Source organism: Delftia sp. 11MD, from assembly GCF_050907895.1.
Taxonomy (GTDB): Bacteria; Pseudomonadota; Gammaproteobacteria; order Burkholderiales; family Burkholderiaceae_C; genus Comamonas; species Comamonas tsuruhatensis.
The window spans coordinates 5,230,496-5,284,050 of the sequence record NZ_CP194333.1 but is presented as its reverse complement, the minus strand read 5'-3'; the positions used below and the strand labels follow the sequence as shown (position 1 = coordinate 5,284,050).

59 protein-coding genes (2 of these 59 running past the window's edge) are annotated in these 53,555 nt (G+C 67.9%); 24 read left to right on the top strand and 35 right to left on the bottom strand.

The window, feature by feature from the left end:
* The 5 genes from ACRSCF_RS24205 to cutA all read left to right on the top strand — a co-directional run.
* Positions 1-1,070, top strand: the 3' portion of a protein-coding gene (locus ACRSCF_RS24205; RefSeq protein WP_016449084.1) for a dienelactone hydrolase family protein. Its footprint begins 166 nt before the window's first position; 1,070 of the gene's 1,236 nt are visible here — the last part of the coding sequence; its start codon lies beyond the left edge, outside the window; the stop codon is at positions 1,068-1,070.
* 156 nt (positions 1,071-1,226) lie between these two features.
* Positions 1,227-1,772 carry a MarR family winged helix-turn-helix transcriptional regulator gene (locus ACRSCF_RS24200; protein WP_034366065.1) on the top strand — a complete coding sequence of 182 codons (546 nt, stop codon included), beginning with the start codon at positions 1,227-1,229 and terminating at the stop codon, positions 1,770-1,772.
* Positions 1,765-2,598: a class II aldolase/adducin family protein gene (locus tag ACRSCF_RS24195; protein WP_264675423.1), complete on the top strand. Its 834-nt coding sequence runs from the start codon at positions 1,765-1,767 to the stop codon at positions 2,596-2,598. The genes ACRSCF_RS24200 and ACRSCF_RS24195 overlap by 8 nt, the downstream gene beginning before the upstream one ends.
* Positions 2,599-2,616: 18 nt before the next feature.
* Positions 2,617-3,642 (top strand): 2-dehydropantoate 2-reductase, encoded by a 1,026-nt coding sequence (locus ACRSCF_RS24190; protein WP_244387249.1) that lies wholly within the window; start codon positions 2,617-2,619, stop codon positions 3,640-3,642.
* 52 nt (positions 3,643-3,694) lie between these two features.
* Positions 3,695-4,093: a divalent-cation tolerance protein CutA gene (gene cutA, locus ACRSCF_RS24185; protein WP_034366069.1), complete on the top strand. Its 399-nt coding sequence runs from the start codon at positions 3,695-3,697 to the stop codon at positions 4,091-4,093.
* Here the strand turns inward: cutA and ACRSCF_RS24180 are convergent.
* The gene (locus ACRSCF_RS24180) at positions 4,080-5,069 is read right to left on the bottom strand and encodes a Bug family tripartite tricarboxylate transporter substrate binding protein (RefSeq protein WP_096915397.1); all 990 of its coding nucleotides are present in this window, start codon (positions 5,067-5,069) and stop codon (positions 4,080-4,082) included. The genes cutA and ACRSCF_RS24180 overlap by 14 nt on opposite strands.
* A 270-nt stretch (positions 5,070-5,339) precedes the next feature.
* Positions 5,340-6,560 (bottom strand): signal recognition particle-docking protein FtsY, encoded by a 1,221-nt coding sequence (gene ftsY, locus ACRSCF_RS24175; RefSeq protein ID WP_016449076.1) that lies wholly within the window; start codon positions 6,558-6,560, stop codon positions 5,340-5,342.
* Between the two features lie 28 nt (positions 6,561-6,588).
* On the opposite strand from ftsY, the gene ACRSCF_RS24170 reads away from it, so the two are divergent.
* The 4 genes from ACRSCF_RS24170 (at position 6,589) to coaD (ending at position 10,790) form a co-directional block, all read left to right on the top strand.
* Positions 6,589-8,067, top strand: a complete 1,479-nt coding sequence (locus ACRSCF_RS24170; protein WP_034366071.1) for a M16 family metallopeptidase — start codon at positions 6,589-6,591, stop codon at positions 8,065-8,067.
* Between the two features lie 26 nt (positions 8,068-8,093).
* Complete coding sequence (locus ACRSCF_RS24165; protein ID WP_034366109.1) at positions 8,094-9,455, top strand: M16 family metallopeptidase; 1,362 nt, start codon at positions 8,094-8,096, stop codon at positions 9,453-9,455.
* Entirely contained in the window at positions 9,452-10,159 is a 708-nt protein-coding gene (gene rsmD / locus ACRSCF_RS24160; RefSeq protein ID WP_016449073.1) for a 16S rRNA (guanine(966)-N(2))-methyltransferase RsmD, read from the top strand. The genes ACRSCF_RS24165 and rsmD overlap by 4 nt, the downstream gene beginning before the upstream one ends.
* Before the next feature lie 130 nt (positions 10,160-10,289).
* Entirely contained in the window at positions 10,290-10,790 is a 501-nt protein-coding gene (gene coaD / locus ACRSCF_RS24155) for a pantetheine-phosphate adenylyltransferase (RefSeq protein WP_016449072.1), read from the top strand.
* Between the two features lie 53 nt (positions 10,791-10,843).
* On the opposite strand, the gene ACRSCF_RS24150 is transcribed toward coaD, so the two are convergent.
* From ACRSCF_RS24150 to ACRSCF_RS24130, 5 genes are all read right to left on the bottom strand, one after another.
* On the bottom strand, positions 10,844-11,962 hold the full coding sequence (locus ACRSCF_RS24150; RefSeq protein ID WP_016449071.1) for a zinc-binding metallopeptidase family protein: 1,119 nt from the start codon (positions 11,960-11,962) through the stop codon (positions 10,844-10,846).
* Between the two features lie 165 nt (positions 11,963-12,127).
* Positions 12,128-12,448: a BON domain-containing protein gene (locus tag ACRSCF_RS24145; protein ID WP_012203732.1), complete on the bottom strand. Its 321-nt coding sequence runs from the start codon at positions 12,446-12,448 to the stop codon at positions 12,128-12,130.
* 70 nt (positions 12,449-12,518) lie between these two features.
* On the bottom strand, positions 12,519-12,908 hold the full coding sequence (locus ACRSCF_RS24140) for a hypothetical protein (RefSeq protein ID WP_016449070.1): 390 nt from the start codon (positions 12,906-12,908) through the stop codon (positions 12,519-12,521).
* A gap of 111 nt (positions 12,909-13,019) precedes the next feature.
* Positions 13,020-13,181, bottom strand: coding sequence for a DUF1328 domain-containing protein (locus ACRSCF_RS24135; RefSeq protein WP_013803930.1), 162 nt, complete (start codon positions 13,179-13,181; stop codon positions 13,020-13,022).
* A gap of 244 nt (positions 13,182-13,425) precedes the next feature.
* Entirely contained in the window at positions 13,426-14,775 is a 1,350-nt protein-coding gene (locus ACRSCF_RS24130) for a sensor histidine kinase (protein WP_016449069.1), read from the bottom strand.
* A 143-nt stretch (positions 14,776-14,918) separates the two neighbouring features.
* Here ACRSCF_RS24130 and ACRSCF_RS24125 point away from each other — a divergent pair, with 143 nt between their 5' ends.
* Positions 14,919-15,551, top strand: coding sequence for a response regulator (locus ACRSCF_RS24125; RefSeq protein ID WP_012203736.1), 633 nt, complete (start codon positions 14,919-14,921; stop codon positions 15,549-15,551).
* An 89-nt stretch (positions 15,552-15,640) separates the two neighbouring features.
* Here ACRSCF_RS24125 and ACRSCF_RS24120 read toward each other — a convergent pair whose 3' ends face one another.
* The 4 genes from ACRSCF_RS24120 to gpmA all read right to left on the bottom strand — a co-directional run bounded on the left by ACRSCF_RS24120 (position 15,641) and on the right by gpmA (position 19,284).
* Positions 15,641-16,039 (bottom strand): response regulator, encoded by a 399-nt coding sequence (locus ACRSCF_RS24120; protein WP_013803928.1) that lies wholly within the window; start codon positions 16,037-16,039, stop codon positions 15,641-15,643.
* 119 nt (positions 16,040-16,158) lie between these two features.
* Entirely contained in the window at positions 16,159-16,911 is a 753-nt protein-coding gene (locus ACRSCF_RS24115) for a HesA/MoeB/ThiF family protein (RefSeq protein WP_034366075.1), read from the bottom strand.
* A 71-nt stretch (positions 16,912-16,982) separates the two neighbouring features.
* On the bottom strand, positions 16,983-18,419 hold the full coding sequence (locus tag ACRSCF_RS24110) for a S41 family peptidase (RefSeq protein WP_016449067.1): 1,437 nt from the start codon (positions 18,417-18,419) through the stop codon (positions 16,983-16,985).
* A 121-nt stretch (positions 18,420-18,540) separates the two neighbouring features.
* On the bottom strand, positions 18,541-19,284 hold the full coding sequence (gene gpmA, locus ACRSCF_RS24105) for a 2,3-diphosphoglycerate-dependent phosphoglycerate mutase (RefSeq protein WP_034366077.1): 744 nt from the start codon (positions 19,282-19,284) through the stop codon (positions 18,541-18,543).
* Between the two features lie 98 nt (positions 19,285-19,382).
* On the opposite strand from gpmA, the gene ACRSCF_RS24100 reads away from it, so the two are divergent.
* The 4 genes from ACRSCF_RS24100 to ACRSCF_RS24085 all read left to right on the top strand — a co-directional run bounded on the left by ACRSCF_RS24100 (position 19,383) and on the right by ACRSCF_RS24085 (position 21,852).
* The gene (locus tag ACRSCF_RS24100; RefSeq protein WP_016449065.1) at positions 19,383-19,790 is read left to right on the top strand and encodes a rhodanese-like domain-containing protein; all 408 of its coding nucleotides are present in this window, start codon (positions 19,383-19,385) and stop codon (positions 19,788-19,790) included.
* An 88-nt stretch (positions 19,791-19,878) separates the two neighbouring features.
* The gene (gene grxC / locus ACRSCF_RS24095; protein WP_016449064.1) at positions 19,879-20,136 is read left to right on the top strand and encodes a glutaredoxin 3; all 258 of its coding nucleotides are present in this window, start codon (positions 19,879-19,881) and stop codon (positions 20,134-20,136) included.
* A 129-nt stretch (positions 20,137-20,265) separates the two neighbouring features.
* Positions 20,266-20,721 carry a protein-export chaperone SecB gene (secB, locus tag ACRSCF_RS24090; protein ID WP_013803924.1) on the top strand — a complete coding sequence of 152 codons (456 nt, stop codon included), beginning with the start codon at positions 20,266-20,268 and terminating at the stop codon, positions 20,719-20,721.
* A 120-nt stretch (positions 20,722-20,841) separates the two neighbouring features.
* Entirely contained in the window at positions 20,842-21,852 is a 1,011-nt protein-coding gene (locus ACRSCF_RS24085) for an NAD(P)H-dependent glycerol-3-phosphate dehydrogenase (RefSeq protein WP_016454153.1), read from the top strand.
* Between the two features lie 190 nt (positions 21,853-22,042).
* Here ACRSCF_RS24085 and lysA read toward each other — a convergent pair whose 3' ends face one another.
* Complete coding sequence (gene lysA / locus ACRSCF_RS24080; protein ID WP_046239501.1) at positions 22,043-23,296, bottom strand: diaminopimelate decarboxylase; 1,254 nt, start codon at positions 23,294-23,296, stop codon at positions 22,043-22,045.
* Positions 23,297-23,398: 102 nt separating this feature from the next.
* Here lysA and ACRSCF_RS24075 point away from each other — a divergent pair, with 102 nt between their 5' ends.
* Positions 23,399-24,328 (top strand): LysR family transcriptional regulator, encoded by a 930-nt coding sequence (locus ACRSCF_RS24075; protein WP_151019307.1) that lies wholly within the window; start codon positions 23,399-23,401, stop codon positions 24,326-24,328.
* Positions 24,329-24,344: 16 nt separating this feature from the next.
* Here ACRSCF_RS24075 and ACRSCF_RS24070 read toward each other — a convergent pair whose 3' ends face one another.
* The 5 genes from ACRSCF_RS24070 to ACRSCF_RS24050 form a co-directional block, all read right to left on the bottom strand.
* Positions 24,345-24,557: a DUF3079 domain-containing protein gene (locus ACRSCF_RS24070; RefSeq protein WP_017404237.1), complete on the bottom strand. Its 213-nt coding sequence runs from the start codon at positions 24,555-24,557 to the stop codon at positions 24,345-24,347.
* Between the two features lie 45 nt (positions 24,558-24,602).
* Entirely contained in the window at positions 24,603-25,454 is an 852-nt protein-coding gene (panC, locus tag ACRSCF_RS24065) for a pantoate--beta-alanine ligase (RefSeq protein ID WP_016449059.1), read from the bottom strand.
* A gap of 74 nt (positions 25,455-25,528) precedes the next feature.
* On the bottom strand, positions 25,529-26,410 hold the full coding sequence (panB, locus tag ACRSCF_RS24060) for a 3-methyl-2-oxobutanoate hydroxymethyltransferase (protein WP_012203749.1): 882 nt from the start codon (positions 26,408-26,410) through the stop codon (positions 25,529-25,531).
* An 86-nt stretch (positions 26,411-26,496) separates the two neighbouring features.
* A complete protein-coding gene (locus ACRSCF_RS24055) occupies positions 26,497-28,059 on the bottom strand; it encodes a hypothetical protein (RefSeq protein WP_034366079.1) in 1,563 nt (520 codons plus the stop codon).
* A gap of 3 nt (positions 28,060-28,062) precedes the next feature.
* Positions 28,063-29,292 carry an ATP-binding cassette domain-containing protein gene (locus tag ACRSCF_RS24050; protein WP_244387247.1) on the bottom strand — a complete coding sequence of 410 codons (1,230 nt, stop codon included), beginning with the start codon at positions 29,290-29,292 and terminating at the stop codon, positions 28,063-28,065.
* A gap of 165 nt (positions 29,293-29,457) precedes the next feature.
* Here ACRSCF_RS24050 and ACRSCF_RS24045 point away from each other — a divergent pair, with 165 nt between their 5' ends.
* From ACRSCF_RS24045 to ACRSCF_RS24025, 5 genes are all read left to right on the top strand, one after another.
* Positions 29,458-30,183, top strand: a complete 726-nt coding sequence (locus ACRSCF_RS24045) for a Crp/Fnr family transcriptional regulator (protein ID WP_034366081.1) — start codon at positions 29,458-29,460, stop codon at positions 30,181-30,183.
* Between the two features lie 221 nt (positions 30,184-30,404).
* Positions 30,405-30,716 carry a DUF4148 domain-containing protein gene (locus tag ACRSCF_RS24040; RefSeq protein WP_016449055.1) on the top strand — a complete coding sequence of 104 codons (312 nt, stop codon included), beginning with the start codon at positions 30,405-30,407 and terminating at the stop codon, positions 30,714-30,716.
* A gap of 189 nt (positions 30,717-30,905) precedes the next feature.
* Positions 30,906-32,051, top strand: coding sequence for an aminodeoxychorismate synthase component I (pabB, locus tag ACRSCF_RS24035; protein ID WP_034366083.1), 1,146 nt, complete (start codon positions 30,906-30,908; stop codon positions 32,049-32,051).
* A gap of 29 nt (positions 32,052-32,080) precedes the next feature.
* Positions 32,081-32,701 carry an aminotransferase class IV gene (locus tag ACRSCF_RS24030; RefSeq protein ID WP_244387246.1) on the top strand — a complete coding sequence of 207 codons (621 nt, stop codon included), beginning with the start codon at positions 32,081-32,083 and terminating at the stop codon, positions 32,699-32,701.
* 138 nt (positions 32,702-32,839) lie between these two features.
* Positions 32,840-33,823: a Bug family tripartite tricarboxylate transporter substrate binding protein gene (locus tag ACRSCF_RS24025; protein ID WP_034366088.1), complete on the top strand. Its 984-nt coding sequence runs from the start codon at positions 32,840-32,842 to the stop codon at positions 33,821-33,823.
* A 48-nt stretch (positions 33,824-33,871) separates the two neighbouring features.
* Here ACRSCF_RS24025 and ACRSCF_RS24020 read toward each other — a convergent pair whose 3' ends face one another.
* The 10 genes from ACRSCF_RS24020 to ACRSCF_RS23975 form a co-directional block, all read right to left on the bottom strand.
* Positions 33,872-34,501: a tRNA-uridine aminocarboxypropyltransferase gene (locus ACRSCF_RS24020; protein ID WP_034366090.1), complete on the bottom strand. Its 630-nt coding sequence runs from the start codon at positions 34,499-34,501 to the stop codon at positions 33,872-33,874.
* 24 nt (positions 34,502-34,525) lie between these two features.
* The gene (locus ACRSCF_RS24015; RefSeq protein ID WP_012203756.1) at positions 34,526-34,885 is read right to left on the bottom strand and encodes a 5-carboxymethyl-2-hydroxymuconate Delta-isomerase; all 360 of its coding nucleotides are present in this window, start codon (positions 34,883-34,885) and stop codon (positions 34,526-34,528) included.
* 31 nt (positions 34,886-34,916) lie between these two features.
* Positions 34,917-36,134, bottom strand: coding sequence for an 8-amino-7-oxononanoate synthase (gene bioF / locus ACRSCF_RS24010; protein WP_244387244.1), 1,218 nt, complete (start codon positions 36,132-36,134; stop codon positions 34,917-34,919).
* Positions 36,131-36,832 (bottom strand): dethiobiotin synthase, encoded by a 702-nt coding sequence (bioD, locus tag ACRSCF_RS24005; RefSeq protein ID WP_034366092.1) that lies wholly within the window; start codon positions 36,830-36,832, stop codon positions 36,131-36,133. Before bioD ends, bioF begins: the two co-directional genes overlap by 4 nt.
* A complete protein-coding gene (gene bioA / locus ACRSCF_RS24000; RefSeq protein WP_034366095.1) occupies positions 36,829-38,151 on the bottom strand; it encodes an adenosylmethionine--8-amino-7-oxononanoate transaminase in 1,323 nt (440 codons plus the stop codon). Before bioA ends, bioD begins: the two co-directional genes overlap by 4 nt.
* A 27-nt stretch (positions 38,152-38,178) precedes the next feature.
* On the bottom strand, positions 38,179-38,559 hold the full coding sequence (panD, locus tag ACRSCF_RS23995) for an aspartate 1-decarboxylase (RefSeq protein WP_016449047.1): 381 nt from the start codon (positions 38,557-38,559) through the stop codon (positions 38,179-38,181).
* Between the two features lie 151 nt (positions 38,560-38,710).
* Positions 38,711-39,076, bottom strand: coding sequence for a 6-pyruvoyl trahydropterin synthase family protein (locus ACRSCF_RS23990; protein ID WP_016449046.1), 366 nt, complete (start codon positions 39,074-39,076; stop codon positions 38,711-38,713).
* An 8-nt stretch (positions 39,077-39,084) separates the two neighbouring features.
* Positions 39,085-39,723, bottom strand: coding sequence for a 7-carboxy-7-deazaguanine synthase (queE, locus tag ACRSCF_RS23985; protein ID WP_016449045.1), 639 nt, complete (start codon positions 39,721-39,723; stop codon positions 39,085-39,087).
* A 59-nt stretch (positions 39,724-39,782) separates the two neighbouring features.
* Positions 39,783-40,649 carry a segregation and condensation protein A gene (locus ACRSCF_RS23980; protein ID WP_026062089.1) on the bottom strand — a complete coding sequence of 289 codons (867 nt, stop codon included), beginning with the start codon at positions 40,647-40,649 and terminating at the stop codon, positions 39,783-39,785.
* Positions 40,650-40,724: 75 nt separating this feature from the next.
* Positions 40,725-40,928 carry a DUF3460 family protein gene (locus tag ACRSCF_RS23975; protein WP_016449043.1) on the bottom strand — a complete coding sequence of 68 codons (204 nt, stop codon included), beginning with the start codon at positions 40,926-40,928 and terminating at the stop codon, positions 40,725-40,727.
* Between the two features lie 46 nt (positions 40,929-40,974).
* Between ACRSCF_RS23975 and bamE the strand changes: the two genes are divergently transcribed.
* Both bamE and ACRSCF_RS23965 read left to right on the top strand, forming a co-directional pair.
* On the top strand, positions 40,975-41,472 hold the full coding sequence (bamE, locus tag ACRSCF_RS23970; RefSeq protein ID WP_016449042.1) for an outer membrane protein assembly factor BamE domain-containing protein: 498 nt from the start codon (positions 40,975-40,977) through the stop codon (positions 41,470-41,472).
* A 163-nt stretch (positions 41,473-41,635) separates the two neighbouring features.
* A complete protein-coding gene (locus ACRSCF_RS23965) occupies positions 41,636-42,274 on the top strand; it encodes a YitT family protein (RefSeq protein ID WP_017404251.1) in 639 nt (212 codons plus the stop codon).
* Between the two features lie 2 nt (positions 42,275-42,276).
* Here the strand turns inward: ACRSCF_RS23965 and ACRSCF_RS23960 are convergent, their stop codons facing one another.
* From ACRSCF_RS23960 to ACRSCF_RS23945, 4 genes are all read right to left on the bottom strand, one after another.
* The gene (locus tag ACRSCF_RS23960) at positions 42,277-42,573 is read right to left on the bottom strand and encodes a hypothetical protein (protein WP_016449040.1); all 297 of its coding nucleotides are present in this window, start codon (positions 42,571-42,573) and stop codon (positions 42,277-42,279) included.
* Between the two features lie 150 nt (positions 42,574-42,723).
* Positions 42,724-44,790: a methionine--tRNA ligase gene (metG, locus tag ACRSCF_RS23955; RefSeq protein ID WP_034366112.1), complete on the bottom strand. Its 2,067-nt coding sequence runs from the start codon at positions 44,788-44,790 to the stop codon at positions 42,724-42,726.
* Positions 44,791-44,929: 139 nt separating this feature from the next.
* Positions 44,930-46,168, bottom strand: coding sequence for a patatin-like phospholipase family protein (locus tag ACRSCF_RS23950; protein WP_016449038.1), 1,239 nt, complete (start codon positions 46,166-46,168; stop codon positions 44,930-44,932).
* A 56-nt stretch (positions 46,169-46,224) separates the two neighbouring features.
* Complete coding sequence (locus ACRSCF_RS23945) at positions 46,225-46,785, bottom strand: restriction endonuclease (RefSeq protein ID WP_016449037.1); 561 nt, start codon at positions 46,783-46,785, stop codon at positions 46,225-46,227.
* A gap of 138 nt (positions 46,786-46,923) precedes the next feature.
* Here ACRSCF_RS23945 and apbC point away from each other — a divergent pair, with 138 nt between their 5' ends.
* Both apbC and ACRSCF_RS23935 read left to right on the top strand, forming a co-directional pair.
* Positions 46,924-48,015, top strand: a complete 1,092-nt coding sequence (gene apbC / locus ACRSCF_RS23940; RefSeq protein ID WP_012203771.1) for an iron-sulfur cluster carrier protein ApbC — start codon at positions 46,924-46,926, stop codon at positions 48,013-48,015.
* Between the two features lie 192 nt (positions 48,016-48,207).
* Complete coding sequence (locus ACRSCF_RS23935) at positions 48,208-49,176, top strand: LysR family transcriptional regulator (protein WP_016449036.1); 969 nt, start codon at positions 48,208-48,210, stop codon at positions 49,174-49,176.
* Here ACRSCF_RS23935 and ACRSCF_RS23930 read toward each other — a convergent pair.
* The 4 genes from ACRSCF_RS23930 to ACRSCF_RS23915 all read right to left on the bottom strand — a co-directional run.
* The gene (locus ACRSCF_RS23930) at positions 49,173-51,497 is read right to left on the bottom strand and encodes a xanthine dehydrogenase family protein molybdopterin-binding subunit (RefSeq protein WP_244387242.1); all 2,325 of its coding nucleotides are present in this window, start codon (positions 51,495-51,497) and stop codon (positions 49,173-49,175) included. The genes ACRSCF_RS23935 and ACRSCF_RS23930 overlap by 4 nt on opposite strands.
* A gap of 107 nt (positions 51,498-51,604) precedes the next feature.
* Positions 51,605-52,282 (bottom strand): N-carbamoylsarcosine amidohydrolase, encoded by a 678-nt coding sequence (locus ACRSCF_RS23925; RefSeq protein WP_016449034.1) that lies wholly within the window; start codon positions 52,280-52,282, stop codon positions 51,605-51,607.
* The gene (locus ACRSCF_RS23920) at positions 52,279-53,364 is read right to left on the bottom strand and encodes a hypothetical protein (RefSeq protein WP_012203775.1); all 1,086 of its coding nucleotides are present in this window, start codon (positions 53,362-53,364) and stop codon (positions 52,279-52,281) included. Before ACRSCF_RS23920 ends, ACRSCF_RS23925 begins: the two co-directional genes overlap by 4 nt.
* 50 nt (positions 53,365-53,414) lie before the next feature.
* On the bottom strand, positions 53,415-53,555 hold the final stretch of the coding sequence (locus tag ACRSCF_RS23915; protein ID WP_016454169.1) for an alpha/beta fold hydrolase. It continues 705 nt past the right edge of the window; 141 of the gene's 846 nt are visible here — the last part of the coding sequence; its start codon lies beyond the right edge, outside the window; it ends in the stop codon at positions 53,415-53,417.

Here is a 53,555-nt window from a genome sequence, read left to right as displayed (position 1 = left end):
ACTACTACGCCGAAGAAGGCTACGTGGTGCTGGTGCCCGACCTGTTCTGGCGCCAGCAGCCCGATGTGGAGCTGGGCTACACGCCGGCGGACTGGGAGCGCGCCTTCGGCTTCTACAAGGGATTCGACGAGGCCCTGGGCGTGCAGGACATCCAGGCCTGCCTGAACGCCTTGCGCCAGCGCCCCGAGGTCACGGACGGCAAGGCCGGCGTGCTGGGCTTTTGCCTGGGCGGCAAGCTGGCCTACCTGGCCGCCTGCCGCACCGATGCCGATGCGGTGGTCGGCTACTACGGCGTGGGCATCGAGGCGGCGCTGGACGAGGCCGAGCGCATCCGCTGCCCGCTCACCCTGCATGTGGCCGAGCTTGACGCCTTCTGCCCGCCCGAGGCGCGCCAGCGCATCGTCCAGGCGCTGGGCGGGCGTCCCGGCGTGGCCGTGCATGTCTATCCGGGCGTGGACCATGCCTTCGCGCGCAAGGGCGGCGACCATTTCCACCGGGCCTCGGCGCTGATGGCGCACGAGCGCAGCATTGCCACGCTCAAGTCCGCCATCGGCCCGCATTTCGACCTGGCCGCGCTGTGGGACAAGCACTGCGAGTACGAATTCGCCACGCGCAACGTGGACGACACCATGGCCACCATGGTGGCCGAGCCCTATGTGAACCACATCCCCACCATGACCGGCGGCGTGGGCTTCAGCAACCTGCACGCCTTCTATACGAACCACTTCGTCAACAGCAATCCGCCCGACACGTCGCTGACCCCGATTTCACGCACGGTGGGGGCCTCGCAGGTGGTGGACGAGATGCTGTTCTGCTTCACGCACACCACCGAGATTCCGTGGATGCTGCCCGGCGTGCGTCCCACGGGGCGGCGCGTGGAGATCCCGCTGCTGGCCGTGGTCAAGTTCCGGGGCGACAAGCTCTACCACGAGCACATCTACTGGGACCAGGCCAGCGTGCTGGTGCAGGTGGGCCTGCTGGACCCGGCGCTGCTGCCCGTGGCGGGCGTGGAGACGGCCCGCAAGCTGCTGGACGAGACCCTGCCTTCCAACGAACTGCTCAAGCGTTGAGCGCGGCGCGGGCGCACGGGTTTCACCCTGCGCCCGATGGCGGCCTGCAGGCCGCCAGGGCTCTCAGGGTTGCCACCAATGTTGATATGTCAACATTAGTGGATCATGCGGCCATCGCAATCGCAATCGCCGTCGCCGCCCGGTTCCCTCCGCCCAATGCCCTGCCCACGCACATCCACGATCCCTGCCGCCGATGCCGCCACCGGCCCTGCACCGGACACGCAGGTCTGCAGCCAGACGCTGGCACTGGAGGACTTCATCACCTTCCGCCTGGGCGCGCTGTCCAATGCGCTGCAGACCCAGGTGACGCGCCACTACATCGCGCCGGCATCGCCCGTGGGGCTGACCGAGTGGCGGCTCATGGGCCAGATCCAGCGCCATGGCGAGCTGCATGCCAGCGCGCTGTCGCGCCTGAGCCTGATGGACAAGGCCCAGATCAGCCGCGCGCTGCAGCCGCTGATCGACCGGGGCTGGGTGCTGCGCCGCGCCGATCCGCAGCACGCGCGGCGCCACCTGCTGCAGCTGAGCGAAGCTGGGCAGGCGCTCTTCGACGAGGTGCTGTCCCGCGCACGCCCCTACCAGGCGGCCCTGCTCAATGCCCTGACGGCCGATGAGCGCGCCATGCTGGACCGCATCCTGGACAAGCTGGGCCGTGCCTCCCAAGCGCTGGACCAGGGGCTGGACCAGGGGCTGGATGCCTGATTTACCCACAAGCCACTGCACAACCCACCTCAAGACCCACCTCAGAACCCACCCCACGAGCCACACCATGAATTGCTCCATGCACCCTGATGAGCGGGCCGCCCGCATCGAACTGGCCGCCTGCTACCGCGTCTTCGCCATGCTGGGCTGGGACGAGCTGATCTACAACCACATCACGGTGCGCCTGCCCGACAGCGTGACGGGCGGTGAAAAGCAGTTCCTGATCAACCCCTTCGGCCTGCACTACGAAGAGGTCACGGCCAGCAACCTGGTGCGCATCAATGTGCGCGGCGAGGTGCTGGACGGCTCGCGGCATCCGGTGAATCCGGCCGGCTTCGTCGTGCATGCGGCCATCCACGACGGACTGCCGGGCGCGCACTGCGTGATGCACACGCACACCACCTCGGGCATGGGCGTGGCCTGCCTGGAGCAGGGCCTGTCGCAAAGCAACTTCTACAGCGCCCAGCTGCACGGCATGGTGGCCTACCACGACTTCGAGGGCATCACCATCCATGCCGACGAAGGGCCGCGCCTGCTGGCCAGCATCGGCCACCGCAAGGCCGTGATCCTGCGCAACCATGGCCTGCTCAGCTGGGGCAGCGACCTGCCCCAGGCCTTCGTGGTGCTGTGGACGCTGCAGCGCGCCTGCGACGTGCAGATGGCCACCCTGTCCATGGGGGCGCCGCGCATGGTCTCCGACGCCATGGCGCGGCGCTGCAACGAGGACTCGCTGACCTTCAACGACAGCCACGGCGGTGCCCGCGATGTGTTCGACCACCTGGTGCGCCGCGTGAACCGGCGCGACAGCAGCTATCTCGATCTTTGAACCCGGAGCTTCCCGCGCATGACCATGGAACAGACAAGCATTTCATTCGACAAGGCCTGCATCTTCGGCGCCGGTGCCATCGGCGGCTGGATGGGCGCGGCCCTGGCCCGCGCCGGCTGCCAGCTCAGCGCCGTGGCGCGCGGCGCCGCGCTGCAGGCCCTGCGCACCCAGGGCCTGACCCTGGTGCACGGCGAGCAGCGCGAGCACTTCGCGCTGCGTGCCGAACAGGACCCGGCCGCCCTGGGCGTGCAGGACCTGGTCATCATCTCCGTCAAGGCGCCGGGCATGCCCGATGTGGCCGAGCGCATCGCCCCGCTGATCGGCCCGCAGACCGTGGTGCTCACGGCCATGAACGGCGTGCCCTGGTGGTTCCTGCACGGCGGTGTCGATGCCAGCGTGCGCGGCAGGCAGCTGAAAGCCGTGGACCCTGAAGGCCGCATTGCGCAAGCCATCCCGCTGGGCCAGGTGCTGGGTTCGGTGGTCCATGCCAGCTGCTCCAACGATGCGCCCGGCGTGGTGCGCCGGCACTTCGGCAACAGCCTGATCCTGGGCGAGCCCCTGGCCGACGGACCCGGCCAGCCGCCCACGCCGCGCCTGGCGGCACTGGCCCAACTGCTGCAGCGTGGCGGCATCGAGGCCAAGGTCTCCGACAACATCCAGCGCGACGCCTGGTACAAGCTCTGGGGCAACATGACCGTCAACCCCGTCAGCGCGCTGACGGGCGCCACCTCGGACCGCATCCTGGGCGACGACCTGGTGCGCGGCCTGATCACGCGCGTGATGCTGGAGGCCAAGGAGATCGGCGCGCGCATCGGCCTGCCCATCAACGAATCGCCCGAAGACCGCCATGCGGTCACGCTCAAGCTGGGCGCCTTCAAGACCTCCATGCTGCAGGACGTGGAAGCGGGCAAGCCCGTGGAACTCGATGCCCTGGTGGGCGCGGTGCGCGAAATGGGGCAGCTGTGCGGCGTGGACACCCCGTTCACCGATGCGCTGCTGGGCCTGGCGCGGCTGCAGGCGCGGCAAAAGGGGCTGATGGCCTGACGCCGCAAGGGCCAGTACCGGCCTGCAGCACGCAACCGTAGACTACGCCTCCATGACTTCCGCCAAGAACCCCGCCTCGCCCTGGTCCACGCTGTGCGTGGTGGCCACCACCGTCCCCAGTGCCGAGGAGGCCGCCCATCTGGCGCGCAGCCTGGTGCAGCAGCAGGCCGCGGCCTGCGTGCAGGTGGAGGCCATCACCTCGCACTACGTGTGGGACGGCGAGATGCACGCCACGCCCGAGTGGCGCCTGGTCTGCAAGACCCTGCCCGACGTGCTGGAGCGCCTGGCCCGGCTGCTGCGCGCCGGGCACAGCTACAGCGTGCCGCAGATCACCATGCGCACCGAGCGCTGCATGGCCGACTATGCGCAGTGGCTGCGCTCCCAGGTCTCGACCCGGGACGTGGCGGACACTGCAGAAAGGGCCGCCGCGCCCCGCATCACTGCGGCGTGACGTTGGCGGCCTTGATCACGGGCACCCAGGTCGCTGTCTCCTTGCGGATCAGCTCGCCGAAGGCGCTGCCCGTGACCACCCAGGGCTCGATCCCCTGCAGGTCCAGCTGCCTGACCACGGCCGGCGTGTTGAAGATCTCCTGAATATCCTTTTCCAGCTGCTTGAGCACGGCCGGTGGCGTCTTCTTTGGCGCCATCACGCCGTACCAGGACGAGATGGCAATGCCCGGTACGCCCGCCTGGGCCAGCGTGGGCACCTCGGGCAGGTACTTGCTGCGCGCCGGGTCGGTCACGGCCAGCGCGCGCAGCTTGCCCGACTGCACATGCGGCAGCAGCGCGGGCACATTGCCCACGATCATCGGCACCGTGCCGCCCAGCACATCGTTGAGGCCGGGCGCCGTGCCCTTGTAGGCCACGTGCAGGATGTCGGCACCGGTCTGCTGCTTGAACAGCTCGCCGGCCAGATGCAGGCTGGAGCCCACGCCGGGCGAGGCATAGCTGATGGTGGCCGGCCTGGCCTTGGACAGGGCCACCAGCTCCTGCACCGTTTTGGCGGGTACGCCAGGGTGCACGGCGATCACATTGGCCGCCTTGGCCAGCGAGGCCACGGGCGCAAAGTCCGCCTCCACGCTGTAGCCGGGCCTGGCCAGCAGCGTGGGATTGATGGTCAGGTTGCCCTGGGGCACGACCAGCAGCGTATGGCCGTCCGGCGCGGCACGCTTGACCATGTCGATGCCGATATTGCCGTTGGCCCCGGGCTTGTTCTCCACCACCGAGGTCTGCTTGTAGCGCTCGGCCAATCCCGTGGACAGCAGGCGGGCCAGCGCATCGACCGGGCCGCCGGGCGGAAAGGGCGCGACGATGGTGAAAGGCTTGGCAGCCAGCTGCTGCTGGGCGGCGGCATCCTGGGCCAGGGCGCTCTGGCATGCGGCTGCTGCCAGCAGGGCGGCAGCGCCGAGCAAGGTGGGGGCTTTCATGGGGAACTCCGGGGAACAAGGCAAGGCAGGTACAAGCAAAAGAAATGCCTGAGGGCTATCGATTGTTTCTTGTATAAAACAACGTTCTTCTTATAAATCAATGCAAAGCATAAAACCTGCGGCTTGATTCGAATCAAGGGAAAACCCTTGCCTGCATGCTTGCATGCCTGCGTGCCTGCGTGCCTGCGTGCCTGGGCCTTCGCTGCGCTCGCATGCCCATGAAAAAAGGAGCGCAGCGCGCTCCTTTGGGTGGTGGTGTGCCGGGTGGCCTCAGGACAGCAGCGCCTGCGCGAATTCCCTGGCGTTGAAGGTCTCCAGGTCCTCGACCTTTTCGCCCACGCCGATGAAGTACACGGGGATCGGCCGTTCCTGGGCAATGGCGGCCAGCACGCCGCCCTTGGCCGTGCCGTCGAGCTTGGTGACGATCAGGCCCGTGAGCTGCAGTGCATCGTCAAAGGCGCGCACCTGGGCCAGCGCGTTCTGGCCGGTGTTGCCGTCGATGACCAGCAGCACCTCGTGCGGTGCCGTGGCATCGGCCTTGGTGACCACGCGGCGGATCTTGCGCAGCTCTTCCATCAGGTGCAGCTGGGTGGGCAGGCGGCCCGCCGTGTCCACCAGCACCACATCCTTCTTGCGGGCGCGGCCGGCGGTGACGGCATCAAAGCTCACGGCTGCAGGATCACCGCCTTCCTGGCTGACGATCTCCACCGTGTTGCGGTTGGCCCAGACGCCGAGCTGCTCGCGCGCGGCGGCGCGGAAGGTGTCGGCGGCAGCCAGCAGCACGCTCTGGCCTTCGTCGGCCAGATGCTTGGTCAGCTTGCCGATGGAGGTGGTCTTGCCTGCGCCGTTGACGCCAGCGACCATGACCACGGTAGGCTGGTGCTCGCCGATGATCAGCGGCTTTTCCAGCGGGCGCAGCAGGTCGGCCAGTGCATCGGCCAGCAGCGCCTTGACGGCGGCGGGGTCGGTGGCCTTGGCTTCCTTGACGCGGCGGCGCAGGTCGGTGAGCAGGTGCTCGGTGGCCTTGACGCCGGTGTCGGCCATCAGCAGGGCGTCTTCCAGCTCTTCGTACAGCGCATCGTTGATCTGCGTGCCGGTGAAGACCGTGGCGATGCTGCTGCCGGTCTTGCGCAGTCCGGCCTTGAGGCGCTGCATCCAGTTCTGGCGGCTGGCGCCTTCGGCTTCGGGCTTGGCCGTGGGCTCGGGTGCGGCAATGAAGTCGGCAGGCGCGAGCGTGGAAGCAGCAGCAGTGGGTGCAGCGGGTGCGGCAGGCGGGGCGGCATCGCCCTTGCCGCCGCCGAAGGGCTTGCGCCACCAGGCGCTGCCGGTGTCGGCTGCGGCCGGTGGGGCAGGCGTGCCAGGGGGCAGGTCTGGGGCGCGGTCCTGCGGCGGGGTTGCGGGAATGCCGGCCTCTTCAGGCGCGGCGCTGCTGTCCGCCGGGGAAATCTCGGCGGAGGAGGGGGTGGGCTTTTTCTTGAAAAAACTGAACATCGGCAGGTTCTTAGAATCACAGCATTCTATGAAACATGCACTCACCCTCCTGGGCTTAATGGCCTGCATGGGCACCGGGGCTGCTTTGGCAGCCCCGGATGCATCCTCTTCCTCCCCTTCGTCACTGCTGCAGACGGTGGCCAGCCAGGCCGCAGGTGGCCAGCGGTCCGCCACAGCAGCGCAGCAATTCACCCTGAAGAACGGCATGCAGCTCATCGTGCAGCCCGACCGGCGCGCGCCCACGGCCGTGCACATGGTCTGGGTGCGCGTGGGCGCCATCGACGAGGTCGACGGCACCTCGGGCGTGGCCCACGCGCTCGAGCACATGATGTTCAAGGGCTCGCGCAAGGTGGCGCCCGGCGAGTTCTCGCGCCGGGTGGCGGCCCTGGGCGGCCAGGAGAACGCTTTCACCAGCCGCGACTACACGGGCTACTACCAGCAGATTCCGTCCAGCCGGCTGGAGGAAGTGATGAAGCTCGAATCCGACCGCTTCGCCAACAACCACTGGCCCGACAGCGAGTTCAAGAAGGAGATCGAGGTCATCAAGGAAGAGCGCCGCATGCGCACCGAGGACCAGCCGCGCGCCGTGCTCATGGAGCAACTGATGGCGGCGACCTTCATGGCCTCGCCCTACCACCGGCCCGTGATCGGCTGGATGAGCGATCTGGACGCCCTGACGCCCGGCGACGTGCGCGATTTCCACAGCCGCTGGTATGTGCCCGGCAATGCCACCGTCGTCATTGCCGGTGATGTGGACGTTGCCAAGGTCCGCGCCTGGGCAGAGAAGTACTACGGCAGCATTCCCGCACGCGCCGTGCCGGTGCGCAAGCCGCGCACCGAGCCTGCGCAGATCGGCATCCGCCGCATCGAGGTCAAGCAGCCGGCCGAGCAGGCCCTGGTGGCCCTGGCCTTCCGTGCGCCCTCGCTGACGCGCGTCAGCGATCTGCAGGCCGATGACCGCGATGCGCTGGCGCTGCTGGTGCTCTCGGCCGTGCTCGACGGCTATGACGGCGCCCGCCTGGAGCGGGCCCTGGTCCAGGGCGAAGGCCGCGTGGCCGACGGCGCGGGCAGCTCCATGTCGCTCATGAGCCGCGGCCCCGGCCTGTTCATGCTGACGGGCGTGCCCGCCACCGGCAAGACTGCGGCCGAGGTCGAGGCCGCGCTGCGCGCCGAAGTGGCCAAGGTCGCCAGGGAGGGCGTCGAGCCTGCCGAACTGGAGCGCGTGAAGACGCAATGGATGGCCTCCAATGTCTATGAGCGCGACTCGGTCATGGGCCAGGCCCAGAGCCTGGGCAATTACTGGATACAGGGCATGCCGCTGGATGCGGAAGACCAGTTGCTGGCCCAGCTTCGCACCATCACGCCCGATGACGTCAAGCGCGTGGCGGCCAAGTACTTTGGCGATGACCAGCTCACGGTGGGCACCCTGGTGCCGCAGCCCCTGCCTGAAGGCGGCAAGCCCCGCCGCACCGACGCGGGTGCCGGCATTGGCGGACCCCTGCATTGATGCCCCCGAAGCACGCTGGAGTGAAGATGAAGAACATGAAAAAGATGGTGGCCAGCTCCGTGCTGGCAAGCGTGGGCCTGGGCTTTGGCGCCACGTCCGCATGGGCCTTGCTGCCCATCCAGCACTGGACCCAGCCCAGCGGGGCGCAGGTCTGGCTGGTGGACAGCCCGGGCATTCCCATGGTCGATGTGCAGATGGATTTCGACGCCGGCAGCCGGCGCGATCCCGCCAATCAGGTCGGCCTGGCCAGCGCCGTGGCGCTGATGGCGTCCAAGGGCGTCACGGCCCAGGGCAGCGCGCCTGCTCTCGATGAAAACGGCCTGGGCCAGGCCTGGGCCGATCTGGGTGCCAGCTTTGGCGCCCAGGCGGGCCGCGACAGCTTCAGCTACGGGCTGCGCTCCCTGACCGAGCCTGCGCTGCTGCAGCGCGCCGTGGCCCTGGCCGCGCGCCAGATCGCCAGCCCCAGCTGGCCGCAGGATGTGTGGCTGCGCGAGCGCGAGCGCTGGACTGCGGCCATCAAGGAATCGGACACGCGCCCCGGAACGGTGGCCGGCAAGGCCCTGAGCCAGGGCGTGTTCGGCACCCACCCCTACGGTGCGCGTGCCACGGCCGAGAGCCTGTCGCGCATCGACCTGTCGGACATGCAGTCCTTCCACCGCCGGCTGATCGCCGCCTGCCGTGCCAAGGTCAGCATCGTCGGCGCCGTCAGCCGCGAGCAGGCCGACCAGCTGGTGCAGCAATTGCTGGCTCCGCTGCAGGCGGCCCAGGGCCAGGACGCCAGTGCCTGCGCTCCGCTGCCCGACCTGCCCAAGGTGCAGGCGCTCAAGGCGCCGGTCAACGAGAACATCCCCTTCGCCTCGGCCCAGGCGCAGGTGCTGATCGCCCAGCCCGGCATTGCACGCAACAGCCCGGACTTCATGGCCGTGCTCGTGGGCAACCACATCCTGGGCGGCGGCGGCTTCACCTCGCGGCTGACCGAGGAAGTGCGCGAAAAGCGCGGCCTGAGCTACAGCGTCTACAGCGACTTCTCGCCAGGCCTGGACGCGGGGGCCTTCACGATCGCCCTGCAGACACGCCCCGACCAGGCGGCCGAGGCCTTGAAGGTGTCGCAGGACACGCTGCGCCGCTTTGTCGCCGACGGCCCGACCGAGAAGGAGCTCAAGGCCGCCAAGGACAATCTGATCGGCGGCTTTGCGCTGCGCATCGACAGCAACCGCAAGCTGCTGGGCAATGTGGCCAACATCGCGTGGAACGGCCTGCCGCTGGACTATCTGGAGCACTGGACCGAGCGCGTGCAGGCGCTGACCGTGCGTGATGTGCGCGAGGCCATGCAGCGCATGCTGCAGCCCGATCGCATGGTGACCGTCGTTGTGGGAGGCAAGCAATGAGCCGCAACAGCATCAAACTGCATACCCCTGCCGGCAAGCGCTGGCTGGAAAAGGCCACGGCCGAGGCCGCGGCGCCCAAGGCGCCTGCCGCAGCGCCGGCCGCAAAGGCAAAGGCGGGCAAGCCGGCACCCTCGGGTGCGGGCGAGGTCCGCATCATCGGCGGCCAGTGGCGCCGCACGCGTCTGCCCGTGGCGCAGCGCCCGGGCCTGCGCCCCACGCCGGACCGCGTGCGCGAGACCCTGTTCAACTGGCTGGGCCAGGACCTGACGGGCTGGCACTGCCTGGACGCCTTCGCGGGCACGGGTGCGCTGGGCTTCGAGGCCGCATCGCGCGGCGCGACCAGCGTGCTGATGAACGAGCAGGACGCCGCCCTGGTGCTGCAGCTGCAGCGCCTGCGCGAGCGCCTGGACGCCCAGTCCGTGCGCGTGCTGCGCGGCGATGGCATCGGCTGCCTGCGCCAGGTGGCGCCGGGCACGCTGGACCTGGTGCTGATCGATCCGCCGTTCGACCATGCCGAGCTGTTCGAGCCTGCGCTGAAGGCCGCTGCGCTGGCCGTCTCCGCCCAGGGCTATGTCTATCTGGAGGCGCCCCAGGCCTGGACCGAGGAGCAACTGGCCGAGGCTGGCGGCCTGCAGCTGTTCCGCCATCTCAAGGCGGGTGCCGTCCACGCCCATCTGCTGCGCAAGGCCGCGCAGGACGAGTAGGCTGGCGCCGCAGCCGTGTTCCAGCGCAGGAATGCGGCTGTCGCGCAGCCGACGGGCCATGCTGCAGTGCAATGCATAATGCGCCATCCGTGCCGGACCAGGGCACGCGCAGCCAAGGAAAGTGAACGCCATGAGCCACGACGTGATTGCCGTCTATCCCGGAACTTTCGATCCGATCACGCTGGGTCATGAAGACGTGGTGCGCCGCGCGACCCAGCTGTTCAGCCACGTCATCGTCGCCGTGGCGGCGGGCCACCACAAGAAGACCATGTTCAATCTCGAGGAGCGCATGGAGATGGTGCGCGAGGCCGTGTCCATCTATCCCCATGTCCAGGTCGAGAGCTTTCATGGCCTGCTGCGCGACTTCGTGGTCGAGCGCGGCGGCAAGGCCATGGTGCGCGGCCTGCGTGCGGTCACCGACTTCGACTACGAGTTTCAGCTTGCCGGCATGAACCGCACGCTGATGCCCGAGGTGGAAACCGTCTTCCTCACGCCCAGCGACCGCTACCAGTTCATCAGCAGCACCTTCGTGCGCGAGATCGCCACGCTGGATGGCGAGATCGACAAGTTCGTCTCGCCCAACGTGCGCACGCGACTGCTTGAGAAGGTGCAGGCCAATCGCGCTCCTTGAGAGAGGGAGGCCGGCCAGGCGCCTTGGCCCGCCCCCATGACGAGTTCACGATATCAGGCGCTCTGCGTGGCGGCACTTGCATTCACGGCCGCATGCACGAATTCCAGCTTGCGCCGCGCGCCCATTGAAAGAGCGAACGGATAGGCATCCCCGTGGCCCAGGCTGCGGTTGAGGCTGTTGGTCAGCAGCGTCAGCGGCACCCACTGGTCCAGCATGGTGCCGAAGTCTGGCCGGGCAGGGACCGCGAACGGGTCCTGCACGCACAGCGCGGCCGGCGTTCCCATGCCCGCCGCCGTGCCTGCGCCTCCTGGCAAGGTGATGCAGGTGCCATAGCTGGCCGCAGTCTCCAGCAGATCCACCATGTGCAGGTAATGGGCCCAGCTTTCGGCCCAGTCTTCCCACGGGTGGGAGGTGGCATAGGCGCTGACGAAGTTGTCGCGCCACTGCCCATCCAGCGGGCTGCGTGCGTAGTAGTTCTGCAGGGCCTGGGCATAGTCCTGGCGCTCGTCGCCGAACAGGCGGCGGAATTCCTCGATACGGCCCGCGCCCACCACCAGCCTGTCCCAGAAGAAGTGGCCGGACTCATGGCGCAGATGGCCCACCAGCGTCCGGTAGGGCTCATGCAGCGCCTGGCGGCGCCGGGCACGCTCGGCATCGTCGGCCTCCACCACGTTCAGCGTGATGGTGCCGTTGGCATGGCCGGTCATCACCGGCGCCTGCCCGGGCAGGTCGGCCAGCAGTTCGAAGCGCGGCCCGTCCTCTCCAGGCCTGGGGCCCAGGCCCAGGCGGGCCAGCGTATAGAACAGCTGGCGCTTGGCCGCCTCGATCTTGGTCCAGCGCAAGGCATTGGCCGGGTCTGACAGATCGGGCAGCCAGCGTGTCTGGCGGCAGGATTCGCACAGCGCGTGGGGGTCGTCGGCGGGCAGGGCGAAGTTGCACTGGCCCACAGGTCCCCGGTGGCTGCACATCTTGTAGAGGCGGCCTGGCGGCTTGCCTGCGCCCAGGGAGGACAGGCTCTCCCACAGCGCGCTGTCCCGCGCGCCGGAAACCGGTCGCAGGCAAGCCACATGCAGTCGCTCTGGCAGGAAGGCCAGGGTGGCGCCGCAGTGCACGCATTGAACGCTGTCGAAGAAAACCGGGTGGCCGCAGGCATCGCAGTTGAAAACTCGCATGTCGGTCACTTTACGCCGTATGCCCTGGCGTCATGAAAAATGATTCCCATGTCGCCCTGGCGCTGCAAGGTCAGATTCCCCCAAGGGTGGTTTTCACCGGGGTGGCCCTGCAATGAAAAAAGGCCGGATGACACCGGCCTTTCGATGGCCCCATGGGGGCCTGCATCAGGGGCGAACCACGATGCTGTTGCGCACTTCGCGCACGTTCTTGGTGGTGCGTGCGATCTCGGCAGCGCGGGCCTTTTCCGACTCCGACTTGGCAAAGCCCGACAGTTGCACCGTGCCGTTCAGGGTCTCGACGCTGATGGAGGTGGCCGAGACGCTCTTGTCCTCTGCCATCTTGGCCTTCACGGCAGTGGTGATGCCGGCGTCATCCACATACGAACCCACGGTCTGCTGGTCGCGGGCCACTGAGCAGGCGGTGGTGCCGAGCACGGTGGCGCCGGCGACGAGAGCGAAAGCGATGGCACGGGTGTACTTTTGCATGGTCAGTTCTTTCTTGGACAAGAAATGGAGGGAAACGGTAGTCGAGGGAACTCGGGGGCTGGGCTGCAGCTCACTTGCGCGAGCGGGAACTCATGAAGAACGCGGTGGCCAGGGCTGCGCCCGTGGCTGCTGCCAGCAGCATGGAGCGGCCAGGCTGCTCGATGACGTAGCGCGTGGTGGCTTCCGTGGCAGATTGCAGCTGGCGGCGGGCGCGGTCGGAGCTGTCGGCGCAGAAGTTGATTCCGCGCGTGGCCAGTTCCTGGGCACGTGCCGCGAGGTCGTCGATAACGGGATTCAGTTCACGCTCGATGGACTTCACGCCTTCCTCGGCCTTGTCCAGAGCATTTGCTGCAGTGCGGCGCGTGGTGTTGACGGCTTCCTTGGCAGTGTCTGCTACGTCCTGGGCAACGTCCTTGGCGGTATCGGCGGCTTTGTTCACGGCTTTCTCGGCTTGGCTCATTGGTTCTATCTCCTCAAAACTTGCATGAATGGGAAAGGCGGTCGGGCTGCCGGGCTGGCTGCCCGCCGGAGGCGGGCTTGGGCTGGCAGGTGGCTGAAGGCGGCGCCGCCGCTACTTCTTGATCAGGCTCATCACAAAGGTGACTACAGCCATGATCACGAAAATATAGAACAGGATCTTGGCGATGCCTACAGCACCTGCCGCAATTCCGCCAAAGCCGAAGATGGCGGCGACGAGAGCGATCACGAAAAACACGATGGCGTAGTGCAGCATGTAGAACTCCTTGGTTGTTCGTTGCCAAGAAACGGCATCTGGCTGTCAGGAGCCGAGTGCTGTTCCCATGCGATTGACTGTACCGAGCCGCCCGAGGCCGGATTGACGGTGCCCGGCGTGGCATGGCGTCAGGGTTAGGCAGGGGGTGGGTGTAGGAAAAGCGCCGGCCCGCAGTGCCCATCAAGAAAAACCCCTGCCAGGGCGGTGCCGGGCAGGGGTTGTGCGTGCAGGCGATGCGTCGTGGTCAGGCGGATGCCGGGCTCAGCGGAATGACGGCGGAGATGGCCGTGCCCTTGCCCAGTTCGGAGGAGACGGTCAGCCGCCCGCCTGCCGCCTCCACGCGATGGCGCATGCCGGCCAGCCCGTGGGAGTTGGGGCGCATGGCCGAGGTCTCGAAGCCCTCGCCATCGTCCTGGATCTGCACCGTCACATAGGTCGGGTAGTTGTGCACGGAGACCAGTACGTGGCTGGCCTTGGCGTACTTGCCGATATTGGTCAGCGACTCCTGCACGATGCGGTAGACCGTGAGCTGGGTCGACTCCGGCAGCTCCACCTGTTCCAGGTTCGCTGTGACCTCGATGCCGCTGCGTTCGCCGAATTCGCGTGCCAGGATTTCCAGCGCCGTGGTCAGGCCCAGGTTGGACAGTGACGAAGGACGCAGGTCCTCGATGATGCGGCGCTTGAGGGCAATGCCGCTGTTGAGCGTCTCCACCAGATGGCTGACGCGCTCTCCCACGTCGGGGGCGCTGAGGTCGATCTTGGATTTGAGCCGGGCCACATCGAGCTTGGCCGCCGTCAGCAGCGAGCCCAGTTCATCGTGCAGCTCGCGCGCCAGGTGGCCGCGCTCATCCTCGCGCACCTGCTGCAAGTGGTTGGCCAGCTCCGTCAGCGTGGCCGTGCGTTCGCGCACCAGGGCTTCAAGGCGGTTGCGCTCGTCACGCTGGATTTCCTGCTCGCGCTGATGGGCCTGCTGCAGCGCGTGGGCCTGGCGCAGGTACATGAAAAAGCCCAGCACGCCCAGCGCGGTCACCGTGGCAATGCCTATGCGCGACAGCGACAGCGTGTGCTCGATATCCTGCAGGTTCTTGGCCGAGCGCTCGTCTATGCCTGACAGCAGCTTGCCGGTGTAGTCCCGGATGGCGTCCATGTTCTCCATGCCCACGTCCGTGAACATGACGAAGCGCCAGGCTTCCTCGTTGCCCTGGCGGTACAGGCGCAGGCTCAACTCCATCTCGCTCATCTTGCGCTCGACCTGGCGGGCCAGCGGCGTGAAGATGGCCAGTTCCTGGGGGTCGTAGATGAAGATCTGGCGCAACTCGTCCATGTTGTAGTTGATGGCCGTGATCGCCTTGCTGTAGGGCTCCAGGTAGCGCTCCTCCCCCGTGAGCAGGTAGCCGCGCAGGCCGGTCTCTGCATCGAGCATCAACCGCAGCAGTTGGCTGATTTCCGAGCGGGTCGCCTGGGTCTGGGTCATGGCCTCCAGCGCCTTGGTCGAGCGCTTGTAGCTGGCCTCGTTAATGCTGACAAGCAGCACGGCCGCAACGATGGCAAATGCCAGGCTGATCGCAATTCTTCGGAAATTTATCCAACGCATAAGCATCCTCTCACCTACAAGATCTTCGCCGATATTCTGCATAATTCGTGTTATCGGCAGCCGGAGCAGTTCCTGCCCCGGCCGTTACCATATATTGTTTGCACGACCGGCGTTCCTGCTGGTCCCCCGAAAAAGAGGTATTCATGATCAGAATCGGCATTGTGGACGACCATGCAATTGTGCGCTCGGGTCTGCGTCAGTTTCTCTCGGAACATGTGGACCTGCGTGTAGTCGGTGAGGCCGCCAATGGCCGGGAGGCCATCGACCTGGTCCGAGCCCACGAGATCGACGTGCTGCTGATGGACCTGTCCATGCCCGGGCAAAGCGGCATCGATGCGCTGGCCATGCTGCGGGCCAAGGCCCCGGACATGGGCATCCTGATCCTGAGCGGATATCCCGAGGAGCACTACGCGATCAACCTGATCCGGCAGGGCGCCAGCGGCTACCTGAACAAGGAATGCGATCCCCAGGAGATTGCCGAGGCCATCCGCACCGTGGCCCTGGGCCGCCGCTACCTGACGCCGGCCGTGGCCGACCTGCTGGCCCAGCAGCTCAACCGCAAGGATGACGCGCCAGCGCATGAACAGCTGTCCGAGCGTGAGTTCCAGGTCTTCCTCAAACTCGCGCGCGGCGAAACGGCAGGTGATATTGCGAAATCGCTCTCGCTGAGCGTGAAGACGGTCAGTACCTATCGCACGCGGCTTATGGAGAAAATGGGATTGTCATCCAACAGCGATCTCACGTATTACGCGCTGAAAAACCGGCTGATCGACTGATTTCCAGTCAATAGAAAATACGGGCTGCACGATTATCAAGTCGTGCAGCCTTTTTCTTTGATGGAGAGTAAAAATGCCGTGTTTTGGGTTCAGGCTGTTTTGAGTTGATTGAGCGATGCGGCGTCGATATTCATGCAATAGTCCATGAGTGCATCGATCTCATTGGACTTGTCGAAGACCGCATCCACGCCGAGCTGGGCGCAGCGGCTGCGGATGTCAGGGGTGGCGTAGTTGCTGAGCACCACGATCTTCTGGTGCGGCTGGCGCTCGCGGCAGGCGGTGAGCACACCCAGGCCGCTGCCCTGGCGCAGGAACAGGTCGACGATGGCCAGATCCCATGCATCGGGGTTCTGCTGAAGCCAGTCCGTCCCCGCGCTTTCCGTCTCGGCGATGCCCACGGCCTCGACATCGGCGAGTTCCTCGAGCGTGGCGATCAGGTTCTCGCGGATCGTAGGGTTGTCTTCAACAAGATAGGTGCGCAATTTCACGGCTGTATCCAATAGGGACGCGGATGGCAATCGGAGTCCGGCGGAACCCGGCCTTCATTGTCCTGCGCGACAGCGGGCGATTGTGCCAGTGGGGGATCGGCCTGGAAGTCAGCCGATTCCTACGCCTTGTTGCCGCAAACGGGACAGTCCGGCACACGGGTGGTTTGCATGCTACTCCAATCGAGGCTGCGGCTGTCGAACATGGTCAGGCGGTTTGTTGCAGGCGTGCCAAAACCCGCGATCAGCTTGAGGGCTTCGGCCGCCTGCAGCGTGCCCATGACGCCGACCACGGGGGCGAAGACGCCCATGGTCGAGCACTGCACTTCCTCGAACTGCGCCTCCGGCGGGAATACGCAGGCATAGCAGGCGCAGTTCTCGTCGCGTGGGTCCATCACCATGAGCTGGCCGTCCAGGCGGATGGCCGCCCCCGCCACCAGGGGCACCTTGTGCCGCACGCAGGCCGCGTTGATCATGTGGCGCGTGCGGTAGTTGTCCGTGCAGTCCAGCACCACCGTGGCTTGGGGCACGAGCTCGTCGAGCAGGGCATCGTCTGCGCGCTGCTGGCGGCAATCAATGCGGATGCCGGGGTTGATGGCATGCACGGCCGTGCGTATGGAGTGCACCTTGGGCTGGCCCACGCGATCGGTGGTGTGGGCAATCTGGCGCTGCAGGTTGGTCATGTCCACGGCATCGTCGTCCACCAGGGTGATGCGGCCGATGCCGGCCGAGCCCAGGTACAGCGAGGCAGGCGCGCCCAGGCCGCCTGCGCCGATGATGAGCACATGCGCTGCCAGGATGCGCTCCTGGCCTTCGATGCCGATCTCGTCCAGCAGGATGTGGCGCGAGTAGCGCAGCAGTTGATCGTCGTTCATTCGCGTCTCCAGACGTGAAAAAGCCGGGCGCGGGCCCGGCTTGGTGGGAGCGCGGACCCGGTCCGCGCTCTTCAGTTTTCCTTCTTTTCGGGCTCGCGCTCGGTCAGGGTCTTGCTGACCATGACGGGCTGGCCCTTGAGGCGGTTGAGCGCCTGCTGCAGCTGGAAGTCCTTTTCGGTGCCGAACTCGGGCAGGCGACGCTCGGCCAGGGGCTTCTTGGCCTCTTCCTCCAGGCGCTTGCGGGCTTCCTCGCGGGCCTTCTCGCGCACTTCGTCCTTGACTTCGGCGCCCTGTCCGCTGGACAGGTGCTTTTCCAGGTCGGCCTCGCGCATGCGCAGGGCAGCGAACAGATCGCCTTCAGGGGTCTCGTCCACCATCACGTCAGGAACGATGCCCTTGGCCTGGATGGATTTGCCGCTGGGCGTGTAGTAGCGGGCCGTGGTCAGCTTCAGGCCCGTGTCGGGACCCAGCGGGCGAACGGTCTGCACCGAGCCCTTGCCGAAGGTCTGGCTGCCCATGATGACCGCACGCTTGTGGTCCTGCAGGGCGCCGGCCACGATTTCGCTGGCCGATGCCGAGCCTTCGTTGACCAGCACCACCAGCGGCAGCTTCTTGAGCGAGGCGGGCAGGCGCTGCAGCGGGTCTCCCATGCCGCGGCGGGCATAGAAGCTGGGCGAGGCCTTGTAGGTTTCCTTGCTCTCGGCCAGCTGGCCGTTGGTGGACACCACGGTCACATCGGGCGGCAGGAAGGCTGCCGAGATGGCGACGGCCGCGTCCAGCAGGCCGCCCGGGTCGTTGCGCAGGTCCAGAACCAGGCCCTTCATGTTGGGTTCCTGCTTGTACAGCTCTTCGACCTTGCGCACGAAGTCGTCCACCGTGCGTTCCTGGAACTGGCTCAGACGAATCCAGCCGTAGCCGGGCTCGATGACCTTGCCCTTGACGGATTGCGTCTTGATTTCCTCGCGCGTGATGGTCACGGGGAAGCTGCGGCTTTCATCCTTGCGCAGGATGGTCAGCTGCACCTTGGTGTTGGGCTCGCCGCGCATGCGCTTGACGGCGTCGTTGAGCGACAGGCCCTTGACGGCCGTGTCGTCGATCTTGGTGATCAGGTCGCCGGTCTTGAGGCCGGCGCGGAAGGCGGGGGAGCCTTCGATGGGCGAGACAACCTTGATCAGGCCGTCTTCCTGCGTGATCTCGATGCCCACGCCGACGAAACGGCCCGAGGTGCCTTCGCGGAATTCCTTGTAGGACTTCTTGTCGAAGTACTGCGAATGCGGATCGAGGCTGGACACCATACCGGAGATGGCATCGGTGATCAGCTTCTTGTCATCGACCGACTCGACATAGTCGGTCTTGATCAGGCCGAAGACGGCGGACAGCTGCTGGATTTCCTCCAGCGGCAGCGGGGTCATGGCACCGCGGGCCACGGTCTGCAAGGAAACCGTGGTCAGTGCTCCGGCGATTACGCCTACGGAAACCCAGCCGGCAATTTTGATTTTCTGGCCCATATCACCCCTTTAACCGCGTCAATATACACCCGCTTGGAAAGGCAAGCGCCCGCGTGGTTCCCTAAAAACGGCGCAGCAAGCGCAATTTCCGTAGCAGGCGCTCACCTCAGGCGGGTCAGGCTCAAGCCTTGCCCTGTGCGGCCACGGCGGCAGCCGCCTTGGCGGCAGCCTCGGCATCGCCCAGGTAGTAGTGGCGAATGGGCTTGAGATTGGCATCCAGCTCGTAGACCAGCGGAATGCCGTTGGGCACGTTGACGCCGACGATGGCGTCATCCGAGATGCCGTCCAGGTACTTGATCAGCGCGCGGATGGAGTTGCCATGCGCGGCAACCACGACGCGCTTGCCGGACAGGATGGCGGGCGCGATGGACTCGTTCCAGAACGGCAGCACGCGCGCGACCGTGTCCTTCAGGCATTCGGTCAGCGGCACCTGGCTGGGGTCCAGCTGGGCGTAGCGTACGTCGCTGCGCTCGCTGCGCGGGTCCTGGGGCTCCAGGGCCGGCGGGGGCGTGTCGTAGCTGCGGCGCCAGACCAGCACCTGGGCGTCGCCGTATTGCTTGGCCATGTCGGCCTTGTTCAGTCCCTGCAGGCCGCCGTAGTGGCGCTCGTTCAGGCGCCAGCTGTGCTGCACGGGCAGCCAGGTGCGGTCCATTTCGTCCAGCGTGTGCCACAGCGTGCGCGTGGCGCGCTTGAGCACGCTGGTGAAGGCCAGGTCGAAGTCGTAGCCTTCGGCCTTGAGCAGGCGGCCGGCGTTCTTGGCCTGTTCGACGCCGGTGGCGGTCAGGTCCACATCGGTCCAGCCGGTGAAGCGGTTTTCGAGGTTCCAGGTGGATTCACCGTGGCGGATCAGCACGAGCTTGTACATGGCGGCTTTCTAAGTCTCTCGATGCGACAAAGCTGGGCTGTCGCGGGGGCAAAAGCCAGCATTCTAGAATTGACAGGTTTGCCAACCCAAGGAATGACGTGAAATTCATCATCGATAACTGGTATTTGATCCTGATCGCGCTGGCTTCCGGCGTGATGCTGCTGCTGCCCCTGGTGCGCGGCGCAGGCGGCGGCTCGCTGACGGCGGCGCAGGCCGTGCAACTGATCAACCGCCAAAAGGCCGTGGTCATCGATGTCTCCGAGCCCGAGGAGTACGCGGCCGCCCATGCCAATGGCGCCAAGAATGTGCCGCTGGGCCAGTTCGAGGAAAAGCTGCCTGCCACCGTGAAGAACAAGGCCCTGCCGCTGGTGCTGATCTGCACCAAGGGCAACCGCGCCTCGCGTGCCGAAGGCATTGCGAAGAAGCTGGGCTACGAAAAGGCCCAGGCCCTGGCCGGTGGCCTGAAGGCCTGGCGTGATGCCGGCATGCCGGTTGAAAAGGCCTGAAGCGCCTCCAGTTGATCACGATGGAAGCCGCTGCGCCGCGTCCCCGGCGCCTGCAGCCGGCAAGCCGCCCACTCGAAGAAAGTCGCATATGCAAGCCGTGAAGATGTACACCACCGCTGTCTGCCCCTATTGCATCCGGGCCAAGCAGATCCTCAAGTCCAAGGGCGTGGAGCAGATCGAAGAGATCCGCATCGATACCGACCCTGCCGCGCGTGACGTGATGATGCAGAGCACGGGCCGCCGTACGGTGCCCCAGATCTTCATCGGCGACCACCATGTGGGCGGCTGCGACGACCTGATGGCGCTGGACGCCGACGGTGGCCTGGTGCCCATGCTGCAAAGCTGAAACACGGGCACTGCATAATGCAGGCCCAGGTGCCCGCTGCGCAACCTATTGGCAGCGGGCATTTTGTTGGTGATTTTTTTGATGCCCTGGCCGCCGTGCCAGGGTTTTTTGCCCAGAAAGACTGATTCCATGGCCGAACAGGACACTCCCGTCTTCCAGATCCAGCGCGTCTACCTCAAGGACCTGTCGCTGGAGCAGCCCAATTCGCCCGCCATCCTGCTGGAGCAGGAGCAGCCCAGCGTGGACATCCAGCTCGGCGTCGAGGCGACTCCCGTGGCCGAAGGCATCTACGAAGTGGCCGTGACGGCCACCGTGCAGACCAAGATCCAGGACAAGACCGTGTTCCTGGTCGAGGCCAAGCAGGCCGGCATCTTCGAGATCCGCAACGTGCCCGAAGACCAGATGGGTGGCGTGATCGGCATTGCCTGCCCCCAGATCATCTATCCCTACCTGCGCGGCAACGTGGCCGACGTGGTCACCCGCGCCGGCTTCCCGCCCGTGCACCTGGCCGAGATCAACTTCCAGGCCATGTACGAGCAGCAGCAGGCAGCCGCCCAGGCGGACGGCAACTCGCTGCCGCAGTAAGCCGGTCCCATCCCGGCCGATGAGACTTGCGCCCAGGCGCGTCGCATCGCTGTGGTACAAGAAAAGAGGCCCGAGGGCCTCTTTTTTTCATCAACGTCGCTTCTTCAACGTCGGGCAGATATGAACATTGTGGTGATTGGTGCAGGCGCCTGGGGCACGGCGCTGGCAATGAGCGCGGCCTCGCGCGATGACGGACGTGTCGTGACGCTGTGGGCGCGCGACGCTGCCCAGGCGCAGGCCATGCGGGACAGCGGCGAGAACGCGCGCTACCTGCCGGGCGTGGCGCTGCCTGCCGCGCTGCAGGTGGTGCATGGCGAGATCGACGGCCATCTGGCTGCGGCAGACCTGATCGTGATCGGCACGCCCATGGCGGCCTTGCGCGAATGGCTGGGCCGCCTGCGCAATGTGCGGGCGCCCGTGGTGTGGCTGTGCAAGGGCTTCGAGGCCGTGCCCGCAGGCGCGTCGGCCGCCGCCCATGGACTGATGGCGCACGAGGTCTGCGCCGAGGTGGCGCCCGATCTGCTGTGCGGTGTGCTCAGCGGCCCCAGCTTTGCGGCCGAGGTGGCGCGCCACCAGCCCACGGCCCTGGTGGCGGCCAGCCGGCATGCCGAGGTCAATGACGCCCTGGTCGCGGCCTTCCATGGCGATGCCATGCGCGTCTACGCCAACGCCGACATCGTGGGCGTGGAAGTGGGCGGCGCCGTGAAGAACGTGCTGGCCATTGCCACCGGCCTGTGCGACGGCCTGCAGCTGGGCCTGAACGCCCGCGCCGCGCTGATCACGCGCGGCCTGGCCGAGATGACGCGATTGGGCCTGGCCCTGGGCGCGCGGGTGGAGACCTTCATGGGCCTGTCCGGCCTGGGCGATCTGGTGCTGACGGCCACGGGCGATCTGTCGCGCAATCGCAAGGTGGGCCTGCTGCTGGCCCAGGGCCGCACGCTGGAGCAGGCCGTGGCCTCGCTGGGCCATGTGGCCGAGGGCGTGTACAGCGCGCGCACCGTGCTGGCGCGCGCGCGGCTGCTGAACGTGGAGATGCCGATCACCGAAACCGTGGTCGAGCTGCTGGACGGCCGGCTGCAGGCGGCCGAGGCCGTGCAGCACTTGATGGCGCGCGATCCGCGCGGCGAGTGATTCTTCGGTGTCCATGAAAAATGGCCCACACGCTCCCCTTGCTGCGCAAGGTCCACTGCCCCCCGAGGGGGCCGCTTTTCATCTTGGGGCGGCCCGGCGATGAAAAAGCCCCGGAGCTGGAAGGCCCCGGGGCTTTTTTGCGTCAGAAATCCTGGCGCCTGGCGCGCTACATGCCCAGTTACAGGCCCAGTTACAGGCCCAGCTCCAGGCCCAGCAGTTCCTCCACCGTCTGGCGGCGGCGGATGAGGCGCGCGCTGTCGCCGTCGACCAGCACCTCGGCGGCCAGCGGGCGCGTGTTGTAGTTGCTGGACATGGAGCTGCCATAGGCGCCCGTGTCATGGATGACCAGCAGGTCGCCGACCGCTGCGCCTGCCAGCGCGCGCGGCAGCACCACGCCGCCGTCGCCCTGGGTGAAAACGTCGCCCGATTCGCACAGCGGGCCGGCGACCACGGCATCGCGCAGGGGCATGGCCTGGCCGTCGCGGCGCAGCACTTCCATGCCGTGCCAGCTGCCGTACATGGAGGGGCGCATCAGTTCGTTGAAGCCCGTATCGACCAGCACGAAATGGTTGCTGCCCGCGTTCTTGGTGGCGCGCACCTGGCCCAGCAGCACGCCCGATTCGGCCACCAGGAAGCGGCCCGGCTCGATCTCCAGGCCCAGCGCGTGGCCCACGATGGCCTCGGCGTCCTTGCGTGCCGCATCCCACAGGCCGTGGTAGTGGGCGGTGTCGATGGTGGCGTCGCCATCGCGGTAGGGAATGGACAGGCCGCCGCCGGCCGAGATGGCCTGCAGGTCATGGCCTGCCTGGCGGGTGGCGCGCACCAGCTCGACCATGGCGCCGCAGACCTGCTGCAGGTGGCCGTAGTCCACGCCCGAGCCGATGTGCATGTGCAGGCCGGCCAGCTTCAGGCCGCCGTCGCGGATGGCCTGCAGCGCCGCCAGCAGGTCGCTGTGCCAGATGCCGTGCTTGCTGTGCTCGCCGCCCGTGTTGGTCTTGTTGCTGTGGCCGTGGCCGAAGCCGGGGTTGATGCGCAGCCACACGGGATGGCCGGGCGAGGCCTGGGCCAGCTGGTGCAGCATGTCGATGGAGCCGGCGTTCACGGGCACCTTGTGCTCGGCCACGCAGGCCAGCGTGGCCTCGTCCATCACGTCGGCGGTGAACACGATGTCGCTGTGCAGGTCGTCGCCATGGCCGGCCGCGTAGCCGGCGGCCAGCGCGCGCAGGATTTCGCCGCGCGAGACGGCGTCCACCTTCACGCCCTGCTCGCGCATCAGCCGCAGGATGTGGATGTTGGAGCAGGCCTTCTGCGCAAAGCGGATGGTGTCGAAGGCCTTGAGCTGGGCGATGCGCGCGCGGATGGTGGCGGCGTCATAGACCCACAGCGGCGTGCCGTGCTGGTCGGCCAGGGCCCAGAGCTGGGCGGGCGAGAAGGGATTGGACATGGTGTCTCTTTCAGGGGAACTGCCGCGCATGATGGCGGATGGAGGGTATTCAGTCCAATGCTTGTTCTTATGGTGTCTATTTGATTTGGATATGCTCTTGCCATGCAAGACCCCGCGCTGCCGCACACGTCCCCCGAGCCCCGCATCTCCCATCGCCACCTGGAGGTGTTTCGCGCGCTCATGCTCAGCGGCAGCGCCACGGCGGCGGCGCAGATGCTGTACAGCTCCCAGCCCACCGTCAGCCGCGAACTGGCGCGCCTGGAAAGCCTGCTGGGCTATGCGCTGTTCGAGCGCGCCCAGGGCCGGCTGCGGCCCACGGCACGCGCCCTGTCGCTGTGGGCCGAGGTGCAGCGCAGCTGGCAGGGGCTGGACCGGGTGGTGGAGCATGCGCTGGCCCTGGGGCGTCCGCACCAGGCGCGCATCAACGTGCTGTGCCTGCCCGCCCTCAGCCATGCGCTGCTGCCTGCAGCGCTGGCGCGCCTGCATGCGGAGCACGGCCCCGTGGCCGTCAGCGTGGCCACGCAGGAGGCGCCGCTGCTGCAGGAGTGGATGGCCGCCCAGCGCTACGACCTGGGCCTGGCCGAACTGGCCGAGGCGCCGCCCGGCACGCGTGCTCTGGCTTTGCCCGCCATGGACGAGGTGGCCGTGCTGCCGGCAGGGCATGCGCTGGCGGCCCGCCCGGTGCTGGAGGCGGGCGACTTTGCGGGGGAGGGCTTCATCAGCCTGGCGCGAGACGACCCCTATCGCCAGCAGATCGATGCCGTGTTCGAGCAGGCCGGCGTGCAGCGCCAGCTGCACCTGGAGACCCACAGCGCCGTGGCGGTCTGCGCCATGGTCCAGCATGGCCTGGGCGTGGCCATCGTCAATCCGCTGACGGCGCGAGTCTGCGCCGGGCCGCAGCTGGTGGTGCGGCCGCTGGCGTTTTCCATTCCCTTCCAGGTCCATGCGCTGCTGCCGCTGCACCGGCCGGCCGTGGCTGAGGCGCAGTGGCTGGTGGACGCGCTCGCCGCCGAGGTGGCCGCGGTCGCTTGAAGTGGGGTGGGCGACTTCAGCGCGCCGCGTCCTTCAGGCTGGCTGCGTTGTCTGCCGCCGGCTCGGGCGGCAGGCCCCACTCCATCCAGTCGTCGCCAAAGACCTCCACCGGGTGCTGTGTGCGGTCCGATCCGTTGCCGCAGGCCAGCTCGTCGCGGGCGCAGTAGCGGTCGCAACCCCAGCAGGTGCGCTCGGGATGGGCGGGGTGGATGGGGAATTTCCTGGCCATGGCATCCAGCTTGGATCGCCATGGCCGCCAGGGTTTTGCGCTGGATCAGAACTCCAGGTTGTCGATCAGGCGCGTCTTGCCCAGGCGCGCGGCGCCCAGGGCCACCAGGGGTGCACCGGCCAGTTGCGCGCCCTCGGCCGGCGGCTGCAGGTCACGGCGCAGGCGCACGGTCAGGTAATCGGGCTCCCAGCCCTGTGCGGCCAGGGACTGCATGGCCCATGCCTCCAGTTCGGCCAGCGGCGCCTGGCCTGCGCGCGTGGCGTCGGCCAGTTGCTTGAGTGCCTGCGACAGCGCCATGGCCTGCTGGCGTTCATCGGGGCTCAGGTAGCCGTTGCGCGAACTCAGCGCCAGGCCGTCGTCGGCGCGCGCCGTGTCGCCGGCCACGATGTTCACGGGCAGGGCGAACTGCTCGACCATGCGGCGGATCACCAGCAGCTGCTGGTAGTCCTTCTTGCCGAACACGGCCGTGCCGCCGCCGCTGGCGAAGAACACGGCCGAGAACAGCTTCATCACCACGGTGCACACGCCCGTGAAGAAGCCGGGGCGGAAATGGCCTTCGAGGATGTCGGCCAGCTGCGCGTCGGGCTGGATCTTGAAGGTCTGCGGCTCGGGGTAGAGATCGGCTTCGCGCGGGGCGAACAGCAGGTCGCAGCCTTCGCTCTCCAACTTGGCGCAGTCCTGCGCCCAGGTGCGCGGATAGCTGTCGAAATCCTCGTGCGGCAGGAACTGCAGGCGGTTCACGAAGATGCTGGCCACGACGATGTCGCCGTGCTGGCGCGCGGCGCGCACCAGGGACAGGTGGCCATCGTGCAGGTTGCCCATGGTGGGCACGAAGGCAGGGCGGCCCTTGCTGGCCAGGATGGCGCGCAGGTCGGCGATGGAGTGGACGATTTGCATGGGGAAGCGGGGAAGCGGGAAAACGGGGGAACGGGAAGCGGGAAGCGGAAAAACGGACCGTGCAGCCTGCCGGACTACCAGGCGTGCTTGCTGTCGTCGGGGAAGCTGCCGTTCTTCACGGCATGCACATAGGCCTCGAAGGCGCCCTTGACGCTGCCCGCATCGGCCATGAAGTTGTGCACGAAGCGGGCCATCTTGCCCAGGTTCACGCCCAGCATGTCGTGCAGCACCAGGACCTGGCCGGCCGTGCCGCTGCCCGCGCCGATGCCGATGGTGTGGCAGTGCGGCAGCTCGGCCGTGAGTTCGCGCGACAGCTGTGCCGGCACCATCTCCAGCACCAGCATGGAGGCGCCTGCATCCTGCAGTTCCAGCGCATGGCGGCGCAGCGTGGCCGCTCCCTCGTCGCTCTTGCCCTGGACGCGGTAGCCGCCCAGCGCATGCACGGTCTGCGGCGTCAGGCCCAGGTGGGCGCAGACGGGCACGCCGCGCTCGACCAGGAATTGCACGGTGGGCGCGGTCCAGCCGCCGCCTTCGAGCTTGACCATGTGGGCGCCGGCCTGCATCAGCTCGCAGGCGCTGCGCATGGCCTGCTCGCGGCTTTCTGCATAGCTGCCATAGGGCATGTCGGCGATCAGCCAGGCCGTGCCCTGCACGCGGTGCAGGCCGCGCGCCACGCTGGCCGTGTGGTAGCACATGTCCTGCAGCGACACGCCCACGGTGCTGTGCAGGCCCTGGCAGACCATGCCCAGCGAATCGCCCACCAAAATGCACTCCACGCCGGCCGCATCGGCCACGGCCGCGAAGGTGGCGTCGTAGGCGGTGACCATGGTGATCTTCTCGCCGGCCTCGCGCATCTGCGCCAGGCGCGGAAGGCTCACGGGGCGGCGCTGGGGCAGCGGCGAGGCGGGAGGGATGGTGCCGTAGGGCGTGCCGGCGGTGACGGGTGCTTGGGTCATGGGGCGCTCGGAGGGGGATGGAATTGCCGCGAGTCTATGCGATGCGCGCGGGGGGCGCCTGTCCCTGAGCTGTCCTTTGCTTTCCGTCACCTTTCGGGCAGGCCACGCCATCGGCGCCACAGCGGAGACAGCAGGGCCACGAGCATGGCCGTGCTGGCTGCCACGGCAGGCGCGCCCATCAGCAGGTCCAGCCAGTGCTGGGTATCCGTCCAAGGGCCTGCGCTGCCGGTAGGGCGTGGCAACAGCAGTCTGGACCACTCAGACCAGGCGGCGGCGAGCCATATCAGGGCCAGCGACATGCCCAGGGCCAGCAGCACCGCGCCGGCCCAGGGGCGCTTGAGCACACGGATGCGCAGCCAGGCGACCGATATCAGCGCGGCGGGAAACAGCCCCAGCACATAGAGGCTGGTGATTCCCAGCATCCCGGCCAGCACGCTGCCAAGCAAGGTCAGGACCAGGCATGCGCCCCAGGCCACCAGCTGCATGGCGGGCATCAGGCGCACCAGCACCAGGGCCAAGGCGAGGAAGAAGCCAGCGCTGACTGCCGCCAGCAACTGGGACATCCTTGGCCATTCGTCGTCGCGGGACCTGTCAGCGCGCCGCAGATGGCTTTCCTGGTAGGCCGGCAGGGCCAGGCCGTAGCGCGCGTGCTTCCATTGCACATGCTGCGGCGGGCTCCACCGGCTGTCGAACCTCTCCAGCAGCATGAGCCACTCACGGTTGCTCTGGGCCAGATAGGTACCGAAGCATTTGCGCGGATCCGGCTCCAGATCCAAAGGCCTGCTGCGACCCAGGGGTGGTTTGCAGTTGGAGTTCTGCGCTCTGGATACCTTCTCGTCAGTCTCTGGTTGCGGGTTCGCTGCCAGGTAGGCGCGCCATTCCTCGGCCAGGGGGGATTGCAGCGCGCTGCGGTAGCTGGCCAGCAGGTGCTCCGCCTGGTCCTGGGCGGAGCTGGCAGACTGGCGCACATAGCCTCTGGCCTGCAATGGCTGGCCGTAGCGCTCCAGCGTCTGGGCAATCGCGCCCTGGTCTCCGCGCATCAACCAGACCAGGGCCTGGATGCCCGGGTACTTCGCCGGATCGACCTCTTCCTCGCGCAGCACACGTATCCATTCCACGAGCATGGCCGCCTGGCGTGGCGCGACAAGCGCCTCCAGGGCTGCGACTTGCTCGACAGTCTGGATCTGTGCACTGACATCCGTGTCCGACCATTGGCGCTGCATCCGCATTTCATAGATGGGCGAAAAGGCGATCGCAGGCGCGAACAATAGCGATAGGAACAAGGCTCCCCACAGGTACTCCCACCACAGGCCCCAGCGGCCCACGGGGGCGTGTTCGCGCCAGCGGTTGTGGATGCGCACGCGCAGCAACCACCACAGCGCCAGGCCGATCGCCACGATGCAGGCCACGACGGAGCCGATGTCCAGCGCCAATTGCTCGGGCGTTTGCTGTGCCGTGGACGCAACGCCGGGCAGGGAGCCCATCCAGCGCGCCGGTTCGGCCATCCATTGCATCCAGATGCCCAGCACCAGCACGCACCACAGCAGCGCCAGCGGCAGATACCAGTGCAGCCGCAACTGCCACAGCAGGGGGCAGCGCATCAGCACCCATTGGTCCCAGCGGTTCGTCTTATCGGAAAAACGTGGCATGGCTCAGTCCCTCACGAACAGGCGGCGGGTGGATGCGGTGATGTCGCGGAAATAGCGCACGGGCATCTCTGCCTGCACGGCCTGCGCCAGGAACTGCGCTGCCGTGAACGGCACGTGAAAGCTCACGATGTGGGTCTGGCCGCTGAGCTGGTGCGTATGGGATGGCAGCCGGTCCAGCCAGGGGTTCAGTTGCGCCATGGCCCAGCCGGTCTCGAACTCGATGGCGCAGCCTTGCATGGCGGCAAAGCTCTGCTGAACGCTGCGCGGCTGGCCTTGCTCCAGGAACAGCACCTGGTCGGCCACCTTTTCCACCTCGTACAGCTGCTGTGAACTCAGCACCAAGGCCATGGGTTGCCAGGGCGAGCGCGCCAGCGACTGCAGATCGGTCAGCAGGGTCTGCTGGGCGTTGATGTCCAGGTTGGCCAGGGGCTCGTCCAGCAGCAGCACGCGCGGCCGGCAGAGCAGGGCGCGCGCCAGCTCGAAGCGCATCTTGTAGCCCGAGGACAGTTGTTTCCACTGGTGGCCCCGGAAGGCGCGCAGCCCCAGCTGCGCGATGACCAGCTGTACCAGGCAGATGTTGCGTGGGCCCACGGCGCCATGGCTGCGCGCGGCGAATTGCAGATGGTCCATCAGGCGCCCGCTCCAGACGGCCGGGCGCTGGGGGATATAGGCGAGCTGGGTGCGCAGCAGGTAGGCATCGGCGGCGGGAACGCCCCAGTCCAGTTGCCCCGCGTCGGGCGCCAGATCGGCGGCCAGCAGGCGCAGCAAGGTGGTCTTGCCGTTGCCGTTCTCGCCCACCAGTCCCAGGATGGTGCCGGGCTCCACGGCCACATCCACCGGCCCCAGCGCAAAGCCGCCGCGCCGGTAGCGCTTGACCAGTTGCCGTCCCAGTATGCGGTGCGCACGGTATGCACGGTGCGCGCTGGGAGGTGCGGAATCGGCCTGCAGCGCCTGGCCCGGGGCATGGGCGGCATGCAGGGCGTCGAAAACCTGCTGCACCAGCGCGTGGCGGGGCTCTGCGCCGGAATCGGCAGCGAGGCCATCCCAGGCGTCCAGCGCAGTCAGCAGGCTCTGCTGCACGGCGGTTTCGGCCGGCAGGGCGGCGTCTATGAGTGCACGCCACGCGCCATGCCATTGCTGGCTGGCGATCGCCTGTTCCACGGATTGCGCCCAGGCCGCCACGGTGGCCTGCGGGCGCGCGGGTGGTCGTGCCGATTCGATGCTCGATTCCATGAAGCCCTCCCTTTTTTCTGTGCTGCGCGGTGCGGCCATCCGGGGAGCCGGACAGTGCGATTCCCGGCGCGCGACGAGTCTATGCGATCCCGCTATGCTGTACTTCCCGCGACGGACGACAGGGCCCGCACAGGCCCTGCGGATGCGCTTCAACGGTGTTGCACCATGTCCGGTTCCTTACAGACATCTCCGCTTCTTCCCGCCGTGGCCTGGCAGGGCCTGCGCCAGGTCCATGTGCTGCAAAGCCTGACCGACGAGCGCCTGGCCGAACTGGCGGCGCAGTGCCGCTGGCAGCATCTGGCGCTGCACCAGACGCTGGAGGGCGCGTACACCGATCAGCGTCTCTACATGCTCGTGCAGGGCGGCTTGCGCGTCAGCAGCTATGCCCCCAACGGGCGCGGGCTCACGCTGGGCGAGATTGCCCAGGGCGTGTTCTTCGGCGGTCTGCCGCAGCAGCAGGCGGGCTGCACGGCCATGCCCCTGGTGGTCGAGGCAGGCGTCCCCAGCCTGATTGCCTCGCTGGCCCATGAGGATGTGGAAGCCCTGCTCATGAACGAGCCCCAGGTCCTGCGCGCCTTCATCGGCCGGCTCAGCGACCTGGCCGTGGCGCTGGCGCGCCGCATGGTGGATCTGGGAACGCTGTCGGTGCGCAGCCGCCTGCATACCCAGTTGCTGGAACGTGCCGAGCGCGCGGGCATCGACCAGGGGCAGGCCCTGCTGGCGCCCGCACCCCGGCAGACCGACCTGGCCCTGATGCTGGGCTCCAGCCGCGAGGAAGTGGCGCGCGAGATGTCGCGCCTGGTGCGCCTGGGCCTGCTGCGGCGTGAAGGCCGCAACCTGCGCATCTGCCATGTCGAAGGCCTGCGCGTGCTGCTCGAGGAAGCGCGCTGAGCCTTGTCTGCCGCGGCTGTTTCAAGCCGCGAAAAACACTGTTTCAGGAACGCGTGAATTCGCCTTCTGTCGAGGGGAGCACGGGTGAAAAGGCAGCGGGCCGCCCGGGCCGGATGCCAAAACACGTGAGAAAACGCACAGACGAAGAATGCTGCAGCGCCGCATAGTACGTCCATGCCGTGAGGAAATGAATGCCGAGCGGCCTTTTGAAAGGATCTGACATGCGTACCCTCTCCGCTGCACTGGCCGCCCTGACCCTGGGCCTCGCCGGCACTGCAATGGCCCAAGAAGCCGTTTCCCCCTCGTCCTCCGCCACCGCAGGCCTGAGCCGCGCCGAAGTGCTGGCCGACCTCGAGATGTGGCACCAGGCAGGCATGACCTACCTGCCCTCGCCCTCGGCTGACCGCGAAATCGGCTACAACTCGGCCGAATACCAGCGCGGCCTGGCCCGCTACCAGCAACTGCGCAGCGGCCCTGCCTACCGCGAGGCCGTGGCCCGCCTGGAAGGCCAGCACACCGTCACCCAGAAGTGATGTGAATGGATATGGGTCCGGCATGGTGCCGGGCCTGTTGGTGGAAAGCGTCCTTTCGGGACGCTTGGTTTGGCGCCCTTCGGGGCGCTTTTTTGTTTCCCTCGCTCTACACTGGGCGGCCCCGTGTCAGTGGCTGCTATCGATAGCGAAGCTGCTGATGCAAGTACAGCATGCGTTGACGGCCGTTTTGTGAAGTTTCTGATCGATTTTCCCAACCCCCATGACGGCTCGGCCGCCCGGCTGCGCCATGGCTTCGGGCCGCCGCTGCGCAGCCTGGCAGCCCATGCGCCCGAGCAGGTGCGCGGTGTGCTTGACGCCGTGCAGCAGGCTGCCCAGGCCGGCCTGTGGTGCCTGGGCTGGGTGCGCTACGAGGCGGCGGCGGCGTTTGACGCGGCCTACGCCGGCGCCCTGCATGCCACGCCGCCAGGCGAGCCGCTGGCCTGGTTTGCCGTCTTCGACGGCCCCCAGCCCTGGCCTGAAGACGCGGACGCAGTCGATGCCGGCCCTCAGGTGCAATGGCAGCCCGGCCTGGAGCGCGCGGATTTCGATGCCGCCATTGCGCGCATCCACGAGGCGATTGCGGCCGGTGACTGCTATCAGATCAATTACACGGCCCAGTTCATGGGCCGGCTGCTGGGCGACATCCCATCGCTGTTCGCCGCGCTGCGACGTGCCCAGCCCGGCGGCTACGTGGCCTGCATGGACAGCGGCGACGAGCAGGTGCTGTCCGTCTCGCCCGAGCTGTTCTTCGACTGGGATGGCGAGCGCATCCTCACGCGCCCCATGAAGGGCACGGCGCCGCGTGGCGCCACGCCTGCACAGGACGAGGCGAATGTCCAGGCCATGCGGTCCTCGCCCAAGGAGCGGGCCGAGAACGTGATGATCGTGGACCTGCTGCGCAACGATGTCTCGCGCATTGCCGAGCCTTTCAGCGTCCAGGTGCCGCGCCTGTTCCATGCCGAACCCCTGCCCACCGTGTGGCAGATGACGTCCGACGTGCAGGCGCGCACGCGGCCCGGCACCGGCCTGGCGGACGTGTTTGCGGCGCTGTTTCCCTGCGGCTCCATCACGGGCGCGCCCAAGCGCCAGGCCATGCGGCTCATCCACGAGCTGGAATCGGGTCCGCGCGGCGTGTACTGCGGCGCCGTGGGCGTGGTGCGGCCCGGCATCGCCGCGGGGCGCGTGCACGCCACCTTCAATGTGCCCATACGCACGGTGGTGGCGCGTGGCACGGAACTGCGCTGCGGCATCGGCAGCGGCATCACCTCGGGCGCCGAGGCGCCTGCCGAATGGCAGGAATGGCGCCACAAGAGGGCTTTTCTGGACAAGGTGTGAAAGGGCGTGCAGCCATGGCGGATACGGACTTGGATTTCGACATTCTGGAAACCCTGGCCCTGCGGGATGGCGGTTTCATCCACCTGCAGCGCCATGTGACGCGCATGCAGGACGCGGCGCGGCATTTCGGCCGGCCCTGCACGGATGCCGTGCTGGAGCAGGCATTGCAGCAACTGCGCCAGGCGCACGCCAGCGGCCACTGGCGCGTGCGCCTGGCGCTGGATGCCACGGGGCGGATACAGACCCAGGCGGCGCCGCTGCCGCCTTCCGACACGCCTGTTCGGCTGGCGCTGGCCGACCGGCCCATCGTCAATGCGGTGGCGCATGGCGACTGGGTGCGTTTCAAGACCTCGCGCCGCGCGCACTACGACAGCCTGCAGCCCACCGATGCCTCGGTGTTCGACACCGTGCTCCACAACGAGGACGGCGAGATCACCGAGGGCACGCGCGGCAACATCGCCGTGCTGCTGGCGGGCCGCTGGGTGACTCCGCCGCTGTCCAGCGGCCTGCTGCCCGGCGTGGGCCGCGCGGTGGCGCTGGACGAGGGCCGCGTGGTGGAGCACCCGGTGCGGCTGGACGATCTGCCGCGCGTGCAGGGCTGGGCCTTCGTCAACAGCCTGCGCGGCTGGCTGCCGGCGGTCCTGCGCTGAATAGCAGGCCAGGGCCACGGGCGGAACTCATGGTTTTCAGGGATGGATTCCACAAGGCAATGTCAGACAATCGGTGAATATTGTTGAGCAATATCATTTTGATTGTTGGCTGATGCCTGCCTCTCCTGAGATCGATCCATGCATGAATTCCGTATTTCCCGCCGCGCGCTGATCAGCGCCGCGGCCGTCCTGGCGGCGGGTCCGCTGTGCGCCCAGACCACCTATCCCAACAAGCCCATTCGCGTCGTCGTCGGCTACGCGGCAGGCGGCTCGGTCGACCTGGTGGGGCGCGTGGTGGGTGACATCCTGGCCAAGCACCTCAATGCGACCGTCGTGGTCGACAACGTGCCCGGTGCCGCCGGCGTGGTGGCCGCGCAGCGCGTGGTCGGTGCCAAGGCCGACGGCTATACCCTGCTCGCAGGCTCCAGCAACGAATTGGCGGGCACGAAGTTCGTCAACGCCGCGCAGAAGTACGACCCGGCCACGGACCTGACCGGCATCGCGCTGACCGGCGTGCTGCCCAACCTGTGGGTGGCCGGCACCAAGATGCCGGCCAAGACCCTCGACGAGTTCATCGCCCTGGCCAAGGCCCATCCCGGCAAGTACAGCTACGGCAGCCCGGGCATCGGGTCCACGCCGCATTTCTCGGGCGAGCTGATCAAGAAGATGGCCGGGGTGGACATCGTCCATGTGCCCTACAAGGGCTCGGCCGCGATGACCAGCGACCTGGCGGGCGGCAACCTGGACTTCGCCATCGTCTCTCCCTCGGTGGCGGCTCCGTTCATCCAGAGCGGCAAGATCAAGGCCCTGGGCGTGACCACGGCCCACCGCATCGCCATGATGAAGGACGTGCCCGCACTGGGCGAGAACGCAGCGCTCAAGGGCTACGCGCTGAGCGGCTGGTTCGGGCTGGCGGGTCCCAAGGACCTGCCTGCCGATGTGGTGGCCAGCCTGCAGAAGGCCTTGAAGGCGGGCCTGGCCGATCCGGCGATGCGCGCGCGCCTGGAAGGCGCGGGCATCATTGCCCCCACGGGCGACGAAAACCTGGGCCAGATCATCCGTACCGACATGGGCAAGTACGCCGAACTGGTCAAGTTCGCCAGGATCACGCCGGAAAACTGAAGCACGGCCTGCCGCCATGAAAAACGCCTCGTTCCCCGAGGCGTTTTTTCATTCGGGCCTGTGCAGGGCATGCAGGGACAGCAGCCCCTCGAACGCATCGCGCAGCGGCTGCAGCGACGGGCCGGCAGGCGCCAGCCGTTGCAGCGCGCAGGCCGCTGCCTCCAGCGTGGACAGCTGGCCCGGCGCATGGGCCTTGCGCAGGGCGCCGTAGCGCGAGGCGGGCAGGTCGCCCTGCAGTGCCAGGCGGGGCAGGGCCTGCAGGCCGGGGTTGAGGTAGAGCATCTTGCGGCTCTTGCGCCAGGTGGCGTCCAGCACCACCAGGCGCAGGTCCTCGGGGCATGGCGCGGGCTGCGGCCAGGGCGCTTGCCTGGCCAGGCCCAGCTGGTCGCCGTGCGGTGTTTCCGGATAGAGCAATACAGCCTGTCGCGGGGCGTCGCCCGCCTGCCAGGGCGCGTGCAGCAGTGCCTGCAACTGCGCTGGCTCGAAGGCCTCGCCCACCGCCAGGCGGCTGGCGGGCAGGCACAGGTGCAGCAGCCGGCCCGTGCCCTTGGCCTGCAGTTCTTCCTCGGGATGCTGGAGCACCAGCAGCTGCACCGCATGCGGCACCGGCTGCACCAGGGGGCACAGGCAGGTGCGCTCAGGGCGCAGGCATTGTGCGCAGCGTGCGCGGGTGCTCACGGCGGACCAGGCCCGGCGCCTGCCTTACAGGCGACCCTTGTAGTAGCTGGGCTTGTCCATGTCGGCGATTTCCACGCTGAGCTGGACCATCATGCCGGCCGGCTGGGGCGTGAGGCGGCGCAGCACCGCGGCAATGCCTTCGGACAGTTCTTTCTTGGCCGTGTCGGTACGGCCCGCCAGCAGGCGCAGCTGCACGTGGACGAAGCCGCGGTTGGCCGGTGCCGAGCCGATCTCGAACTGGCTGACCGGCAGCAGGCGGGCCTTGACGTCGGCCTCGTCCAGGATGCTGGGGTGGCCGCAGACGAAGGCGTTGAGTTCGGTCAGCAGTTGCTGGCCGGGCAGGCCGGCGAGGTTGTCGGTGTATTCGACGTAGAGATGGGGCATGGATGTCTCCGTTCCGGTGGTGAAGAGGGATTCAGGGCAGGGGTGGGGCCAGGCGCGAGACCTCGTCCAGCGCCGTCAGCAGCAGCTGCACGTCGATGCGCGTGTGGGAGGCCGACAGCGCGATGCGCAGCCGCGCCGTGCCTTCGGGCACGGTGGGCGGGCGGATGGCGGGCACCCACAGGCCGCGCTCGCGCAGGCCTTCCATCACGGCCAGGGCCGTGGCGTTGGAGCCTATGACCAAGGCCTGCACGGCGGTGCGCGAAGGCAGCAACTGCCAGCCCGTGCGCGCCAGCAGCGGCGTGAGGCCGGCGCGCAGCTCGGCAATGCGTTCGGCCAGGGCCTCGCGGCGCTCGTCCTCGGCCTCGATCAGGGCCACGCTGGCCTGCAGCGCGCTGGCCAGCATGGGCGGCGCGGCCGTGGCGAAGATGTAGCTGCGCGTCTTTTGCAGCAGCCACTCGACCAGCATGTCGCTGCCCGCGACAAAGGCGCCGGCCACGCCAGCGGCCTTGCCCAGGGTGGCCATGTAGAGCACGCGCGGCGAGGCGTTTGCGCCCGTCAGTCCCGCCTCGGCCAGGCTGCCCCGGCCTTGTGGGCCGAGCACGCCGAAGCCATGCGCGTCGTCAAGCAGCAGCAGCGCGTCGTACTGCTCGCACAGCGCCAGCAGGCCGCGGATGTCGGCCACATTGCCGTCCATGCTGAACACGGCATCGCTGATGACCAGCTTGCGCCGGGCCGTGCTGGCGGCCAGTTGCGCGGCCAGGTCGCCCAGGTCGGCATGGGCATAGCGGTGGACCTGGGCGCGCGACAGGCGTGCGCCGTCGATCAGGCAGGCGTGGTTGAGCGCATCGGAGAACAGGGCATCGCCCGCGCCCACCAGGGCCGGCACGATGCCGGCATTGGTGGCGTAGCCCGCATAGAAGTAGAGCGCGCGCGGCAGCTGCACGAAGTGCGCCAGCTGTTCCTCCAGCGCGGCGTTGGCCGTGCTGTGGCCGCTGACCAGGGGCGAGCCGCCCGAGCCCACGCCAAAGGCCTGGGCGCCCGCGCAGGCGGCGCGCACCAGGGTGGGGTGGCCGGCCAGGCCCAGGTAGTCGTTGCTGCAAAAGGCCAGCATGGGGTGGCCGTCCACCTCCATGTGGGCGCCGCTGGCGGCGCCCTGCAGCGGCGCCGTGGCGCGGCGGTGGCGGCGCAGGTGGGCCGCGTCGAGCTCGGCGATGCGCGCGGGGATGTCGTCCAGCCAGGAGCCGCTCATTGCCATTGCTCCGGCAGGGTGTAGGTGGTGGCGCGCGGGTCGGGGTGCTGCTGGAAGGGGATGTCGGCCAGCAGCGGCGCCTGCAGTTGCCGGTCCAGGTGCTGGCGCAGCCAGGCCATGTTTTCCTCGGGCACCAGCATGGCGGGGTCCACGCGGCTGGCAATCCAGCCGGCCAGGCGCAGTCCGCGCGCGCGGATGGCCTCGGCCGTGAGGGCGGCGTGGTTCAGGCAGCCCAGCCGCAGGCCCACGACCATGACCACGGGCAGGTCCAGCGCGCAGGCCAGGTCGGCGCCCGAGAGCTGGTCGGACAGCGGCACGAGAAAGCCGCCCGCGCCTTCCACCACCACGGCGTCGGCCTGTTCGGCCAGGCGCCGGTAGCTGTCCACGATGTGTGCGATCTCTATGGAGCGGCCCGCGCGCTGCGCGGCGATGTGCGGCGACATGGGATCGGGCAGCAGCACGGGGTTGTCGAGTTCGGGCGGCACGGCCAGGGTGGAGGCGGCGCGCAGCTCCAGCGTGTCCTCGTTGGCCCAGCCGCCGTGGCCGTCGGGCTCGGCGCCTGCGGCCACGGCCTTCATGCCCACCACGCGGGCATGGTGGCGGGCCAGCGCATGCAGCAGCCCGCAGGAGGCCAGGGTCTTGCCCACGCCCGTGTCGGTGCCGGTGACAAAGCAGCCAATGGTGCGGTGGGCGTTCACGAATGGTTCTCCTGGGCCAGGGTGTCTTCAAGGGCCGCCAGCGCACTGGCGGCCAGGTGCTGCACGGCTTCTTCGTCCAGCAAATAGGGAGGCATGGCGTAGAGGGTGTTGCTGATAGGGCGCAGCAGCAGCCCGCGCTCCAGCGCGGCTGCGCTGTAGCGACGCGAGAAGTCGGGCAGCGAGGTCTGCACATCCCAGGCCCAGATCATTCCCTGGCGCCGTGCGTGGCGCACGCGGGCGTGCTGGTTCAAAGGGGCGAAGGCGCCGTCCAGCCTTTGCGCCAGCGCGAGGTTGGCGTTGATGGCATCGGTCTGCTCGAACAGCTCCAGCGTGGCCAGGGCCGCACGGCAGGCCAGCGGGTTGCCGGTGTACGAGTGCGAGTGCAGGAAGCCGCGCGCCACGGAATCGTCGTAGAAGGCGGCGTAGACGGTCTCGGTGGTCAGCACGGCCGACAGGGCCAGCGTGCCGCCCGTCAGGCCCTTGGACAGGCAGATGAAATCCGGCCGGATGCCGGCCTGCTGGTGGGCGAACATGCTGCCCGTGCGGCCGAAGCCCGCGGCGATCTCGTCCACCACCAGGTGCACCTCGTAGCGGTCGCACAGGGCGCGCGCCAGGCGCAGGTATTCGGGGTCGTGCATGGCCATGCCGGCCGCGCACTGCACCAGCGGCTCGACGATGAGTGCGGCCGTGGTCTCGTGGTGCTGCTCCAGCCACTGGCGCAGGCCTTCGGCGGCGCGCCGTGCCACATCGACCGGGCTTTCGCCGCCTTGCGCGCCGCGTGCATCGGGGCTGGGCACGGTGTCGGCCAGGCGCACCAGGGGGGCATAGGCTTCGCGGAAGATGGGAATATCGGTCACGGCCAGCGCGCCCACGGTTTCGCCGTGGTAGCCGCCGGCCAGGCCGGCAAAACGGCTCTTGGCGGGGCGGCCCAGGTTGCGCCAGTAGTGCGCGCTCATCTTGAGGGCGATCTCGGTGGCCGATGCGCCGTCGCTGCCGTAGAAGGCATGGCCCAGGCCGGTGAGCGTGGCCAGTCGTTCGGACAGCTCCACCACGGGCGCGTGCGTGAAGCCGGCCAGCATCACATGGTCCAGCCGGGCGAGCTGGTCGGTGAGCGCGGCCTGGATGTGCGGATGGCTGTGGCCGAAGAGGTTGACCCACCAGGAACTGACGCCATCCAGGTAGCGGCGTCCTTCGGTGTCGTGGAGCCAGGGCCCGTGGGCGCGCGCGATGGCGATGGGGGGCGCGGCCTCGTGCCGCTTCATCTGGGTGCAGGGGTGCCACACAGCCGCAAGGCTGCGGGCGGCAAGCGATTGAGTCATCGCGCGATTGTCACACCGCAGCGCAGCTCACAGCTGCTGCGTGGGCACGTGGTGGCGCAGCTCGACCTGGCGGTTGGCATCGTCCACGAAGACCAGCTGGGGCCGGTGCTCGGCCACGTCGGTCTCATGCACCTGGGCAAAGGACGCAATGATCAGCAGATCACCCACGGCAGCACGGCGCGCGGCCGAGCCGTTGACCGAGATCATGCCGCTGCCGCGCTGGCCCTTGATGGCATAGGTGACGAAGCGCTCGCCGTTGTCGATGTTCCAGATGTGCACCTGCTCGTTCTCGACGATGTTGGCGGCGTCCAGCAGGTCCTCGTCGATCGCGCAGGAGCCTTCATAGTGCAGCTCGCATTGCGTGGTCTTGACGCGGTGGATCTTGGATTTGAGCAGGGTGCGGAACATGTTTTGTCTCTCGAGGGGGCGCTTGGGCGCGATCTTGACGGTGGCGGGGACTGGCAAAAAAAGCCACCAAGTCTATCTGCGAACCGCCAAACCCATGATGGCCGTGGAGTTGCTCTTCCGGGGGCGGCTCTCTGGCAGGCCTGGCTTGAGGTCAGCCCAGATCCAGCACGCAGCCATCGCCGATGCTGTCGCGCCATACGCGGATGCGGCTGGGAGCGGGCTGCAGGTCGGCCAGGGAATCGGCAATGAACAGGCACAGGTTTTCCAGCGTGGGCTTGCCCAGGCCGGGGATTTCGTCGAGGAAGCGGTGGTCCAGCGCGTCGCCCAGGGTCTTCAGGCGCGAGCGCAGGTAGCCCAGGTCGATCACCATGCCGTTGTCCGGGTTGCGCGGGCCGGTGACGCTGACTTCGGCGTAGTAGGTGTGGCCGTGGATGCGGCGGCTGCTCTCGGTCTCGATGGCGCGCTCCAGCGTGTGGGCGGCGTCGAAGAAAAAGCGCTGGTGAACGGTGAACTGCATGGCAAAAATCAGCGGATGCCGGTGAGCTTGTGGGTCTGCAGGCTCAGGCGCCAGGCCGGGTGCTGCAGGCATTGCGCTATGCAGGCGGCCGTGTTGTCGGCCTGCAGGACGTTGTCCATGGGCTGCAGGAAATAGTGGTCGAAACGGGTGCCGGCCTCGATGGCCTGCAGATCGAAGCCGGGCTGCGGCCAGACCAGCTTGAGCTCCTGGCCGCTGCGCTGCACCCAGTCGGCGCCCGCCTTGGGGCTGATGCACAGCCAGTCGATGCCCTCGGGCGCGGCCACGGTGCCATTGCTTTCCACGGAAATGCGAAAGCCGCGCGCATGCAGGGCCGCGATCAGGGGCTCGTCCACCTGCAGCAGGGGCTCCCCCCCGGTCAGCACCACCATGCGGTGCCGGCTGTCGCCGGCCGGCCACTGGGACAGGATGCGTTCGGCCAGGGCGTCGGCCGTGGCGAACTTGCCGCCCAGCGTGCCGTCGGTGCCCACGAAGTCGGTGTCGCAGAACTGGCAGATGGCGCTGGCGCGGTCCTGCTCGCGGCCGGTCCAGAGGTTGCAGCCTGCAAAGCGGCAGAACACGGCCGGCGTGCCGGCCTGGCCGCCCTCGCCCTGCAGGGTGTAGAAGATTTCTTTGACGCTGTAAGTCATGGTGCATGGAGGCCGGTGGTGCCGGCCTGTCGGTGTGCGCGTGCCTGTGTACGTGCCCGCTAGACGGGCGTATAGGCCAGGCGCACGTAGATGGGCGCAAAGGCTTCGGCCTGGGTGATCTCGATCAGCGTTTCCTTGGCCAGCTCCAGCAGGGCGATGAAGGTCACGACCAGCACGGTCGATCCCTTCTCTGGCTGGAACAGGGTCTCGAACTCGACAAAGCGCCGGCCCTGCAGGGCCTTGAGCACCTGGCTCATGTACTCGCGCACCGAGAGTTCCTCGCGCGTGATCTTGTGGCTTTGCACAAGCTTGGCACGCTTGAGAATGTCGCGCCAGGCCGATTGCAGCTCGGCCACGTCCACATCGGGGAAACGCGGCTGCAGGTTCTGCTCGATATGGACCTGGGCCCGGAGGAAGTCGCGCCCGTAGTGCGGCACCTGGCCCAGCTGTTGGGCAGCGAGCTTGATCTGCTCGTACTCCAGCAGGCGGCGCACCAGTTCGGCGCGCGGGTCCTCGGCTTCCTCGCCATCGTCCTGCTTCTTGGGCGGCAGCAGCATGCGCGACTTGATCTCGATGAGCATGGCCGCCATCAGCAGGTACTCGGCCGCCAGCTCGAGGTTGCGGCTGCGGATTTCGTCGACATAGCGCATGTACTGGCGCGTCACGTCCAGCATGGGAATGTCGAGGATGTTGAAGTTCTGCTTGCGGATCAGGTACAGCAACAGGTCCAGCGGCCCTTCGAAGGCTTCGAGGAAGACCTCCAGCGCATCGGGCGGGATGTACAGGTCCTGCGGCAGGGCGAACAGCGGCTCGCCGTACAGGCGCGCCAAAGCCACCTGGTCGATCACGACCGGTGAATCGTCGCCAGGAGCGGGGGATGCGGCGCCGGCGCCCGCAGGCGCCAGTGCGGACTCAGCCTCGGCCATGCCTTGCTGCGCAGGCATCAGCTGCATGCGCAGGGTGCCACAGCGAAACAGGCTGATGTGTCATTGCAGCCGAAATCAGGAGTTCGTCTGGTAGACGTAGGGTTTCTGGTCCACGCGGCCGGCGCGCAGGTCTTCCCAGACTTCGTGGTTCACGTCCTTGTCCCACAGCAGCGAGCGGCCGGCCAGCTGCTGGCTGGGCAGCTCGGGCTTTTGCTTCTTCAGCTCGTTGATGAAGTTCGTGGCGTCGGAACGGTAATCGGGGCGGCGAAAGAATGACATAGACTGATAACCTCTTGAATCGCGTGATTTTACCGGGACACCGCCGATGAACCTAGTCTCCCGTCTTCTGGGCGTTGCCGTGGCCGTGATGGGCATGCTTGGGCTGCCCGGCTGCGATCCCCAAAACATCAAGGAACTCGAAGAAGGCCTGTCCACCGAGGCCGACGTCCGCGCCCGCTTTGGCGAGCCCGAACGCATCTGGACCGAGCCCGACGGCTCGCGCACCTTCGAGTACAACCGCCAGCCCGCCGGCAGCCGCAACTACATGATCACCATCGGCACCGATGGCCGCATGAGCGCGCTGCGCCAGGTGCTGGCGCCGCACAACTTCGAGAAAATCCGCCCCGGCATGGACGAGGAGCAGGTGCGCCGCATGCTGGGCAAGCCTGCCAAGGTCACCACCTACCAGCTCAAGCAGGAAACCGACTGGGACTGGAACTACATCGATCCCCCCACGCGCGACATGGAGTTCACCGTGACCTTCGGCCCCGACGGCCGCGTGCTGCGCAGCGCCGGCCGCGAGAAACTGCACGGCGGAGCCTGACAACAGGTCCCTGCAAGCCCCTGCGGCGCGCTGTACCCTGCACGCCACAGCGCGCCGGGGCAACAGTCTCTAGAATCCGGGTTTGTACCTATGACACCCCATGGGTACGGTGAAGGCCCCGAACCGGGGCCTTTGCGACGATAGATCTGTCATCACCCCGACAATGTCCACGCCCTCCCTACCCGCTGCGCCTGTTTCGGCCACCGCTTCGCTGCGCCATGGCCTCTTCGAGGATGTCCAGGCCCTCTTCACCGGAACCCTGTTCGTGGGCATCGCCATGATGATGTTCGCCCAGGCGGGGCTTTTGACGGGCAGCACGGCGGGCCTGGCCTTCGTGCTGCACTACGCCACGGGCTGGCCGTTCGGCCTCATCTTCTTCGCGATCAACATCCCGTTCTACTGGTTTGCCTGGACGCGCGTGGGCCGCACCTTCACGGTCAAGACCTTCATCTGCGTGGGCGCGCTGTCGCTGATCACCGAAATGGGGCCGCGCCTCATCCACATAGACTACCTGCACCCGGCCTTTGCCGCCATTGCGGGCGGCCTGCTCATGGGCTCGGGCCTGCTGTTCCTGGCGCGCCACCGCTCCAGCCTGGGCGGCGCCACCATCGCCTCGCTCTACCTGCAGGACCGGTACGGCATCCGCGCCGGCAAAGTGCAGATGGCCATCGACTGCTGCGTGGTGCTGCTGGCGCTGTGGGTCGTGCCCTTCGAGCGCGTGGCCTGGTCGGTGCTGGCGGCCGTGATCATGGGCGTGTTCCTGGCCGTGAGCCACCGGCCCGGGCGCTACGCCGGGCAGTAGCCTCAGGGCGTCAGGGGCTGCCCATCGGGCGTGCGGTAGCGGACCGTGATGCCGCTGTTGTCTGCGGCTGCCCCGTCATCGCTCATCGCATCGACGGCCTTGCCCACTCCCTTGCCGACGATTTTTGCCGTGCCCACAGCCGCATCCGCGGCCAGCCCCACGGCCGAGGCCGTGACGCTGACCGCCGTGGCGGTCACGGCCACCACGGTGCAGCCGGACAGCAGTGCGCTGGCGCACAGGCAAAGAAAAGCCCCCAGGGCCGGGGACCGTGAGGGCTTGCGGGACTTTGCAGACTTCATGATTGTCGTCCAACACACTGTGCGCAATCTTTGAAACCGGCAGAGCCCAAGTCAGGGACGCCGAGGAAGGGTCGCCCCGCACCGAGGGTGTCGCCGGGTGCCCGTATGCCCCCCTTCAGGGGGAAGGCGCGAAGCGACTCAGGGGGCATTTCAATGTATACGCATGCCAGGTGTGGCACCGGGGAAGGGCTCCAGCACGTAGATGCCGGGGTTGGCCTTCTCATCGGCGTGGCTGGCGGCCAGCACCATGCCTTCGGAGATGCCGAACTTCATCTTGCGCGGCGCCAGGTTGGCCACCATCACGGTGAGCTTGCCCTGCAGCTGCTCGGGCTGGTACATGCTGGAGATGCCGGAGAACACGTTGCGTGTCTTGCCTTCGCCCACGTCCAGCGTGAGCTGCAGCAGCTTGGTCGAGCCTTCCACGGGCTTGCATTCCACGATCTTGGCGATGCGCAGGTCCACCTTGGCGAAGTCGTCGATGCTGATGGTTTCGGCAATTTCCTCGCCGCCGGGCAGGACCTTCTCGACCACGGGCTCGGGGGCCTCGAACAGGGCCTCCAGCTGCTTGACGTCCACGCGCTGCATCAGGTGCTTGTACAGGCCGATGGCATGGCCGGCGCCCAGCAGGCTCTGTGCGTCGGCGAACTGCAGCGGCGCCACGTTCAGGAAGCCTTCCACCTGTTCGGCCACGGCCGGCAGGATGGGCTTCAGGTAGATGGTCAGCAGGCGGAAGGCCTCGATGCAGGTGGTGCACACGTCCTGCAGGCGGGCGTCCATGCCTTCCTGCTTGGCCAGCTCCCAGGGCTTGTTGGCATCCACGTATTCGTTGACGCGGTCGCACAGCTGCATGATCTCGCGCACGGCGCGGGCCGTGTCGCGGTTCTCGAAGGCCTGGACGACGGCCTCGCTCTGGCCACGCAGCTGGGCCAGCAGGGCCTGGCCATCTTCGCTGACCGTGCCCAGCTTGCCGTCGAAGCGCTTGGCGATGAAGCCGGCCGCGCGCGATGCGATGTTCACGTACTTGCCGATCAGGTCGGAGTTGACGCGGGCCATGAAGTCATCGGGGTTGAAGTCGATGTCTTCATTCTTGCCGTTGAGCTTGGCGCCCAGGTAGTAGCGCAGCCACTCGGGGTTCATCTGCAGGCCCAGGTACTTGAGCGGGTCCAGGCCGGTGCCGCGGCTCTTGCTCATCTTCTCGCCGTTGTTCACGGTCATGAAGCCGTGCACGCAGATCTTGGTGGGCGTCTTGCGGCCGCTGAACTTGAGCATGGCGGGCCAGAACAGCGTGTGGAAGGTGATGATGTCCTTGCCGATGAAGTGGTACTGCTCCAGCGCGGGGTCGGCCATGTAGGCCTCGTAGTCCTCGCCGCGGCGGTCCAGCAGGTTCTTGAGCGAGGCCAGGTAGCCCACGGGCGCGTCCAGCCAGACGTAGAAGTACTTGCCCGGCGCATCGGGGATCTCGATGCCGAAGTAGGGTGCGTCGCGCGAGATGTCCCAGTCGCCCAGGCCCTCGCTGGTCGTGCCGTCCGGGTTGGTGCGCACGCTGAACCATTCCTTGATCTTGTTGGCCACCTCGGGCTGCACATGCTGGCCGTCCTGGGTCCATTCGGTCAGGAATTCCACGCAGCGCGGGTCCGACAGCTTGAAGAAGAAATGCTCCGAGCTCTTGAGCACGGGCTTGGCGCCGGACAGCGCCGAGTAGGGGTTGATCAGGTCGGTGGGCGCGTAGACGGCGCTGCAGACCTCGCAGTTGTCGCCGTACTGGTCCTTGGCGTGGCAGCGCGGGCATTCGCCCTTGATGAAGCGGTCGGGCAGGAACATGTTCTTCTCGGGGTCGAAGAACTGCTCGATGGTGCGCGTCTCGATGAAGCCGGCAGCCTTCAGGTCCCTGTAGATCTGCTGGGCCAGCGCGTGGTTCTCGGGCGCATCGGTGTTGTGCCAGTTGTCGAAGGCGATGTGGAAGCCGTCCAGGTACTGCTTGCGGCCTGCGGCGATGTCGGCCACGAACTGCTGGGGCGTCTTGCCGGCCTTCTCGGCCGCAATCATGATGGGCGCGCCGTGGGCGTCATCGGCGCCCACGAAGTTGACCGCGTTGCCCTGCATTCGCTGCGCACGCACCCAGGTGTCGGCCTGGATGTATTCCATGATGTGGCCGATGTGGAAGTTGCCGTTGGCGTACGGCAGGGCGGTGGTGACGAAGAGTTTGCGTGCGGTCATGGATGGCGGCTTTCTCGGGGGAACCTGACATTCTAGAAGGGCTGGGCGGTTGTGGGGCGGCGATGGCTTTTCCGTGCAGGCCGACATACGGGGGAGTTGTTGCGGGCCTTCGCTGCGCCAGGCCTGTTGGCTGCAGGCGTCAGCTGGCGACCAGCGGGCGCTGCCAGCCCATGAACTGCTCGATATCGCTGCGCCGCGCCAGCGCGTCGCGCCGGCCCAGGGCCATGAGTTCGCGGGTGAAGCTGCGCTCGAACAGCAGGTAGCTGGCCAGGGCGGCGCCGCGCGGGTCGCTGGCGTCCTGGCGCACGCCCAGGGCACCCAGCAGGGTGCGCATGGGCAGCGGCAGCTGGCCCACATGGCGCGCGGCGATGGCGTCTATGCGCTCGGAGGGCGAGATGACCAGCAGCTGCAGCGGGCGCAGCCGGCTGCGTTCGCGGTCGGCGGGCGGGATCAGGGCCAGGGTCTGGTTGATGCGCTCGGCGCGCTCCACGTCCAGGGACAGGGCGTCCAGGAAGATGCTCGACAGCGTGTGGCCCGCGATGTGGGCCAGCGACGGGTAGCTTGCGCCTTCTGGCGGCGGCCTGGCCGGCGGCTCGGTGCGCCGGCCCGCGCCCACGACGAGGATGCGCTCTGCGCCCAGGTGGATGGCGGGCGCCAGCGGCGCGGTCTGGCGCATGGAGCCGTCGCCGAAGTATTCGGTGGCGCCGTCCAGCGGCAGCGGCGTGGCCGGAAAGATGAAGGGGATGGCCGAGGAGGCCAGCAGGTGCGCGTGCGTGATCTGGGCGGCGGCGGCCTTGCGCTGGTTGCGCACCCAGGGCTGGAGCTGGTCCTGCGCCTGGCAGAAGGTCACATGCTCGCTGGTGGTGTAGCTGGAGGCCGAGACCGCCAGCGCACGCAGGTGGCCGTCCGCGATCAATTGCGGCAGGCGTTCCAGCGGAACCAGGCCACACGACAGCAGGCGGCCCAGCGGCTGGTTGTCCAGCAGCGAGCGCGGGCGCATGCGGCCCCAGCGCGCCAGGGCCCAGCCCAGGGACAGCAGGGTCAGCCAGCGCGCGCCGCTGCGCAGCACGCTCAGCGAGTCGGACAGGTAGATGTCCTCGGGCCGCAGGTTGCGCCAGATGCGCGACATGCGGCGCACGGCCCGGTCGAAATGGTCGCTGCCGCAGGCCAGGGCGGCCGCGTTGATGGCGCCGGCAGAAGTGCCGACCAGGATGGGGAAGGGATTGGGGCCATGCTGCTGGCCGCAGGCGCGGCGTATCTCGGCAATGGCCTCCAGCACGCCGGCCTGGTAGGCGGCGCGGGCGCCGCCGCCGCTGAGCAGCAGTCCGGTGCTGGGGGGAGGGAGGCTGGAGTCGGGTGAGGGCGCGGCATCGGGCATGCCTGGAGTGTGCCGCGCGCCGGCCGTCATCAGATCAGGGGATGACCCCGAAGGAATCAGGCCTTGGCCAGCAGGGAGCCCAGGTCCTTGCCGGAGATCAGGGCGATGCCCTGCTGCTTGGCCCAGGCGGCTGCATTCTCGGCCGGCGGCTGCAGCGACAGGTAGCAGACCGTGGCCGCATCGCGCGCCTGGCCTGCGGCCAGCAGAGCGCGCAGCGGCTCCATGCCGTGCACGCCGGCCTTCCAGCGCCTGGCGCTGGCCACGGTGGTGCGGCCTTCGCGTTCCAGCACGAAGTCGGCGCCGTCCTTGTCGGACAGGCGGGTGACGGTGTAGCCCTCGGCCTGCCAGGCGCGATCGAGCCGATCGGCGAACTCGCGCCAGCTTTGCTGGGCGGCGATCTCCAGGGCCTGCTCCACCTTGGCGGGGCTGGGCGCGCGCAGCTGGCGCCAGGCGGCAACGCAGCCTATGCCGAAGAAGGGCAGGGCGGTGATGGCGGCGAACGGCGCGATGTCCTTGGGCAGCAGCGCCGTGGACACCAGGGTCACCAGCGCGGCCAGCGCGATGCTGATCCACCAGCGCGAGCGCAGCAGGATCGCGAACAGGGAGTTGTGGGCCATCTTGAATTTCACGGGGCGGATCTTTCGCGGAAAAAGGCGGGAGAAATGGGAACAAAGCCAGCGGGGCCTGCATTGTCTCGCGCGGGCGAGGGCTTGGGGCCTTGGATAGACTATCCGGCTCTAGGAGTAATCAAAGCAATGGCAGTCACAGAACAAGCGCTCTTGGCCGCGCTCTCCAGCGTGCTCGACCCCCACACCGGCAAGGACTATGTGAGCACCCGCGCCCTGCGCAACCTGCAGGTCACGGGGGCCGACGTGGCCTTCGACGTGGAGATGGGCTATCCGGCGCAAAGCCTGGTGCCGGCGCTGCGCGGCCAGTTCGTCGCGGCGGCCAAGACCGTCGAGGGCGTGGGCAATGTCTCGGTCAACATCACGTCCAAGGTCGCCGCGCATGCGGTGCAGCGCGGCGTGCAGTTGCTGCCGGGCGTCAAGAACATCATCGCCATCTCGTCCGGCAAGGGCGGCGTGGGCAAGAGCACGACCACGGCCAACCTGGCGCTGGCGCTGGCCGCCGAGGGCGCGCGCGTGGGCATCCTGGACGCCGACATCTACGGCCCCAGCCAGCCCATGATGATGGGCATCTCCGGCCGCCCCGAAAGCCCCGACGGCAAGACCATGGAGCCCATGGAAAGCCATGGCGTGCAGGTCATGTCCATCGGCTTCCTGGTCAACAACGACCAGGCCATGATCTGGCGCGGCCCCATGGCCACGCAGGCGCTGGAGCAGATGCTGCGCCAGACCAACTGGAAGGATCTGGACTACCTGCTGGTGGACATGCCGCCCGGCACCGGCGACATCCAGCTGACGCTGGCCCAGCGCGTGCCCATGACGGGCGCCGTGGTCGTCACCACGCCCCAGGACATCGCCCTGATCGACGCCAAGAAGGGCGTGAAGATGTTCGAGAAGGTGGGCGTGCCCATCCTGGGCCTGGTGGAGAACATGGCGGCCCACGTCTGCACCAACTGCGGCCATGTGGAGCACATCTTCGGCGCCGAGGGCGGCAAGCAGATGGCGGCCGAGTACGGCATCGACTACCTGGGCGCTCTGCCCCTGTCGCTGCAGATCCGCCTGCAGGCCGACAGCGGCAAGCCCACCGTGGTGGCCGAGCCCGACAGCGAAGCCGCGCAGATCTATAAGAAGGTGGCGCGCGACCTGGCCGTGAAGGTGGCGCTCAAGGCGCGCGATTTCACGAGCAAGTTCCCCACCATCACGGTGAGCCAGGGAACCTGAAATGCTGCGCCCCCTGAGCGGCTGCGCCGCTTCCCCCTCTCTCGCTGCGCGGGAGGGGGACGACGCCCTCGGGGCGGGGCGGCCCTTCCTCGGCGTCCCTGGGTTGGATTACGCCAGTTTTTCTCGCACTGGCCATGTCGATCTGATTTGTGCCGAAATCGGTGGCATGGTAATCGACTCAGGTTATTGCGCATGAACCTGCTGACCTCGATGCGGTATCTGGCGGCGCTCAACGAGCACCGCCATTTCGGCCGCGCGGCGCTGGCATGCCACATCACCCAGCCGGCGCTGTCCAATGCGTTGCGCGCGCTGGAGGAGGAGTTCGGCACGGTCATCGTGCGCCGGGGCCGCTCGTTCGCGGGCTTCACGCCCGAGGGCGATCAGGTGCTGGCCACGGCCCTGGCCATGCTGCGGGCCGAGGAAGGCCTGCGCCAGGAACTGAGCGCCGCCGCCGGCGCGCTGCGCGGGCAGCTGCGCATGGCGGCCGTGCCCACGGCCATGCCCATGCTCACGCGCTTTGCGGCCCTGCTGCGCGAGCACCATCCGGGCATCACGCCCGTGGTGCTGTCCATGAGCTCGGCCGAGATCGAGAGCGGGCTCGAAGACCTGTCCCTGGACCTGGCCCTGGGCTACAGCGCGCGCATGCCGCCGCGCGGACCGCGCCTGCAGTCCTGGCCCCAGTACGAGGAGCACTACTACCTGCTGTGCCGCGAGTGCCCCGAGTGCCGCGATGGGCAGGGCGAGGGCCGGCCCTTTGCCTTTGGTGCCGACATCGCCTGGCGCGAAGTGGCCGGCATGCCGCTGTGCCTGCTCACCCCCGACATGCACAACCGCACGGTGATCGACGAGGCCTTCGCCGCCGTGGACATTTCCGTGCAGCCCGCCATGGAAACCAACTCCGTGCTGACCCTGGTGATGGCCGTGGCGCAAGGAACGGATGGCATGACCACCGTGCTGCCGGGCGCCATGGTGGCAACGGTGCGCCACATGCCGGGCCTGGTGGCCCGGCCACTGCGCTCGCCCGAATTGGTCACCCCCATAGGCTTCATGGCCCAGCAGGGCGTGGCGCCCACGCGCGCGCTGCAGGCCGCGCTGCAACTGCAGGACGACGCCGGTTGGCGCGCGCAGTGCCTGCGGCATGCGGGGGCGCTGAAAGACTAGGCGGGTTGTGCAGTCTCTGGCGTGGCGTTCGGCGCGGCATTCAGTGCGGCGCGCACCACGTCGGGCGTGAACGGCGCGGCGTAGAAGCGTCGGCCGGTGGCGTCGAACAGCGCATTGGCCAGCGCGGCCGGGCCGGGGACCGAGGCCGATTCGCCAGCGCCCATGGGGGGCTCGTCCTGGCGCGGCATCAGCACCACTTCGATGGGTGGCAGGTCGCGGAAGCCGATGATGGGGTAGCTGCCCCACTCGCGGCTGGCCACGCCTTGCGCATTGAAGGCGACCTTCTCCATCAGGCTGCGGCTCAGGGTCTGGATGACGTTGCCGTGGATCTGGTGGCGCACGCCGTCGGGGTTGACCATCATTCCCGTGTCCTGGCCCACGACCAGGCGCCGCACGGCGATGCGGCCGCTGGCGGGGTCCACGTCGATGTCGATGACCCAGGCGGCCCAGGCCGCTCCGAAGCCGGGAAAGCGGCTGTGGATGTAGCGCGCATAGGCCACGCCGCGCCCGTGCAGCAGGCCGTCGGCGCCGGGGCGGCCCCGGCTTCCCGGCTGGTTTTGCTGCCAGCCCGCGTGGCGTGCCGTGGCCTCGATCAGCTCGACGGCGCGCGGGTCATCGAGGTGGCGAACACGGTAGTCCACGGGGTCGGCGCCGGCCGCATGGGCCAGCTCGTCGATCATGCAATCGTGGGCAAAGGAATTGGGCAGGGCCGAGACGCCGCGCAGCCAGGATGAGCGCACGATAGGCGCCATGTCATGGCAGGTGATGCGCTGGCTGGCATAGCGGTAGGGCGGCACGGCGGTGCGGTCGCCCATCTCCAGCGTGCGCGGCTCGCCCGGGATGCGGCCCGTGAGCAGCAGGGCCAGCAGCGGCGCGTCGTTGGAGGGGTAGCGCACGGCAAAGTCGTAGGCCAGCAGTTCGCCCCGGGCATCGATGGCCGCGCTCACGTCCATGAGCTGGGCCGTGCCCTTGGGCTCCCACTGGTGTTCCTGCTCGCGCGTGAGCTGTACGCGCACGGGCGCGCCCACGGCCATGGACAGCAGGGCGGCGTCGGCGCAGACATCGTCGGCGCAGTTGCGGCCGTAGCAGCCGGCCGCCTCCAGGCGCACGATCTCGATGCGGTCCTCGCCCAGTTGCAGCAGGCGGTCCAGGTCGGTGCGCAGCATGTGGGGGTTCTGCGTGCCGGCCCAGAGCTTGAGACGGCCCCCGCTGAAATCGGCCACGGCGCAGGACGGGCCGATGGAGGCATGCATCTGGTAGGGCCAGACGTAGCTGCGGCGCAGTTCGGTGGCCGTACCCGTGCCGACGCCCGCGAAGGCATCGTCCACAGTGCCCTGGTCCACCAGCGAGCGGTGCTGGGCGGGATTGGCTCGTATCGCCGCAGCCAGATCGGATAAGTCAGGCGCCGGCGGCACGGCCTGCCATTGCACGCGCAGTGCGCGCATGGCGGCAATGGCCTGTTCCTCGCGGTCGGCGACCACGCCGACGAAGTCGCCTTCGGTGACCACCTGCACGTTGCCGGGCAGGTGGGCCACGGAGTCGCGCTCCACGGCCACCAGGCAGCGGCCGATGAAATCGCCGCCGTCGCGGCCCGGGTGCGGAGGGCGGATGACGCGGCCATGGCGCATGCCGGGCACGCGCACATCGTGCACAAAGCTCAGCTCGCCCGTGGCCTTGGCAGGGATGTCCACGCGCGCCGTGCCACGGCCGACGAGCCGGTATTCGCTGGCGGGCTTGAGCTTCACCTCCTGATCGGGCGGGGCCAGCGTCAGCTGCAGCTGCTGGCCGCGCAGCAGATCGCCATAGCCGAGTTCGCGGGCATCGCTGCCATCGGCAAAGCGCACCAGGCCTTCGCGCGCCTGGAGCCGGTCCGCCGCCACATTCCATTGCTGCGCGGCCAGCGCCAGCAACTGCTCGCGCGCCTGGGCGGCGGCGCGGCGCAGCGGCACGGCCGAGATCTGGATGCTGGCGCTGGCAATGGTCGGGCCCTGGTTGGGCGCGGCGGCCGTGTGGCCCAGCACCATGTCCAGGCGCTCCAGAGGCACTTCGAGTTCTTCCGCCACGATCTGCGCCAGGGCCGTGCGTATGCCCGTGCCCAGGTCCACATGGCCGTTGAAGGCCAGGGCGCGCCAACCCTGGGGCGCGGCTTCGTCGGCCAGCACGGCCACGAAGACCTCGGGCGTGGATTGCACATAGTCGGAGGCCGTGCCGGGCTGGCCGGGCGCAGGGCGCGGCGGCGCCACGGGCTGGCGCACCACGAGCAGGGTGTCGGCGCGCGTGAGCAGCTGTGCGTGCAGGGCTTGGGGCTGGGGCAGGTTCATGGGGCGGTGTTCTTCGCGGGCACGCCTTCAGGCGTGCCCTGTGCATGTTATGCACTCCGGGGCCGGCTGCGCAGGGCCGGCCCCATAGGCGCGTTGGCGCGGTGGGATCAACCTGCGGCGAGGGCGTCGGTGTCGGCGATGGCCTGGCTCAGCGGCATCACGGCCGCGTACTTCTGGGCCATGTCGAACAGGTTGGCCTCGTGCGGGCCCAGGGCGCGGTCGCCGCAGCAGTCGGCCACGACCAGCGGGCGAAAGCCCGACTGCATGGCATCGACCACGCTGGCGCGCACGCAGCCGCTGGTCACGCAGCCGGCCACCAGCAGGGTCTGCACGCCGCGCTGGGCCAGCCAGGGTGCGAGCATGGTGCCGAAGAAGGCCGAAGGCGTGCTCTTGCGCACCACGTATTCGCCAGCGGCCGGGGCCAGCTGGGGCACGATGGCGCTGTTGGGGCTGTCTTCCTTCAGGGTCAGCATGCCGGGCACCTTCAGGCAGAAGATGTTGTGGTCGGCATCGTCGTCCGAGAACACGATGCGGCTGTGCGCCACGGGCCAGCCGCGCTCGCGCGCATGGGCCAGCAGGTGCTGCGTCTGCGCGATGGCTTCGGGGATGTTGCCGCCGCCGAAGACGGCCGGGTCGGCAAAGCCGTTGACGAAGTCGATGATGAGCAGGCCGAACGGGGCCTTGAGCGGCAGCGGCGTGCCGAAGCCCTGGCGTGCGTAGGCGGAGATGTCGCCCTGCACGCCCTCGGTGGGAACGCTCTGCGTGCTGGTGGTGGCGGTTGTCATGCGATGTCCTTTCCTTGCTTGGACCTTTTGGCGGCGCGCGCCAGTCCTTCCTCGTCCTGCACCACGCCGTCGATGACCGTGGGCTTGCCGTCCAGCGCCACCGAGCAGTGGCGCATGGGGATGTCGATGTGGCAGGCCGTGGTGCGGCTGCCCCCGGCCTCGTTGTTGGGGCCCATGGACCACAGGAAGTTGCCCTCGAAGGCGCGGGCGTCCATGCCGATGTGGGTTTCCTTGTTGTAGTGGGCCAGCATGGACCAGTGGGCGCGCGGCTGCAGCCCCCAGCCGATGTGGGAGACGGCATAGGCCTCGGGGTCCTCGTAGGAGGCCATGTACTCCTTGAGGATGTCGGCCTGCAGGCCGCCGCTGATGCGCGTGACGTAGCCCTTTTCGATGACGAGTTCGATGGGCTCGGTCACGTAGTCCTTCATGGGCAGCAGGATGTCGCCCCGGTCCAGCACCACGCGGCCGTTGCTCTCGCCCTCGTCGGGCCAGGTCAGCACGAAGCCGCTGGGCCAGTGGTCCCAGCGGCCGGGCTGGTCCACGAAGCCGTATTCGCAGATGGCCGGGAAGCTGCCCAGGCGGCAGCGCAGGTCGGTGCCCGCGGCCGAGGTGATGTGCATCTGCCCGGCCGCCTCGATCAGCTTGGATGCGGCCTGCACGCGCGCGCGGTCGCCCTCGGTGGGCACCAGGCGGCACAGCACCTCGGGTGGCTCCACGGCCAGCAGGATCTTGGTGCCGGTCTGCAGGATCTCGTGCTGCTCGGGCGAGAACAGCAGCGTCATCAGGTCCAGCACCAGGTCGCTGGCCTTGAGCGCGGCGATGGCGGCGGGGTTGCCGGTCAGCGGCGTCGTGCCCAGGTAGGCCAGGGAGTCGCGGCTCAGTGATTTTTCGGCATTGACGGGCGGCAGGTCCAGGCGGTTGACGCGCGCACCCATTTCGCTGGAGGCGGCAATGGCGCAGCGCAGCGTCTGCGGGTGCGTGTCGGCGCCCGTGAGCACGGTGACGGTCTGGCCGGCTTCGAGCCGGGACAGCGTGAGCACCTGCTTCCAGGCGTGGATCAGATCGATATCGCTGACGGACATGGTCGGCTCCTTGGTGTCGCGATGGATGGGAGTGGGCTGCGGTTGGACATTCAGTCCACCCGCGCGCCGAGGAAATCGCCCAGGGCCGAATAGAACCCGGCCTCGTTGTCCCAGGGAATCATGTGGCCGGCATTGGGCACGCGCACATGCTCGGTCTGGGGTGCCAGGCCTTGCCACTCGGCCACGTCCTC

Bases quoted from the DNA above. Each gene is read 5' to 3' on its own strand.
- ACRSCF_RS24200 (WP_034366065.1), top strand. From the start codon at position 1,227: ATGCCCTGCCCACGCACATCCACGATCCCTGCCGCCGATGCCGCCACC.
- ACRSCF_RS24195 (WP_264675423.1), top strand. From the start codon at position 1,765: ATGCCTGATTTACCCACAAGCCACTGCACAACCCACCTCAAGACCCAC.
- ACRSCF_RS24190 (WP_244387249.1), top strand. From the start codon at position 2,617: ATGACCATGGAACAGACAAGCATTTCATTCGACAAGGCCTGCATCTTC.
- cutA (WP_034366069.1), top strand. From the start codon at position 3,695: ATGACTTCCGCCAAGAACCCCGCCTCGCCCTGGTCCACGCTGTGCGTG.
- ACRSCF_RS24180 (WP_096915397.1), bottom strand. From the start codon at position 5,069: ATGAAAGCCCCCACCTTGCTCGGCGCTGCCGCCCTGCTGGCAGCAGCC.
- ftsY (WP_016449076.1), bottom strand. From the start codon at position 6,560: ATGTTCAGTTTTTTCAAGAAAAAGCCCACCCCCTCCTCCGCCGAGATT.
- ACRSCF_RS24170 (WP_034366071.1), top strand. From the start codon at position 6,589: ATGAAACATGCACTCACCCTCCTGGGCTTAATGGCCTGCATGGGCACC.
- ACRSCF_RS24165 (WP_034366109.1), top strand. From the start codon at position 8,094: ATGAAGAACATGAAAAAGATGGTGGCCAGCTCCGTGCTGGCAAGCGTG.
- rsmD (WP_016449073.1), top strand. From the start codon at position 9,452: ATGAGCCGCAACAGCATCAAACTGCATACCCCTGCCGGCAAGCGCTGG.
- coaD (WP_016449072.1), top strand. From the start codon at position 10,290: ATGAGCCACGACGTGATTGCCGTCTATCCCGGAACTTTCGATCCGATC.
- ACRSCF_RS24150 (WP_016449071.1), bottom strand. From the start codon at position 11,962: ATGCGAGTTTTCAACTGCGATGCCTGCGGCCACCCGGTTTTCTTCGAC.
- ACRSCF_RS24145 (WP_012203732.1), bottom strand. From the start codon at position 12,448: ATGCAAAAGTACACCCGTGCCATCGCTTTCGCTCTCGTCGCCGGCGCC.
- ACRSCF_RS24140 (WP_016449070.1), bottom strand. From the start codon at position 12,908: ATGAGCCAAGCCGAGAAAGCCGTGAACAAAGCCGCCGATACCGCCAAG.
- ACRSCF_RS24135 (WP_013803930.1), bottom strand. From the start codon at position 13,181: ATGCTGCACTACGCCATCGTGTTTTTCGTGATCGCTCTCGTCGCCGCC.
- ACRSCF_RS24130 (WP_016449069.1), bottom strand. From the start codon at position 14,775: ATGCGTTGGATAAATTTCCGAAGAATTGCGATCAGCCTGGCATTTGCC.
- ACRSCF_RS24125 (WP_012203736.1), top strand. From the start codon at position 14,919: ATGATCAGAATCGGCATTGTGGACGACCATGCAATTGTGCGCTCGGGT.
- ACRSCF_RS24115 (WP_034366075.1), bottom strand. From the start codon at position 16,911: ATGAACGACGATCAACTGCTGCGCTACTCGCGCCACATCCTGCTGGAC.
- ACRSCF_RS24110 (WP_016449067.1), bottom strand. From the start codon at position 18,419: ATGGGCCAGAAAATCAAAATTGCCGGCTGGGTTTCCGTAGGCGTAATC.
- gpmA (WP_034366077.1), bottom strand. From the start codon at position 19,284: ATGTACAAGCTCGTGCTGATCCGCCACGGTGAATCCACCTGGAACCTC.
- grxC (WP_016449064.1), top strand. From the start codon at position 19,879: ATGCAAGCCGTGAAGATGTACACCACCGCTGTCTGCCCCTATTGCATC.
- secB (WP_013803924.1), top strand. From the start codon at position 20,266: ATGGCCGAACAGGACACTCCCGTCTTCCAGATCCAGCGCGTCTACCTC.
- ACRSCF_RS24085 (WP_016454153.1), top strand. From the start codon at position 20,842: ATGAACATTGTGGTGATTGGTGCAGGCGCCTGGGGCACGGCGCTGGCA.
- lysA (WP_046239501.1), bottom strand. From the start codon at position 23,296: ATGTCCAATCCCTTCTCGCCCGCCCAGCTCTGGGCCCTGGCCGACCAG.
- ACRSCF_RS24075 (WP_151019307.1), top strand. From the start codon at position 23,399: ATGCAAGACCCCGCGCTGCCGCACACGTCCCCCGAGCCCCGCATCTCC.
- ACRSCF_RS24070 (WP_017404237.1), bottom strand. From the start codon at position 24,557: ATGGCCAGGAAATTCCCCATCCACCCCGCCCATCCCGAGCGCACCTGC.
- panC (WP_016449059.1), bottom strand. From the start codon at position 25,454: ATGCAAATCGTCCACTCCATCGCCGACCTGCGCGCCATCCTGGCCAGC.
- panB (WP_012203749.1), bottom strand. From the start codon at position 26,410: ATGACCCAAGCACCCGTCACCGCCGGCACGCCCTACGGCACCATCCCT.
- ACRSCF_RS24055 (WP_034366079.1), bottom strand. From the start codon at position 28,059: ATGCCACGTTTTTCCGATAAGACGAACCGCTGGGACCAATGGGTGCTG.
- ACRSCF_RS24050 (WP_244387247.1), bottom strand. From the start codon at position 29,292: ATGGAATCGAGCATCGAATCGGCACGACCACCCGCGCGCCCGCAGGCC.
- ACRSCF_RS24045 (WP_034366081.1), top strand. From the start codon at position 29,458: ATGTCCGGTTCCTTACAGACATCTCCGCTTCTTCCCGCCGTGGCCTGG.
- ACRSCF_RS24040 (WP_016449055.1), top strand. From the start codon at position 30,405: ATGCGTACCCTCTCCGCTGCACTGGCCGCCCTGACCCTGGGCCTCGCC.
- ACRSCF_RS24025 (WP_034366088.1), top strand. From the start codon at position 32,840: ATGCATGAATTCCGTATTTCCCGCCGCGCGCTGATCAGCGCCGCGGCC.
- ACRSCF_RS24015 (WP_012203756.1), bottom strand. From the start codon at position 34,885: ATGCCCCATCTCTACGTCGAATACACCGACAACCTCGCCGGCCTGCCC.
- bioF (WP_244387244.1), bottom strand. From the start codon at position 36,134: ATGAGCGGCTCCTGGCTGGACGACATCCCCGCGCGCATCGCCGAGCTC.
- bioA (WP_034366095.1), bottom strand. From the start codon at position 38,151: ATGACTCAATCGCTTGCCGCCCGCAGCCTTGCGGCTGTGTGGCACCCC.
- panD (WP_016449047.1), bottom strand. From the start codon at position 38,559: ATGTTCCGCACCCTGCTCAAATCCAAGATCCACCGCGTCAAGACCACG.
- ACRSCF_RS23990 (WP_016449046.1), bottom strand. From the start codon at position 39,076: ATGCAGTTCACCGTTCACCAGCGCTTTTTCTTCGACGCCGCCCACACG.
- queE (WP_016449045.1), bottom strand. From the start codon at position 39,723: ATGACTTACAGCGTCAAAGAAATCTTCTACACCCTGCAGGGCGAGGGC.
- ACRSCF_RS23980 (WP_026062089.1), bottom strand. From the start codon at position 40,649: ATGGCCGAGGCTGAGTCCGCACTGGCGCCTGCGGGCGCCGGCGCCGCA.
- ACRSCF_RS23975 (WP_016449043.1), bottom strand. From the start codon at position 40,928: ATGTCATTCTTTCGCCGCCCCGATTACCGTTCCGACGCCACGAACTTC.
- bamE (WP_016449042.1), top strand. From the start codon at position 40,975: ATGAACCTAGTCTCCCGTCTTCTGGGCGTTGCCGTGGCCGTGATGGGC.
- ACRSCF_RS23965 (WP_017404251.1), top strand. From the start codon at position 41,636: ATGTCCACGCCCTCCCTACCCGCTGCGCCTGTTTCGGCCACCGCTTCG.
- ACRSCF_RS23960 (WP_016449040.1), bottom strand. From the start codon at position 42,573: ATGAAGTCTGCAAAGTCCCGCAAGCCCTCACGGTCCCCGGCCCTGGGG.
- metG (WP_034366112.1), bottom strand. From the start codon at position 44,790: ATGACCGCACGCAAACTCTTCGTCACCACCGCCCTGCCGTACGCCAAC.
- ACRSCF_RS23950 (WP_016449038.1), bottom strand. From the start codon at position 46,168: ATGCCCGATGCCGCGCCCTCACCCGACTCCAGCCTCCCTCCCCCCAGC.
- ACRSCF_RS23945 (WP_016449037.1), bottom strand. From the start codon at position 46,785: ATGGCCCACAACTCCCTGTTCGCGATCCTGCTGCGCTCGCGCTGGTGG.
- apbC (WP_012203771.1), top strand. From the start codon at position 46,924: ATGGCAGTCACAGAACAAGCGCTCTTGGCCGCGCTCTCCAGCGTGCTC.
- ACRSCF_RS23935 (WP_016449036.1), top strand. From the start codon at position 48,208: ATGAACCTGCTGACCTCGATGCGGTATCTGGCGGCGCTCAACGAGCAC.
- ACRSCF_RS23930 (WP_244387242.1), bottom strand. From the start codon at position 51,497: ATGAACCTGCCCCAGCCCCAAGCCCTGCACGCACAGCTGCTCACGCGC.
- ACRSCF_RS23925 (WP_016449034.1), bottom strand. From the start codon at position 52,282: ATGACAACCGCCACCACCAGCACGCAGAGCGTTCCCACCGAGGGCGTG.
- ACRSCF_RS23920 (WP_012203775.1), bottom strand. From the start codon at position 53,364: ATGTCCGTCAGCGATATCGATCTGATCCACGCCTGGAAGCAGGTGCTC.